Origin of the sequence: Salinivibrio socompensis S35 (assembly GCF_000513715.1) — a bacterium.
GTDB lineage: Bacteria > Pseudomonadota > Gammaproteobacteria > Enterobacterales > Vibrionaceae > Salinivibrio > Salinivibrio socompensis.
In genome coordinates, this window is sequence record NZ_AQOD01000062.1 from 1 (window position 1) to 41,963 (window position 41,963).

Sequence of the window (41,963 nt, forward strand, 5' to 3'; positions counted from 1 at the left end):
GGTTATCTTGGCACTCTGGCGATTATCATCAACGGCGCTGAAGTAGTCTTTAAATGTATCGATATCCACGGTATCTATCCCGAACTATTTTAGAATCTGCCTATATGATCACAGCCAGAGGTGATCGTCAAACCGATCCTTTTTTGGTTAAAAAACGTTCGCGATCTCGCCCTGGGGGATGAGACGTCCAGCTCGACTCAGCCGGATTTCAATGCCGACGTGCAAGCCTTACTCGATCGAGACACCAAAATTGATTTTACCTTACAGGGCAAAAATCAGTCTGTGCCGGTGCCCACCTTTTTATTGATGAACCCTAACGACGGCACCTTAAATTTACCGACCGGCGCTGATAATACTCTAAGTAATCCGCGCGCGGCGATGAATACTATGGATGGCTGGTCTACCAGTATGCCTTTGGTATTTGATTTTAAAGGCACTGGATTGGCCGATGGGCTTGTCTATAAGGGGGTTTACCTGGTTAAACTTACCGAGTCGCTTACTGGAGACAATCCGCTTCCAGAAAAGGTACTCACGCTCGGTAGCGATTTCAATGCTGTCACCAGTGCGGCGACGGATACGCTGACAATATTACCCACTCGCGACCTCGCGCCGGGCAGTGAATACATCGTGGTGATTACCGATGCGCTGGAAAATATAAATGGTAACCCCGTGGGCACGTCAACGAGCTATGCCTCATTAAAGTCGACCAATAAAAACTATACTGGAACGGCATTAGAAAAACCGGCAGAAGTCATTAAAGGTGTGGAGAAGTTGGCGAAAGCCGCGGGTGCTAATTCAGCAATCGTCTATTCTACCTGGTTCTCAACTCAATCGGTCGGTGACAGCTTAAACTACACCAAGCAAGCCACGGCGGCTGGGTTTGATGCTGGAAGCCTAGCTGCTGTATGGAAAGCGGGCGCCAACCCCAATAATGCTGATTTATCGGATGCCTACACCATCGATATTACCGGCACTCAGGATTACGAAACAGCCTTAACTGAGGATACCCAGTTTACCCAGTACTTTGATCCCAATGATGCGGATAATATTAAGACGACGCTCAAGGCAGCGTTTAGTGGCGTCAATGTTGAGGTGAGCAAAGGCACCATCAAGCTACCTTACTATCTGGAGACTGACAGCGAGTGGAATAGTCAACCGTTTGAGTCAGCAACGCCCAGCTTGGCGAAAGTGTTGAATGTACTGCAAGATCCCGAGCAGAAAGCGACCATTGCCGCGCAGCTTACCGATGCTGGTGTTGATATTGCGGTACTGACTGGCGATGATACATCGAAAATTGTGCCTGAGCTCTTTAAGCTCGCCGGTGTCACCTTGACCAAAGCGGATGGCAGCCAGCTAGATCCTGAGCGGATTCTTACCCGCTACAGTCCAGTGCCGCAGATTAAATCGGTGCAAGAAGTCCCTTTCTTGCTGTTTACACCGACAACGGTTGATAGCAATACCAAACTGACGATTTATCAGCATGGCATTGGCTCGGCAAAAGAGAATGCGTATTTCTTTGCGCCTAACTTTGCCAATGCAGGCCAAGCGGTGATGGCGATTGATTTGCCGCTTCACGGTCAGCGTAGTTTGGATGCTCAACGCTCTGCCAATGCCGATGTGATCGCATACCTGAACCTCAATAATCTGGCCGTGGCGCGTGATAATATGCGTCAGAGCACGCTGGATGTGATGGGGGTACGTGCAGGCTTAACACACACGGAGCTAGCGGGTGGCTTTGCGGGCACGCCATTGGCGTCTATGTCGTCTTTTACAACCTCAGCACCACGCCTACTAGGTCACTCATTGGGCGGCATCGTTGGCACTACGGCGTTGCCGCGGCAAACCGTGAAAACAGTAATGGACTGGATGCACTTTATAAATTTTCTGCGCTAAGCGTGGCTAATTCTGGGGGGCAAATTGCTAACTTGCTGCTAGGATCGGACTCATTTGGTCCCTTGATTAAGCATAGTGTCGCCTTTACAGGCAGCGCTGCTTATCAGACCTTTGCGGGTAATAATTGCACCCTAGATAACAGCGCAGAAAACAATGTGATTTGCTATAAAACCTTTGAGGCGACAGGCTCAGTGAATGCGCGCGCGGAAGTGAAGGGCGTGATTCAGCAGTTTAATTACGCTGCTCAGACACTACTCGATACCGTCGACCCATACACGAACGCGACGTATATTGATGGTAGTACGACGCCGATTTATATGCAGCAAGTCGATGGTGACGACACAGTACCGAACAACGTCGCCTACACGGTTCCGGGCATTGTGGATAATTTCGCTGGCTCTGAGCCATTAGCTGCGAAGCTTGGTTTACCAACCATCAATGCCAGTTCGCCCGCTGCGCAAGGTGGCCAGAACTTTGTTGACTTTGCCGGTGAAAACGCGAGCCATAGCACCTTTATTTTCCCGCAAACGGAGGGGCTTGCAGAGCAAGCCGTGCACGCTGAAATGATCCGTCAAGCGGTTGATTTTGGTTTAGATAAGACTTTGGACAATGTTGATAATTCAAACGGTGTGTTGAATTAACCGACGCGTTATTACAAAAGCTGTCATCAAGAGAAAAGCGGCTTCGGCCGCTTTTTCTTATTATCATGACGTGATGTTGTATTGATTAACGCGATGATTAAATAGCCACACCGTTCGTCACTATTTCTTGCCCTTGATTTCACGTAAACTATTCTCAATTCCACCGTATTGAATCGAATGATGCTTATGTCTTCTTTATACTCTTTTCCCAATGTTAACCAGGCTTACCATGCCCATGTTTACTATGATGCCGACACCGAAGCCGATGTGATTTATCAGACTGCTTCTGCGTCGTCACTGCCGATTGATCTTGGCCGTTTTCATCGCAAATGCGTGGGTCCACATCCGAAATGGAGTTTTCAAATCTCATTTGACAAAAACGCATTCGATGAGGTGATGGCGTGGCTTGAAGATCACCGTGGTGATTTAACCGTTTTTTTGCATGGCGTGACGGGCGATGATTATGTTGATCATACCGACCATGTGGGTTGGTTAGGGAAGTCAGTGGCACTCAGACTTGATATATTTAAGCCCAAGTCATGACCACCTATATCAACTATCCTGCGCTACTGATTTGGCAAGGGGATGACGAACTATCGTACGCGCCAGACTCGGCGTCGCTTAAGGTGCTGAGTGAAAACCTGATCACGGAAGACGATGTGCTGGTGGATAGCCAAGGCGTTTGTTGGATGAGCCAAGACGGCGGTCAGTACTGGCAGCCAAGTGGGCAGACCATGCCACTTGGTCAGCTGGTAGCACATATCCAAGCCCATTATGCGCAACTGGATCAGTGCTGTGTTGGAAAAATGCAATTCAAAGATAGAGCCGCCGCCATGGCCAGTTTGGCGGGTGGTAAATACGTGCCATCCGGCAAGGAGTGATTGATGAGATTAGGATTCCTGTTTCTATTATCGATAGTGCTAACCGGCTGTCTAGGCATGCCTAAAGACGTGACACCGGTGAAGAACTTTGAACTTAACCGCTATTTGGGGACATGGTATGAAATCGCTCGACTCGACCATTCGTTTGAACGCGGTTTATCTGACGTTTCAGCAACCTATTCGTTGCGGGGCGACGGTGGCGTGAAGGTGATTAACCGCGGTTTTAGTGTTGAAGAGGAACAGTGGCAAGAAGCCGAAGGCAAGGCGTATTTCGTTGAAAACGATGACACGGGCTATCTCAAAGTATCCTTCTTTGGTCCTTTCTATGGCTCATATGTGGTGTTTGAGTTAGATGATGAGTACCAATATGCCTTTATTTCAGGCCCTGATCATGACTATCTTTGGCTGCTCTCTCGTACGCCCACTTTACCTAAGTCGGTCAAAGAACGTTTTATCTCTGAGGCTAAACAGCGAGGCTTTGCCACGGAAGAACTGATTTTTGTTGACCACACGCGTACCGATCCCAAGCACAGCTCGCTTTAACAAGAAGAAAATCATAATGCGAAAAACCGATAAAAAATACGACAATGTTATCCGCGAAGCACTGACTGAGGTGTGCGAGCAAACTATGAAACAGATTGATGGCTTTGAATGGCTGACGCATGAGGTCAATTACCAACGCTTTCCGCAAAGTTTAATGATCAGTTTGATGTTTTCTGATCGGCAAAAGATCGCAGATTTCAAAAACAGCGATGAATACAATACGGTGTTAAGAGCAATCCAATCACGCTTATCAGCGGCAGGGATCTCACTGAAAAACATCGCAAACCACGTGCAACTTAACACGGCGTAATCACCCGAAAACGTAAGCGAGCATCAACACCATGGAGAGGAAGTATGGAAGCAAGGATTAGCATTATTACCTTGGGAGTTGCCGATTTATCACGTTCGTATGAATTTTATCGCCAACTGGGGTTTCCAACCCATAATCATCCTGAAGAAGGGATAGTGTTTTTCAGTACAGCGGGAACGCGTTTAGCGTTATATGCAATCGACGCTTTAGCCGATGACATAAAACCCGGTATGTCTATTAGCGACGCTGGTTTTAGTGGGATCACGCTTGCTCACAACACGCATTCAAAAGAAGAGGTCGATGAAGTTTTGGCACTGGCTAAAGAGTGCGGCGGCCGAATTGTCAAACCAGCACAAGATGTGTTTTGGGGTGGCTACAGCGGCTACTTTGCCGATCCTGATAATCATCTGTGGGAAGTCGCCTATGGAGACTCTTGGCAGTTTGATGACAATGGCAGTTTGGTGTTGGACTAAGCACATTTGTGATGTCCGGCGTATAACACGGGCTCAGGCAGCATGTTGGCGCTGATATCAGTGTGTCTGACGTAATGAAAAAAGGCGCGTAAAAGCGCCTTTTGGTTAGATGCAATCCGTTTAAGCGGTTGCTAAGGACTGTGACTGACGATTAGCATGCCAGACTAAGCCAAAGCCGATAATGACCACCACGCAGGTTGACAGCATCACTGAGGTGACTGCGAACAGCCCAGAGGCGGCAAAGGCCGAGACCAAGGCACTCGCGACAAAGCAGATAATCATCTGCAAAAAGTTCAACAGACCTGCCGCCGTGGCGCTGCATGATTTAAAATCTTCCAACGCTCTGTTCACCACGAGCGGATAAATGGCACCATTGGCTGCCGCTAAAAAGCAGAATGGCCCTAAGATTACCCAAATATTGCTGACATCGGTACGCCAGCTAATCAAAAAGATGACGACCACACTGACCACAAACAGTTTGAGTAGCCAAGGCAGGATACTGTGATCCTTGAGTTTATTGAGCGCATAACGGCAGGCATAACCCCCGACGATAAACGCGATGGTTTGTGGGATGTAGCTCAGGCCGATATCTGACTCTGTGTAGCCCATTGCTGACATCACAAACGGCGACCCGGTTAAATAGGCGAAGAAGGCGGCCGAACATCCAGCAAAAATAAGCATGTTTCCGATGAACTTTTTTGATTGAAAGACTTGCTGGTAATCAATCTTAAGTTTATCAATAATTTTAGTATCTTGTGCTGGCTTGGTTAAGCTTTCTTTCTCACGCAGAGTAAGCGCAACAAAAACAACGCCTAAGGCGAGTAAAACCACAAAAATACTGCGCCAATCAAAATGCTGCAGTAAATAGGCACCCAGTAACGGTGCTAATGCCGGAGACAACGCGACCAACGGCATAATGGTTGCGAACATTTTTTGCCCAAGCTTGCCCTCATAGCGATCAATCACCACCGCTTGCCAAATCACAATCGCGCTACATGCCCCTAATGCTTGAACGAGACGAGCACCGAGTAATAGATAGATATTACTCGCGAAAAGACACACGGCAGTCGCGACAATATAGAGACTCAAACCAATTAATAGCGCAGGCTTCCGGCCAATGCGGTCGGAGAGGGGACCGTAAACGAGTTGACCGCAGGCCATGCCAAGCAAAAAGATACTTAAGGTCAAACCAATATTGGCTGACGACGTAGCAAAATCGATTTGCATGGCTTCAAAAGCGGGCAGATACATATCGGTGGCTAAAAAGCCCAGCATACTCAACCCTGCTAGCCAGAACAGAGTGATAAAAGGCACTTTTTTGTTCATTTTTTATCTCTTGATACAAAGATTAATGTAACAAGCAGTTTATGGCTAACAATCTATGCTGTGAAACGGTATGATTTGAACATACCTTTCAAAAAATTTGATGTGAATGTTTTCTTACCAAGATTTTCAGGTGATCGATATTGTGGCGCGCCGAGGCAGCTTTTCAGGCGCGGCAGAAGAGCTACATAAAGTTCCGAGTGCGGTGAGCTACACCGTGCGACAAATAGAAGATAAATTGGCGGTCACGTTATTTGAACGCCTTCATCGTCAAGTAAAACTGACCCCTGCTGGCGAATATTTTGTCGAGCAATCGCGCGAGATGCTGAAAGCGATGGCTAATATTCGTCAACAAACACAACGGGTCGCGAATGGCTGGGCGCAAAGTGTTTCACTCGCGCTCGACAATGTGGTGCGTGAAGACAGCGTCAACACACTCGTGCGCGATTTCTATGATGCGTTTCCGGATGTGGAACTCTTACTGACCATGGAGGTGTTTAATGGTGTGTGGGATGCATTGGCCGATGATCGGGCTGACATCGCGATTGGTGCTACGGCGGCAATCCCCGTCAGTGGCGCGTTCCGCTATCGAGAAATGGGCACCTTGCGCTGGCGGTTTGTCGTCAGTCCATCGCACCCACTTATGCAGTGCGAACAGCCGCTGGCTAACGAGCAGCTCGCGCCGTATCCCGCCATCTGTTTAGAAGATACCGCACGTCGTTTGCCGCGCCGCACCACCTGGCTTTTGGACAACCAGCGTCGTCTAACGGTGCCGAATTGGCACAGTGCGATGCAGTGTTTTAAAGCCGGATTGGGGATTGGTGTGATGCCTTCTCATATGGCCGAAGAAGCGATAGCCCGTGGAGAGCTAGTGGAACTGACTTTGGAAGAGCCACTACTAAGCAGCCCATGTTGTATTGCTTGGCGTTCAGATAAAGCATCGCCACCGGTGCGTTGGCTGCTCGATTATTTGGGTGATAAAGAGCAATTACAGCAGCAGTGGCTATAACGTGAGCGCAAATTAGCGAGTTTTTAGCGTCCTTCAATTTCGCGTAGCGTTTGGTACCCTGCCCAAACTCGGGTGGCTGTGGTGATCAAGCACGCGATGCCAAATACCCAAGCAATCCACGCCATGTAAGATGGGAAAAGACACATCAACACAAAGCTGGCAATGGTCTCGGTGCCTTCGGTGATCCCACCGATGTAATACAAGGATTTGTTAGCGTATACGGGATTATCGATTTGATGCTTGCTTGCCATGGTGGCAAAGGCTAAAAAGCTGGCCCCTGTGCCCATAAAGCAAAAGAGCAAAAAGCTAGCCGCGATTGCATTATTGGCCGGATCGGCGAGCGCAAAGCCCAACGGAATCGAAGCGTAGAAAATAAAATCGAGCGTAATATCTAGAAAGCCCCCCGCATCACTGAGCCCTTGCTCGCGGGCTAGCGCACCGTCAAGACCATCGAAAAGCCGATTAATGACAATAAACACAAGCGCCAGCCAATACACTTGAAATGCGAGGGCGGGCACGGCCAGTAAGCCAATAAAAAACCCGCTCATGGTAACCGTGTCGGGTTTGGCACCCCACCGAGTGAGTTGGACCGCTGCTTGTTTCAATGGCCAGCGGATCATTACAATTGCATAACGATCAAGCATTGGATAGGTACTCCTGTGGTTTGCGGGGCGTTTCGGTGCTCGGCCAGTCAAGGCGATGATCAGGATGGGCAATATCCTCGCTGTCATGAGTCACAATCACCGCCGGGATTTGCCTTTTTTCAATTTGACCAAACACAAAGGCGCGAAAATCACGCCGCAGCGGTTTATCAAGTTTACTGAACGGTTCATCCAGCAATATCGCATCGGGCTTAGCGAGTAACGCGCGTAGCACACTAATACGTGCTCGCTGTCCCCCTGATAGTTGCGACGGTGCATAGTTGGCAAACGCGGCTAAGTTAATCGCACCGAGCGCATCCAAGGCATGGCTGTATTTTTCCTTTTTGCTCATCGATGAGGGCAGTGCAAAGGCCAAGTTCTGCCAAACGTTGAGATGTGGGAAGAGTAGATCATCTTGAAATAAGATCCCAATCTGACGCTGCTCAGGGGGCAAGGTATCCAGGACACGCTGATTTAATGTTATCTCACCTTGGTAATGCATAGGTGGCTGAATATGCCCAGCGATTACCGCTAAAAGCGTTGATTTCCCGCAGCCACTCGGCCCCATCACCGTGAGGATCTCGCCAGGCGATACGGTGAAAGACACATCGCGTAATAAACACAGATCAGGCGCGTTTATGCTGAGTTGATTCACACACAGCGTCATGATTATTTGCTCCTGGTTGCGTTGCAACCGATTGATGAGGGGTCAGTCGCCGTTGCATGGCGCGACTGAGAAACGTGGCTAAGACGAAAACCAACAAGGGGATTAGCGCTTGCATCAAGCCATAGAGCCGCTAATCCGTCGATCCAATCCACTGGATAAGCTGACCGCTTCAGTCGTTAGGGTATTGATCCGTCCCGCGCCCAGCAATTGCGTGGGAAGATATTGTGCCAAGCTCACACTGGCGCCCACCGCCCATGCCAGAATAATCGCCGGCAATAGCAAGGGGAGTTTGATGCGCAACCAAGCCGTCATCGCACTCATTCCCAAACTGCGAGCGGTTTGGGTAAGCCGAGGGTCAAACTGTTGCCATGGGCCATCTAACGCTAAATAGACATAAGGAAAGGCAAAAAAGATATGCGCCCAAATCGTCGCGGGCACATGCCATTGTCCCGGTAAGCTGTACACTGCTACTTGGATCCCAAATAGAATGGACAGTTGAGGCACCAAAAGCGGGATGGCGATCACGGCTTTAGGGAGCGAACCTTGGCGAGGGGAAACCGCGCGCTCAAGGCAGCCCATGGCAAATATGACGGCCACCGTGGCACTGATCAATGCAAGCAACACACTGTTGCCAATGAGCCCACCAACGTAGGTCAGTTCCTGGCTCCAAAAGCGCAAGCCGTAACGACTGGGTAGCCAATCGGGAAATGACCAGCGCAAAGCGAATGACCAAAGTAACAAGGTTGGGATCACCAATACAGGAAAAATCACCACCGGCCACCAGAGGGTTTTTCCCGGTAACCAAGCGCGGCGTGAGCCCGTGAATTGCCAACGATTAAAGCGTTTACAAATTAGCCACTCAATAAACCGATACCCCACGAGTACCCAGCCACACAGCAAAAAGAGGACTAAAGCGCCTGCCGACGCGCGAGGGAGTAATGAGAGATCAGGATCGTTAAACCACTGCCAGACTAATAAAGCAAAGGTCGGAGGCGTGTTCGGGCCTAAAATCATCGCTACGTCGACCACCGAGAGACCATACGCCACCACTGCAAAAATAGGAAAACGCATTTTGGCGAACCAGAGTGGAAAAATCACCTTGATCCAGGTACTGGTGCGATCATAGCCGAGGCTGGCAGATACCATCGTCAAGCGATGCACATCGAGTTGGCTTAGCACTGAGAGGCTCATTAAAAGCAAAAATGGCGTTTCTTTTAGCGTGAGGGCGAGGATCAAACCGATGACATAGGGATCTTGTACCATCGACCAGGTCAGTGGCATGTCTCCGGTCAGCGGGCTAAGTACGCGGAATAGCCATCCTGAGGGAGACAATAACAACACCAGCCCGATCGCAAAGGCGACGTGAGGGAGGGCAAGCAAACCGGGTAGGCTGCGTGCGATTCGCTGCCAAAAGGGCGTTTGCCAAGTGGCCTGATAAAATCGCGAAGCTTAGTACAACCGCCAGTAGGCTGCTTGCGAGCCCGGAGACCAGTGTGAGCCAAAGTGATTGTGATAGCCCGGGCCAGCTGATGACCTCGCGCCAACCAGAGAGACTGACTTCAGCCAGTCCCAAGGCAGGTAAATACGCGAACGCGCTTGCCAATAAGCCACCAAGCCCGGGAAGCAAGGGCAGGCAGCATACCGCCAGCGTGATGGCAAATAACCAACGTGCCATAACGGTCTCTTTTATTGTCCGTAACGTTTAAGCCACGCGCTTTCGAGTGCGGTTTGCCAACTTGGATGCGGCTCTGGCTGGGACTGAAAACGGCGCGTTGTAGCGGTGTCAGGCAGTGTAACGACGGGTGGATCGCCCCAGATATCGGTGTCGGCTTTGCGCAATTGTGCTTTTTTGCTCATCAAGAAGTTGATCGCCACCTTGGCGCCAGCTTTGGCATTGGCATTCTTAGGGATTGCGAGAAAATGCGCATTGGTCAGCGCACCTTGCTTAAAGGCAAACGCCCGCGCTGATTCGGCGAGTGTGCCTGTCACTATGGCCGTTTTGGCTGCATTGGGATTGAAAGTGATCGCGATCAGGAGTTCACCATCATCTAATAATTGCATTGTCTCAGCACTGCTTGACGGAAACTGTTCCCCCTGACGCCAGGCGACCGAGTTCAGATCATCGAGATAGGCCCACAGCGGGGCGGTGATGGCCTCAAAATCGGCGGCATCGACGGGTTGATAAAGCGCTTGTCGATTGTTTGTCAGCTCAAGCAAAGCGGCTTTCAAAAAACTCGTCCCATGAAATTGGGGTGGTTTCGGATAACTCACTCGCCCGGGATGGGCTTTTGCAAGTTGCAATAGTTCAGTAAAAGAGCGCGGGGGGGTGGCGAGTGTGTTTTGGTCATGGATAAAAACCAGTTGTCCCATACCCCATGGCGCTTCCAGGCCTTCGGTGGGCACGGTAAAGTCTTCTGTGACAGGCAGGTTTTTATCGACGATTTGCCAGTTAGGTAAGGTCTCGACAAAGGGGCCATGCAATAAATCGTTATATTTCATTGATTTAAAGTTTTCACCATTGATCCAAACCATATCAACACTGCCGCCAGTTTCTTTACCAGCCGTTTTTTCTGCCAGCAAGCGATTCACTGTTTCAGCGATATCGGCCACTTTGACGTGCTTAAGGGTCACACCGTATTCACGTTTGAGCTCGCGCCCAGCCCACCGCAGATAGGCATTAATTTCTTGGCTACCGCCCCAGGCATTGAAATAGACGGTTTGACCCTTTGCATCTTGCTTTACGTGTTGCCAATCTTGGTTCGCTGGGGTTGCCAGTGCGTGACTACTGACGAGCGCGAGCATTAACGCGACTATCCACTGTTTCATCGTTCTCTCCTTATTGTTCAGTGACGCATCCAGCGTTGATATTTTTCGACCCACTGTAGCAGTTTCTCGGGTGCATGTGCCTGTTTCCATATGCCAGCGGTATATTTTACCGCCTCACTCATGGTGGGGTAAGGGTGCACAGTGCCGAGGATTTTATTCAGCCCTAAGCCATGACGCATCGCTAAGGTGAACTCGGCCAATAAATCGCCAGCATGTTCTCCCACTATTGTTACCCCCAGTATGGTGTCTTTCCCCTTTGGTGTCAGCACTTTAATGAAGCCATGATCATTGCCATCGGCGATGGCACGGTCTAGATCATCGATGCCGTAATAGGTTACTTCTACATCTTGCTGATTGGCTTCGGCCTCTTTTTCATTGAGCCCCACACGTGCGACTTCTGGCGACGTATAGGTTGCGGCTGGCATCACTGAGTAGTCGGCTTTAAAGCGTTTAAACTGACCAAACAGCGCATTGACCGCGGCATACCACGCCTGGTGTGCACTAGCATGGGTTAACTGGAAGGGGCCGGCGACATCACCGACAGCGTAGATATTGGGGTAATTAGTTTGCAAGTAGTCATTGACCTGAATGGTACCGCGATCAGTTAACGGAACGTCAAGCGTCTCCAGCCCAAAGCCTTGGGTATTGGCCTGGCGCCCCAGTGCGACGAGTACCGCATCAAACGCCACCGTTTGCTCGCCATTGGGGCCATTTAATCGCGCTATTTGCTGATCACCTTGATGGTCAAACCCAGTGACTTTGTGACGCGTTAAAATAGTGACACCGTCACGCTCGAGTGCGCTTTCAACCAGCTGCGCAGCGTCTTTATCTTCACGACTTAATAATTGATCCGCCATTTCTGCCAGTGTAACTTGGCTACCTAAGCAAGAAAAGCTCTGCGCCAGTTCAGCACCAATCGGGCCACCACCAAGCACCAACAGCCGTGGCGGCAACTCGGTCAGCGACCAAATGGTATCCGAGGTATAGTGAATGACATCCGTTAAACCTGGAATGGGCGGCAATAGGGGACGCGCTCCGGTCGCAACCACAATATTGCGGGTGGTCAGACGCTCGCCATTGACCTCGACTTCCCACGGTGAAACGATCTGCGCCTCGCCCTGAACACACTCGACGCCCAGTTTGGTGTAACGCTCGACCGAATCATGGGGCTCAATCTGAGTAATGACCTTTTTCACTCGCGCCATCACGGCAGCAAAATTGACGTCAGGCACTTGAGTGTGAATGCCAAAGGTATTGGCTTTACGGATTTCCCGCATCGTTTTCGCGGCGCGTATTAGCGCTTTAGATGGGACACATCCCGTATTCAGGCAGTCGCCTCCCATATGACCTTTTTCAATCAGCGTTACTTTTGCTTTCACTACCGCTGCGATATAGCTGGAAACCAGGCCGCCTGCGCCGGCACCAATGACCACCATATTTCGATCAAACTGACGGGGTTTGCGCCAACCCTGATAGCGTTTTCGGTGTGTTATCCACGTCATGATAAGTTTGGCAATCAGCGGAAAAAGGCCCAGCAGCGCGAACGAACCCAAAACTGACGGCGAGACCACATCACCTAGCGAATCAATCAGGGCAAGTTGGGTGCCCGCATTCACATACACTGCGGTCCCAGGCAGCATACCTAACTGACTCACCCAATAGAAGGTCCGAGTCTTTAAGGGGGTTAACCCCATTACGAGGTTAATCAAGAAGAAGGGAAAAACAGGGATAAGACGAAGCGTGAGTAAATAGAAAAGGCCATCTTTTTCAATACCACGGTTGATCGCATCCAGTTTATGACCAAAGTGATTTTGCACCCAATCTTGAAGTAGAAAACGGCTAACTAAAAAGGCGAGTGTGGCACCAATGGAGCTGGCGAATGAGACCAAGACTAACCCCCACCAAAAGCCAAATAAGGCCGCACCTAATAAGCTAGCCACCGCCGCACCGGGTAGCGATAGCGCTGTCATCACGATGTATCCAAGCAAGAAAATGAGACTCGCTTGGGTAAAATTCTGGACGATGTAGTCGTTAAGTATCGCCTGCTGTGCTTTGGCATTGTCGAGCGTCAGCCACTGGCCGAGATCGAAGCTAAACCAGAGCGCGACGATGGCGGCAATCAGTAGCCCAACAAGCATTTTTTTCGCTGACATAATAGGTCTCGTCGTTGAATAAAAAGAGGATCAGCCATTACTTTAGGACACTTTTATCCACTGATATTAAGTAACTGGCTGATTTATTGGTTACATTAAAAAACTGTGGTCTTAATCATACCCCTGATGAGACCGGGTCGATTGCAGCGTACTTTCAAATAATGTGTGAAAAACAAATGAGTGATGGTTTTTTAAACGAAATACTGTGTTGGGGGGGATAAAGCGACACCGCCTAGTGGCGGTGTTGGACGCAAACATTGCTCACAGAGAAAGTTAAATAGCAATACAGAAGTGGACTTATGAGGGGTTACTTTTCTAAGTGTTGTAGTAACTCTTGACGGCGCTGAGGTGGAACTACCGACCAGTGTTTACCGGTGATCGCGCCTTCTAGTGACCACAACAGTTCTAAGCTAAGCGTGTTGTCATGTGCTGAAGTCAGAGCTTTATATGCACCCACCGCGCCGTATTTTTGCAGCTTTTCAGGCGAGTCTATGCCCGCTTTTTTCAGCATACGCTCGGTGGCCAATCGAAGGTTAGGGAGATCTTTGAGCCGTGATGGCGTCGTTGCCGTTTTCAGTGAACGATCCTGTATGGCAACGTCGAGGGCATTTTTCGCCTCAGCCAATAGTCGTTGCTGATCGTTCCACCAAGCGTCAGGAATAGCAAAATACTTGGTGACGACCGGAAAGCCACGCTTTTTATACACATACGGAGTTAAGTCTTGTTGTTTGAGTAAGGCCTCGTTCTCTTTGCCTGCACGAAGATGGAGGGTGTTATTGACGACAAGAGCGAACATGGTGTCTTCACAAAACAGCCCAAATCCGCCGAACATGGATCGGGATTTGATATTGCCAAATTTGGCAAATAAACGCATCGCGTCTTTTAAAGCAGGTTTATCCATTTAATAACAATCTCGATGAATGTGAATGCCTATACATAAAATCGCAGTCTAACAAGGCAAACAGACAAGATTGTCAACGAACCATCAAATTCTTAGGCTTGATACATCCGATTGCTGACACTTGTATCAGCAATAAAACAACAGCGCTGGCAGCCCCGCTACCATTGAGTATCTTGACAGTAAAGCCAAGTTCATTAGGCCGGAGGCTTTGCGTCCCACGCTTTCGCGATGGTTTGCCTTGTTCAAACGCTGTTCAGAATATAATAATTAGACACAGATGTCGCCCTTGCTACGCATACAAAATGTGATCTTGGTTCATAAATCATGTAACTGATAGTTTAGGGAAAAGCTCTTCTCTTTAGACAGGCGTAAAAAAGCCACGACCCTAATAAGATCGTGGCATCGAATAAAACACTTGCTAAACCATTAGCTTAGGGTTTTGACGGAATCTCGACTAATGAGCGACAAATCCATCTCAAACACCTGTTGCTGCGTGTCGTTATCATTAATCCGACTGAGTAAGAGCTTGACGGCAGTCTTCCCCAGATCGCGTTTAGGCTGATGCACAGTCGTGAGCGGTGGTGAGTAATATTCAGTCAGGTCAATATTGTCGTAACCGATAACGGATATGTCGCCTGGCACCTGAATGCCTGCTTGGTTGAATGTGCTGATCGCCGCCAATGCCATAATATCGTTAAAACAAAACACCCCGGTGGGGCGGTTTTTCATGGTAATCAACTGTTGTGCGGCGATTTTTGCTTGGTTCGCTTCAAAATCCGCTTCAATGATCCAGTCTTGATTCACAGGGATATTGGCTTCGTTGAGGGCGCGATAAAACCCCGCAAGCCGTTGCTTACAGGTGTTCTTATCCATTTGCCCAGAGATACAGCCAATTTGAGTATGCCCGTTATCAATAAAATGTTTAGTCGCCAGATAGCCGCCTAGCTCTGCGTTATCTTCAATCCTATCGGTATCAATGTGGTGGCTGCCCCAATCCATGACGACCATCGGCAGATCGCGCTTTTTCTCTAGTAGTAGCATGAGATCTTCATTGAGATCCGAGCACACCACAATTAAACCGTCGACACGCTTTTCCGACAGCATACGTAAATAGTCACGTTGCTTTTCAAGGTTGCCTTCGGTATTGCATAAAATCAGCGTATAGCCTTGCTCGTAGCAATAGTCTTCTACGCCGTGAACGAGCTCAGCAAAAAATGGATTGGTCGATTTTGTGACCAGCATACCCAGTGTACGGGTCGTATTACATTTTAAGCTGCGAGCCACCGCACTCGGTGCATAATTCAGATCTTCAACGGCTTGCCAAACCTTTTCTGTTGTTTTTTCGGCGACAAAGCGGGTTTTGTTTATTACGTGTGAGACCGTGGTGGTTGAAACCCCCGCGAGACGCGCGACATCTTTAATCGTTGCCATCTTAATTCTTCTATATTGTGAAGCCTTGGGATCGTTACTCGCGACCTTACAGAAAAACGCCGCTGATACGCAGCGGCGCTGTCTTTCACAATCCCGGCCCATCAGACGGTTGCGAAGGTAACGAATCCGATTTCATCCATTCTCATAGTTAATCGGTTGCGGTCTCAGTTTACTTAGGTTACCGCTCAGTCGCAATTGGTCTGATGAGCGAACGATCACCAACAGACGGTTTTGTGACCCAGCGAGGTGCTTATCGACACAAAAGTCTCATGGCGATGGTGGCAAACTCGCGCTTTGATAATGAAAAACCAGGCACTAGGTTACGATCAATGGGCAAGTATGCTCTGGATGTTGAATCACCGTCAGTGGGTATTGATAAATACTCTCCACCTGCTCACTATTAAAACACTGCCATGGGGTGCCCGTTAACACCATCTCGCCCTGCTTGAGAAAATAAAGGCGATCTGCGTAGCGGCTGGCGAGGTTGAGATCATGGAGCACCAAGATCACTGTCATCCCTCGATCGGCAAGCGCCCGACAGCGTTGTAGCGTGTAATGCTGATGGGTAATATCGAGCGCCGATGTGGGTTCATCTAGCAGCATGATGGCATGCGTTGGGTCGGTTTGGGCTAATTGTAAAGAAATGCGCGCCATGTGAACCCGTTGTTTTTCACCGCCCGATAAAATGGGGTAGGGCCGGTTGGCAAGGTGAATGATGTCCCACTGTTGTAACTGTTCATCGGCCAGCGCGGCAATTTGCGCTTGGCTCGCCTGAAGCGGAGTGGCTCCCATTTCCACCACCTCTCTAACAGTAAACGCAAAGGTTAACCCACTACTTTGTGGGAGAAAGGCCACCTGTTTGGCAAAGGTCTCCCCTTGCCATGCAGTTTTAGGCGTGGCCCAAAAATCAACCTGACCTGAAAGGTGACTGCTACTCATTATTTGTTTGAGTAAGGTACTTTTACCCGCACCATTCGGACCGAGTAACACATGTAATTGGCCAGCGCCAAACGAGATATTGATGCGATTAAGCAGTTGGCGCCCGTTGAGCGAGTAACTTAAATCACGAACATTTAAGGCAATATTAGGCATTAGTGCACCACTGCTTGTCGTTGTTGGATAAGAAGCCATAAAAAGAAAGGTGCCCCCATCAGCGCAGTAATGATGCCCACTGGTAGTTCTGCTGGCGCCACAATGACCCGCGCGATAATGTCGGCAAATGTCAGTAAAAGGGCGCCTAATATCGCTGATAAAGGAATAAGCGTGCGATGATCCGGCCCTGCCAGTAGCCGACCAATATGTGGCACAACCAGACCGATAAAACCGATTAGTCCCGCGGCACTGACGGAAATCCCCATCCCCGCTGCAGTCGCAATGATCAGCAAGCGTTTTAGGCGGTGGACATTGATGCCAAGATAGGCGGCTTCGTTCTCACCCAGTAACAAGGCATTGATATGTGGCGCGCAGCGGTAGGCGAAAACGGTGAGCGCCACGGCGGCGACACCCGTTAGCGTGATTTGCCCCCAAGACGCGCCAGTGAGTGAGCCCATCGACCACAACGCGATATCACGTAATGTTTGGTTATCAGCAACGTAATTGATTAAACCGAGCGCCGCGCCTGATAAAGCGCTAATGGCAATCCCTGCCAACAACATAATGGTTACTGACGTGCCCATCGATGTTGTGCCAATGCGATAAACAAATAAGGTGGCTATCAGTGCCCCGAAAAAAGCAAACAGCGGCACCGATAGGGCAAAGCCGACGTCGAGACTGCCCCAGGATAAAAGCAATAACCCAAATGCGCCCCCTAAAGACGCACCACCAGAGACCCCGATGATCCCTGGATCCGCCAGCGGGTTACGAAATAGCCCTTGCATCAATGCGCCGGATACCGCCAGTAACGCACCGACGAACAAACACAATAAAGTCCGCGGTAAACGGACCTGCTGCACGATGGTTAAGATATGTGGCTCAACATCGTTTTGCCATGGGCTCAAGCTTTGTAAACTGACGAGCCATCCGAGTTGCCACTGTCCCACGGCAATCGACATCACAGCGACGACGAATAAAACAGTGATCAGCGCGGGGAATAGTCGTTGACGGGTTTCACGAAAGTAAGCGTGCATTAGTGCTGGTGTCCAAGTAACTGGTTTTGGATACGAAGGGCTTCATCAAGGGTATTAAGGCTTAAACCACCCACTAATACACGACCATCAACAGCCATGATGCGATTTTGTTGGTAAGCCCGGGTGTTTGATAACAAAGGGACGGCGTCTGCTAATCCTTGAATACCGCCAAGCTGATCGAGTGACCGTTGCATCACCAAAATAAAGTCAGGGTTGAAGCCAAGCAGCGCCTCGGGTGAAAGCGGTTTATAACTGGTGACGGAGTCGGCCGCCGGATTAGTGGCACCAAGTAAGTTGATAAGCGAATTGGGTGTGGTATTCGCACCGGCAACACTGGCAGGGCGTCCCTGGTGTACTAGTAGAAATAGCCCTTTCAGTGCGGATGTGTTTCGTTCTGCTGAGGATGCGTGGCTTTTTAGCGTGGCTAATTGGTCATCAATGGTGTTTATCAATGGTGCGGCATTCGCTTGTGTCTCTGTTAAATCCGCCACCGTGTGAATACGCTGCTTGAGCGCGTCGACGGTGGGGGCACTGGATAATGTCACCACATTGACGCCGGTATCACGGAGTGTGGATAACACCGGAGCAGGACCCATTTCATCTGAGCCAAGCAAGAGGTCTGGTGACAAAGAGAGCACGCCCTCTACCGCTAGCTGGCGATGATAGCCGACGCTAGGAATCTCCTTGTCTTGTAATTGGCTGGTGGCATCAATACCGACAATGTGTGATTGCGCGCCAAGCTCAACGAGTAAGTCGGTCACGCTGGCGCCGGCACTAACGATGCGCGGTGAGGCATAGAGCGAAAAAGACATCAAGGTGAGGAATAGGGTAATCAATCGTACTGCAGCGGTGGCCATGTTACATCCTTATGTGTCGTTTTATCAGTGGCTTATTGATGAAAGATAATGCGATGTGATGGCAGTGATTTACCTCTCACTGCTCATTTGTAAATGTCAGTTACATAACTAATTAAGATCAATTATCGTTTACATTGCTGTTATCGATCAATACAATCTTGAAAAATAATGATGAGACTCATTTGCAACTGAATCAGAGAGCACTGAAATGACATTGAAAAAGGACATTTTGATACCGCGCCCAAGTCACTTAAACCTCGCTATCGGGCTTGCGCTTGGCACATTCAGTATCGCGTCACCGGTAATGGCCGCCGATGGCGCGCAACAAAATAGTGAACAAACAGAGACGGTGTCTGTGTATGCCAGCCGTATGGACGCGCAAAAAGCGAATGGCGCCGTCGCCGTCAGTACGGTCTCTCTGGAAGAGATTGAAAAACGGCAAGGGAGTAACGTCACGGATTTAATTCGTCACTTACCCAACGTATCCGTCATCGGTGGAGGGCGCGATGTCGCTCAGTCAGTCACTATTCGCGGGCTGAGCAGTGATAATGGCCGCGTTGTTCAGCTCGTCGACGGTACGCGTCAGAATTTCTCGGTTGGCCATCGCTCCAGTCTCTTTATTGATCCTGAATTACTCAGCTCCGTCGAGGTGGTCCGCGGGCCTTCCAGTACTTTATGGGGGTCCGGTGCTTTAGGGGGCGTGTTTGCGCAAAACACCAAATCGGCCAGTGACTTTCTCTCCGGCACAGAGACCTTGGGTGGCTATGTCAAACAAGGCTTCAACAGCAACAATAATGCCTCACGTACAAGCGGTGCGGTGTTTGGGCGCACGGAGACGGTTGATTGGCTGGTACAAAGCTACTATCACGATAGCGATGATAATCAATTAGGCAATGGCAAAACCTTGTCTGACTCTTCAAACCGTGAAAAAGGCGGTTTTGCTAAAGTCACTTATACACCGTCTTTAGACCACCAATGGACGTTTATTGCTCGCCAAGGTGAGCTTGATGATATGTCTCCGTCAAATCCATCGATTAAAGAACCTTCAGGTTTTTATCCTTCAGTGTATCGCGAGACACGAGATCAAAGTTTATCCGTTGCTTATGATTATCGCCCCGCCACTAATTGGATCGATATCTCCTCTCAATTGTATTGGAACAATACAGAGATGGAGGAACATCGTGTAGTGCCGCAAGAACGCGATAATAACGAAACTCAGACCCTTGGCTTCTCTATCACGAACACATCAAGCCTAAAAGAGCTCGATATCATTACAGGTCTGGATTTATATCGAGACAGCTATGAGACGATACGTGATGACAGCAGTAAACCCGGAGAGCGTCCTGCAGGACAAGATGCAAATGCAGAGAATGTAGGTGTATTCGGTCAAATTAACATGCCTGTATCAGAGCAGTTGCAGTGGCAAGCAGGTGTCCGGTTTGACGCTTATAAAGGTGAAGATAATCGACCAACATCAATGGATGGTGATAGCCGCGATCATGCTTGGTCACCATCGACGGCATTAACATGGAATGCGACCGAACAGCTAGCATTGACAGCAAGTTACCGCGAAGCATTTCGAGCCCCGAGTTTAGAAGAAATGTATGCCAGTGGTACTCACTTTATTACCCGCATGGGGATTAACCGGTTTGTCCCTAATCCGGACCTCAAAGCTGAGCACAGTGCCAATAAAGAATTAGCCATCACGTACCAATTTACACCGACGAGCTATTTCGACAATGCTTATGTTGATGTGCGCCTGTTCCGCAACGATGTTGATGACTTTATCGATATGAACGTTGACTTCATGGGGGGAACAACAACACGTGAAAACGTTCAAGATGCCAAACTCGAAGGTGTCGAGCTAAGCCTTCATCACCAACTCGGTGGCTTTACCAACAATCTAAGCTATAGCCAAACCGAAGGGAAAGACAAAGAGACGGGCAGTTATCTTGAGAACATCCCCGCCCACAAATTCGTCGCTGAAACCGACTATGCGCTGGCGACGCTACCGGTGAGTGTCGGTGGTCGCGTCTCTCATTATGCCGATCAAGACGACACGAATGATGCCAACACCTATGACGGCTACATCCTGTGGGATTTGTATGCAAGCTACAGCCCGAACGGTGACTGGGATGGGGTGAAGTTTGATTTAGCCATCGATAACTTAACCGACGAGCAATACACTCAAGCGTGGGCGCAAGTCGCGTCACCCGGACGTGATATCAAATTTAATGTTCGTTACCAATTTTAGCTCGTTACCAATTTTAGCTCGTTACCAATTTTAACCACCAGTGCAAAGGGCAGGTGAGCGCCTGCCCACTGAAATGACACACCACAATAAAAATAGGCTGGACGTGATCAATGACAACCACCACGTTAACTGAGCAGGTGAGTGCGCTACTGAACGAGAATGCCTCGATGCTACCTGCCGATATGGCAACAACGCTGGGTGTTAGTGAAGGCGAGGCGGTACGCGCCATGCCTGCTGACTACCAAACTTGGGTCGATGGGCAATATGCGGAAACCGTTTTGATGCAGGTCGCTGAATGGGGCGGCCCCGTCACCACGATTGTGCATTCCGGCGGCTCGATATTTGAAGTGAAAGCGCCGTTCCCCAAAGGCAAGATCGCCTATGGCTATTACAACTTGATGGGGAAACCGGGCGAAATGCATGGCCACTTAAAGCTAGAGCGCATGGTCGGCATTGCTTTTGTCAGCAAGCCCTTTCGCGGTAAGACAACCCATTACATCGGCTTTTTCACTGAACAAGGCGATTCAATTTTTAAGATCTATTTAGGGCGTGACGAAAAACGTCAGCTTCTAGACCATCAGATTGAAGCCTTTAACCAATTAAAAATGCAGTTAGCGACCCCACAACAAACAGAATCGGAGCAATAATGATCGATCAAGCGACTAAACAACAACGCCTGCAAAACCGCCTTGGCCCTGAGATTGAAGCATTTCGTGCAAACTGCCGGACATTACAGCTAGCGACCGTCGACGCTGACGGAAAACCTAATGTGAGTTATGCGCCCTTTGCTCAGCGTGAAGATGGCTTTTATATCCTGATTAGTGAAATTGCTCGTCACGCGCGCAACCTGCAAGAAAATCCAAACCTGTCATTGATGATGATCGAAGATGAAGGCAGCGCGAAACAAATCTATGCGCGTCAACGGTTAAGCTTTGATGCACGTGCCGAAATGGTGGCGCGTAACACTGCTACTTGGCAAGTCGGTATTGATGCCTTGAAAGCGCGTTTTGGCGACATTATCGATAATTTAAGCGACTTGGAAGACTTTCGTCTCTTCCGTCTGGCCCCAGAAAACGGCCTGTATGTAAAAGGATTTGGCCAAGCGTTCCAAGTGGGCAGTGACGACTTTGTTGATATGGTGCACCTTGACCAAGGCCACCGTAAAGTTGGTGAAGACAAAGACATTCAAACCACGGATGAACTTGCCATTAACGGCTAATCCCGCTAACTGTTACTTGACGGCAATGTATATCGCATTGCCGTTTGTCTCCATCTTCGGTATTGGACTTGGTAACAACCCAGTGGCAAATATGGTAAAGTTAGTGCCATTACCAAGCCGATAATCACGAGCAGCATGAATTACATCCCATTATCTGACTACAAAAGAAAGTGGATTTTTACCCATCAATCTCTCCCTATCCCTGAGTCAGATCTTGCCGAGATTAAACCCATGACCGAGACGCGCGCGGCGCAGTTATGGCAAGAATTTATCAGCAAAGACAGCCCGACGGCGGATCATTTCGGCAAACAAGACTGGCCCACTCATCAACATATCTGGACCCAACGGCTGGTCTGGCAACAAGCGTGGGATAACGATGGCGATCTGCCAGAGGAATTTGTCGCCAACTTTCCCTGGGAAGACAATATTACGGTCTACTTTTGCTATGACAAACACAATATCGTCGAAACACAGTGGGGTGTGTTTAAGCAATATTGGAAGAACTTTTTATTTTATGACGACAAGCCTATTTTGATCGGTCGTCGTCGCAAAGAAGTCGCGATGTTTGAACAATCGGGTGAAGTGGTGATTGGTCAGCGTGACTAACGCTCAAGTTATCGACGCGGTGGGCGCTAAGATAAAGAGAAACCTCGCGTCAAAACAATAAAGCGTCATCATAAAGTAGGAATCCGAGATGATGAAAATAATCGCTGCCGTGTGTGTGTCTTTTTTACTATTAGGATGTTCTCTACCTAATATGTCGGACATGTGGCGCAATTACAGCACTATCGGCCTCAACGAAGCATTACGGGGCGCTCAGCACGATCTCATTCATTGTCGCTATGAGAAAACGCTCGATACGGCACAGCGGTATACCGTTATTGGCACAGATAGAGAAAAAGTGCGTGCGTTCGAATTAATGGGGATTGCGTATAGCGAGCAAGAAAATACCGCTGAATTTGATCATACCTTGCAACGCTTTTTATTTTCAGCCCCAGGTCGTGCAATGACAGCGTCGCAGGTACAGATGCAATGGCAGCAAGCTCAGCTAGACATCGAACATCAGCGTGAGGCGGCACTGAGTCAAACGCATTGTTTGCAATCAACCGACACACCCAAAACAGGGCCGCTTAAATAATAAGGCAGCCACTGTATGTGACTGCCTTTCCTCTCTCTAGCTATCGAGCGCTTAACGAACCGGAGCAGTCCGCAATGTGCGGCTAGTTCTTGAGAGGCTAGCTTTTGAGAATACTCTCTGCCAACGTGATAAGGCGCGGATAGGCGAACTCACTCTCTTGCGCGATAGCCGCCTGTTCGGTTAATACTTCATGCAGAATCTCTTGCGTGGTCAGAGGGTTCGCCAAGACTACTCTAAACACCGTGGTGGTACGACGCTGCCACTGCTCCGGCGTTAACCTTGTACGTGTAGACGAACGTTTGGCCTGATTCGCGCTGACGCTTTTGCACAAACTTGGTCAGATCATTCAGCAAACTATGAATCAAATCGACTTGCTCTTCACTGGCCATCGCCAAGGCCGCTTGTACGCGCGCGGGGACAAATCGATAGGTCAATAAACAAAGCTCTGGATCTGAGACCAGCTCAAAATCGGGATGTTGGTTAATCATGGTGGCAAACGAAGCGGCTTTATCGATACTTTGATCGATCAGCAACTCATAGCCACGACGAGAAATAATATTCATACAGGCAAACACCAACATCGCCATACCGCTGCGAGACCCTTCAAGTGTATGACTCCCGAGATCTTTTGCTCCTTTACGGAGAATATACTCCGCATGATGCTCAATCGATGCCACCACCGACGGATCTTTAAATAACACCATTCCCGCGCCCATCGGCACATAGAGTTGTTTATGGGCATCAATGGTTACCGAGTCAGCGCGCTCGATACCGGCTAGTTTGTGGCGTTGGTTATTCGACATTAAGGTGGCACCACCCCAAGCGGCATCCACGTGAAAATGAATGCCTTCTCGCTCAGCAATATCAGCCAAGGCGTTGAGTGGATCGATACTGCCGGTTTCTGTGGTGCCTGCGACACCCACGATAGCTACCGGTTTGATATTGTCGTGGTTCAGTTGCGCAAGGGTGTCTTCGAGTGCATCAATGCAAATGCGATTTTGGCTATCAGCGGGAATCGAAATTAATTGGTCTCGACCAATCCCCAGCACATCCGCGGCTTTGCCCAATGAATAATGGCCGCGTTCTGACACTAAAACGGCCAGATCGCGATAGCCATAATGGCGCATAGCACCAAACAGACCCGCTTTGTTAATGCCAGGGAAATCCCCATCGGTTTAAGCACATTATTGCGTGCTACCCATAATGCTGTGATATTGGCGACAGTACCGCCCGAGCAGAACGCCCCCAATGAATGGTTCGCGCTGTGCATCCAACTTTGATAAAAAGCGTCATCTTGCTGATAAATAAGGTTATGCAGCATGCCCAGCACTTGGCGCTCTAACGGCGTAAATGCTTTAGAGGTTTCGATTTTTACCGTATTTTGATTTAGGCCAATCATGATTTTCGATAAAGGCATTAAAAAATAACGGTAGCGCCGAGGTCATGTGGCCGATAAACCGCGGTGAAGCCGTATGCACCGACTGGGCGACCAGCTTATCGAGTAAAAACTGGGTATGATCAGACACGAAAGCAGGATCTTCAGGAATAGCGGGATCGCTGAAATCACTTTCGATATCGGAGAGCGATCGCTCGGTCGCGGTAATGTGATTCTGTAAAAAGCGATTGAGGTTCTGTGATATTTCTTGCTCAATTTGACTGAGCGTTGAATCAGGTGCCTCGGGGACAGTGAAAATCCGGTGTAAGGTTTCCGGTGTGGCGTCCGCGGCTTTAGTGTGTGTTGCCATGACGTTCTTCTTTTGTCTGCTTAGCTGTCCAAACGGTGAAAAGCCCATGATTATCGGGATAGACACACGATCACTTGCTGAAAAATGGCCACAACATAGCAAAAAAATGCGCGGCAATCAGGCTTTTTTACGGTTTGATGACAGGAAAAGCAGCATAAATAATAATAGAGTGAATGTCAGAGCCGACAAGCGCCGGCTCATTATTCACGGATACTGATTTACTGACATTGGCGCTGATTAATGGTTACCATTTGATCGTTATATTGGTTCAGTGCCTTATCGATTTCTTTAGGATGGCTGAGGAGGTCGGCGAGGGCGCTTCGTAGTGCATAGTTACCTTCCATCGATTCTCCTTGACGAAAAGCAAAAACGTCTTTCGCAAGAGATGCCGGTGGCAGTGAGCTTTGCGACAAGGTTTTAACATCTTCTTGAGTGAGCATTAACCAAGATTCAACCGGCGCATCAAGATTAAGCTTGGCACTGTCATTGTTTAAATAATAGTCAAAAGCTTGTGCGTTAAGATTAAAGTGGTTAGTACGGCCACTTAAAAACCAGTCGGCCACTTCATCCAAAGCGGGATCTTTTTCGACGGTCATATCCACCAATGCTTGATACCAATTGATCGAGGCATCGACATAGTCATGATATTTGGTCGAGTAACAGTCTGCGTTTTCTACCGGTGCCGCGTGTGACATCATCGGCAACAAAGCTGCTACCAGTGCAAGGGCATAGCGTTTCATAGCATTTTCCTAATCGTTATCGTGTTTGCGCTTAATAATTATACGCACCAATCGGGCAAGGTGCGCAAACAGTGAGGTTTGGGCATCATTATCATGATAAAACGCCCACATTGTAGAACGACCTATCGACAAAGTTAAATAACACATTGATATAAAAAGCCCTGTAGCAGAAAAGCTGTGATGCTGCCCTCAGTTAATAGACAGTGAAGGGATGCGCTTATCGCACTAATGACAACCAGCAGGATGCAAATTCAGCGAAACCCAGCCCGCCAGGTGCATCGGTTATCCAGGCGGGTGGGGTATCTAGCTGCGCAAGATGGGGGGCGATATTCGCAACTCCGACACTGAGCGGGAAGTGGGCAAACATATCCTTGTCATTGCGTGAATCACCAATAAATGCCGCCTGGTGGCGCGCTGCTTTTTCTGTGACACCGTAACGATAAAGCCAGTCTAACGTGGCGTGTTGTTTACTGTGGGGGCCGAACCATGCGTTGATATGAATGGAGCTGGCTGTCGCTTTGGCGCCATGAGCGTGGAGTGCATCAAGCAATGTATCAATTTCTGCTTGTGGCGCACGTTGGGTGTGCTGACCAATATCAATCGCCACCTCACAGTGACGATACGCTTGATCCGCACTCAGGGTGCGGTCTGGATAACGCAAGAGTAAGTGGTTAACCCATTCGAGCAATCCAGGTTGTGCTTGCTGGGCGGTATGGCTGATTGTTGTGTGTCGTTGGCCATTTTCATGCCACATTACTACGCCGCCATTTTCACCGATGACTGCATCGACGGGCCAAGCATTAATGATATGATCACACCAACCTGCACAGGCTCCGGTCACCGGCACGACACGGATCCCCGCGTCGCGTAACTCAGTTAATGCCTTCAGTGTTTGCCACGGGAGTGCTCCTTGCCAGGTTAAAGTGTCATCAACATCGGTAAACAGCCACTGAACATCGCGCCAGCGTTCGGCGTGGTGATGCATTGATGACAAAGGCAAACACTGAATCGGCATGAACCTATCCTCCTAAAAATTAAATGGCGACCCGCTCATTGCTATGCGCTTTAACATCAAGAGTCAGTCGTTTTCCGCTTTCAGCTTCAAAGACATGTAAATTATGCGGCTTAATCGCCAACGGTAGCTGATCTCCCTCAACCACTTTACTGTGGCCTTCTAGGCGCAACGTTACTAGACTCTCGGTGCCAGCGATGTGGCCATAGACCAATAAATCGGCACCTAACGCCTCGGTTAAGGTCACCGATAAAGTAAATTGTGCTTGGTCGTTCGGCACGACTTTTAAGTGCTCAGGACGGAGTCCAACGCAGACAGCTTGTGACATTCCTCCCTCGCAGTAGGCCAGTTGATGATGACCGATCGACAGGGTGTTATTGACAATCTGTCCGTTGACGATATTCATCGCCGGAGAGCCAATAAAGGTGGCAACAAACAAGCTGGCGGGCGCATCATAGACGTCTAGTGGCGTACCGATTTGCTCGACATTGCCGCCATTTAACACCACTAAGCGATCGGCAAGCGTCATCGCCTCGACCTGATCGTGCGTCACGTAAACCGCGGTCGTATTGAGCTTTCGTTGCAGGCTTTTTATCTCCAAACGCATTTGAACACGCAATTTAGCATCAAGATTCGATAAAGGTTCATCAAACAAGAACACCTTGGGTCGGCGTACGATCGCACGGCCCATCGCCACCCGCTGGCGTTGACCACCAGAGAGCTGATTGGGACGTCTATCCAACAAATGGTCAAGCTCTAACATGGTTGCCACTTTGTTGACTAATGTTTCAATCTCCGCTTTCGGGGTGCCGCGGTTTCTTAACCCGTAAGCCATGTTGTTGAAGACACTCATGTGCGGATAGAGCGCATAGTTTTGAAACACCATCGCGATATCTCGTTCGCCAGGCTCGAGATCATTGACCCGTTTATCTTCAATAATTAAATCACCATCAGAAATAGCCTCAAGGCCGGCAATCATGCGTAGCAACGTGGACTTACCACAGCCACTTGGGCCCACCAAGACAATCATTTCGCCATCTTGTACGGCCAAGTTGACACCATGAATCGCTTTGAACCCATTCGGATAAGTTTTTTGAATTTGATCGAGGGTTACCGTTGCCATTTACTTCTCCGTCTCCACTAAGCCTTTAACAAATAGTTTTTGCATGCCTAACACTACTAAAACTGGTGGCAGCATTGCCATTAATGTGGTTGCCATAACGCGGTTCCATTGCACCTCACCGTCGCCAACAGACAACATGCGCTGAATACTCATTACGATGGTGTAATATTCGTCATCAGTGGTGATCAAGATGGGCCATAAATATTGATTCCAACCATAGATAAAAGTGATCACAAACAGCGCGGCAATATTGGTGCGCGACAAGGGCAATAAAATATCTTTAAAAAATTTAAACGGACCGGCACCATCCATACGCGCCGCTTCCAGCATCTCGCCCGGTACGGTCATAAAGAACTGTCGGAATAAAAAAGTCGCGGTAGCACTAGCTATCAACGGGATTGTAAGGCCAGACATAGAATTCAACATATTGAGATCGGCAATGACCTGGAATGTTGGAATAATCCGCACTTCAACTGGCAGCATCAGGGTCATAAAAATGATCCAGAATGCCAACATGCGACCGGGAAAACGGAAATAGACCACCGCATAGGCCGACAAAATTGAAATAGCCAATTTTCCTATCGATATTCCCATTGCCATTAAAAATGAATTCCAAAGCATGCCTGCTACGGTGATATTTAACTCACGCGAGGTGCCTTCGGTGAGCACCTCTGTAAACACAGATAAGCCTTTGTCACCAAACCATAAAGGGGTAACACCACTCACAAAGGCGCTGCTATCATGGGTGGCTGCAGTGAGCGCAAGCCACACGGGTAGCGCAACAGAGGCCACACCCAAAATTAACACCAGATGCGAGAACACAGTAAGCCAAGGGCGACGTTCAACCATTAGTAGGCCACCTTCTTTTCAACATATTTAAACTGAATCACGGTTAATGCGCCGACTAGGATCATCAGGACCACCGACTGTGCCGCGGATGAGCCCATATCGAGCCCGACAAAGCCATCGGCGTAGACTTTATAAACTAGCGTGGTTGTCGATTGGCCTGGGCCACCTTGCGTCATGGCATGGATAACGCCGAAGGTCTCGAAGAAGGCGTATACCAAGTTAACAACCAGGAGAAAGAATGATGTTGGTGAAAGGAGAGGGAAAATAATGGTCAAAAACCGTTTCCCCGGCCCAGCCCCGTCAATTGCGGCGGCTTCAATCAGCGAGCGTGGAATCGACTGCAAGCCAGCAAGAAAGAACAAAAAGTTATAGCTGATCTGTTTCCAGGTTGAGGCAATAATCACCATGGTCATGGCGTCCCCAGAATGAATAAAGGGGTTCCAATCGACACCAATGGCTTCAAGCGCATGCGCGAGCACACCGACGGTTGGATTAAACATGAAAAGCCAAAGCACCCCAGCTACCGCGGGGCAACCGCGTAGGGCCACACCAATAAAGTTTTATAGCCTGTGGCACCTTTGATCACACGATCGGCCATCACCGCGAGCACTAATGCCGAAAGCAAGGCAATGGCGGCGACCGAAAAACTAAAAAACAGCGTGGTGAAAAAGCTACTGTAATAGCTTGTATCGCCAATGAGGGCCATAAAATTGTCAGCGCCGACAAACTCGGTACTGAGCCCGAAAGGATCCTCTAGTAGCATTGACTGCCAGACCGCTTGTGCCGCTGGCCAAATAAAGAAAACAAACGTAATGAGCAGTTGCGGTGCGAGCAATAAAATTGGAAACGCACTGTGGTTAAATGTGGGCTTATTGGACATAGACTTTCTCAATAAAAGGAGCGGGCTAAGTGCACCGCTCCATCATACAAGGCGTAATTATTTATTCGCTTTAGCAAACTTAGCGAGCAATCCGTTCGCGCGCTCAACGGCTTCATCCAATGCTTCTTGCGCGGACTTATCGCCGGACCAGACGGTTTCTAGCTCTTCGTTGATCACATCGCGAATTTGCACGAAGTTACCCAAACGAATACCTTTCGATGCAGGGGTTGGCTCCACTTCTGTCATCTGATTAATCGCGACATCTGTCCCCGGGTTCTTGGCGTAAAAACCTTGTTCTTTACTTAGCTCATACGCGCCGTGAGTGATCGGCAGATAACCAGTAAATTGGTGCCAATCGGCTTGAATCTCTGGTTTTGACAAGAATGAGAAGAACTGAGCGACTCCTTTATATTCTTCTGACTCGTGACCTTGCAGTACCCAAAGCGTGGCGCCGCCAATGATGGTGTTTCTTGGCTGTTGAACGGCGCTGTCCCAATACGGCAGTTGTGCGACACCAAACTCGAAGTCTTTCACGCTTTCACGTACACCCGCATAGGATGCTGAAGAGTTCATATACATGGCACACTCGCCACTATAAAAAAGTGGTGCACTGTCAGAGCGACGGCCGCCATACTCAAAGATCCCAGCTTGTTGCCAGTCTGCCATTTTGGCGATGTGATCAACGAAAGGTGATTGGTTAATCAGCATTTCGTTATCCACACTGCTAAAGCCGTTATCATTGGTGGCAATCGGGGTATTATGACGTGCGCCGAGGTTTTCGATTTGTACCCAAGATTGCCAGCCAGTGGTAAAGCCGCACTGGGTGCCATTGGCGAGCAGCTTTTCTGACACTTGCTCGACCTCTTCCCAGGTCTTAGGTGGTGTTACACCCGCTTTCGCAAACATGTCTTTGTTGTAGTAAAGCACCGGTGTTGAGCTGTTAAACGGCATAGACAGCATGTTGCCATTTTCATCTGAGTAGTAACCGGTGATAGAAGAGAGATAATCAGATTGGTCGAACGGTACCTTGGCGTCTTGCATTAACTCATAAACCGGGTAGATGGCGCCTTTTGCGGACATCATGGTCGCCGTTCCTACCTCAAACACTTGTACAATATGAGGTTGTTTGTTGGCACGAAAGGCAGAGACCGCCCCCGTCATGGTTTCGGTATAGTTGCCTTTGTAAACGGGCTTTACAGTATAGTCGTCCTGACTGGCATTGAACTTCTCGGCCATTTCATTCACTTTTTCGCCAAGATTGCCGCCCATTGCGTGCCACCATTCAATTTCGGTTGCAGCGTTGGCGGAAAATGAGCCAACAACAAGGCCGAAGAAAGTGCAGGTTAAGCGTTAGGGTTTCTSATTGCGTCACTCCTTTTGAGGATTAGGTATCATGTTCACCTGGCAACTTAATGAACAAAAATGAACATAATATGAACCCCAACGAAAAGGGAGATGACAATTGTATGACTTTTGACCGCGATCTCTTTGAGTGTGAAAAATGTGTTAATAAATGCGCGTTTTTTGAATGAAACGCATGAAATTACGCGAAGTAAGAAAGTAACAAATATGTCACATTTAACTGGGACAATGAAGCCCTGCTTGGCTTGCAATAGATTTATCCAAAACGAAGAGGTGTTCATATGAAAACCGAGCCTGAAAAGTCAGTTTTATCATCCACGCCGATATCACCTCAGAAATTATGCGGTCATCGTGGGGTCGCGGCGCAAGCGCCTGAAAATACCCTGGCGTCGATTGCCCGCGTGCGTGAATTGGGGTTAAGTTGGGTGGAAGTGGATGTCCAATTAACCCAAGATGGTATTCCCGTGGTATTTCATGATCAAACGTTATCCCGATGCACCAACGGGGAGGGCGCATTAAAAGACACTTCCCTGTCGGATTTGCAGACATTGGATGCCGGAAGCCATTTTTCCGCAGACTTTTGCCAACAACAGGTCCCGACACTGGCGGCGGTATTAGCACAAGCCCATCACGATGATCTGCACCTTAACCTTGAGATAAAAACCTATGCCGATACCGACATTGCTGCATTATGTGATGCGGTATTTGATTGTTTATCGGCAAGCCCTTTAGATGAGCGGCAGGTCTTAATCTCGTCTTTCTCTTTGGATGCGTTACGGTATTGTCGCGACCAAAGACCGAGCCTCGCGCGGGCGATTTTATGGGAAGCAATCCCAGATAATTGGCAGGATTATCGAGACTTAGCGACCTACAGCATTCACTGTCATTATCGAGCGCTTACTCAAGCGCAGGCACAAGCCGTGAAAGCCGCTGGGCTCGCCCTTCAGTGTTACACCCCCAATGATCCGCAAGAAGCGGCGCCTTTGTGGGAATGGGGCGTGGACATGATGATTACCGACGCCCCTGAGCGCTACTTATCGGCAGACTAAACCATCGGTTCAAAAATCCACAAGGAGTGTTTGTGACCCAAGATTTGGAATTAAATTGGCGACAGCGAGATATTCTCAGCCAATTAGCGGACGTCGAGCATTTAGAAACCGATTATCTGGCCGCGCACTTTTCCGTGACCACACAGACTATTCGTCGAGACATTAATCAACTTTGTGCGTTGGGGCTCGCGCGTCGTCACCATGGCGGGATCAATATGCCCTCCGCACAGGCAAACAGTGACTATCAGCGCCGACTTGAACGTCATCGTGGGATTAAAGCGGCCATTGCTCAGGCGGTTGCAGAACGTATTCCCGATGGTGCTACCGTTATGTTGGGGATTGGCACTACCGTTTCAGCGATTGCCGAGCAGCTGTTAACCCGGCGCGATCTGCGTGTGATAACCAACAACGTACAAATCGCTCATATTCTCGGCGTTAATTCTGACCTGGATATTTGGCTAGCCGGCGGAAAGTTACGGGCCAACGATCAAGATATGGTTGGCCATTCGGTGATTCAGTTTTTATCCCGTTTTCAAGCCGATATTGCCATTATTGGCTGCGCGGCGGTGAGTGAAGAGGGGTGGGCGTGCGAGTATTCCCCTGATGAAGCCGATGTCAGTGACACCATGCTGCAGGCCGCGACTGCGCGTTGGCTGGTGGCCGATGGCTCAAAATGGCAGCGCAGTGCGCCGGTCAAAGTGAAAACGCTTAACCAATTTGATTATGTGTTCACCGATCACACCGAACTTGCCAGTGACATTGCCCGCGTTCCTTGTGCGTCCTAATCATGGTGGTCAGGCCGCACAGAGGTCATGCTTGCGCCGATAAAATCGCCCGATATAGCGCTTCTGCTGCCTCACGTGGGGTTTGTTCGGGGTCATAGAAGAACTCGTTAATCACATCAAAAATCGCACTTTGTACATAACGCGTGGTTGACAGGCCATGTGACATACTCGGGCTTAACGTGCCGTGCTCTTGCGCATAAATAAACGCGTCGCGCGATGCGTGGGCGCAATGATCATCCTCCGGCAAGGGCACATCAAACCGGATCGGCAAGGAGCCTTTATAACGATTAAAATCGCGTTGAAATTGGGGCGTCAATATATACGACGCCATATCCGCCTGGCTTTGTCGCTCGTTTTGATTGTTGGGTTTAAAAAACACAAAGCTGTCGACGTTATAGCTAAACGCGTGTTTGGTGCCGGGGACGGCAACGCAGGTAAACGCTTTGCCTTGTTGCTGATTAGCGGCAAAAAATTCACCTTTTGCCCAATCCCCCATCACTTGCATTCCGGCCTGATTATTAATCAAAAGCTGCGTGGTATCGCTCCAGTTTCGACCTTGGCCCTTATCATCAACATATTTGCGCATATTGGCGAGTAGACGAAAGGCTTCAATGACGCCGTCGCTGAGTAACGCGTTCCTCTCGAAATCAAGAAAAGCCTGCTGGTACAATTTAGGCCCCATCACTGACAACGCCAAGCTGTCAAACAGAGTCGCCACTTGCCAAGGCTCTCCGCCCAAGGCGAGGGGAATATAGCCTGCCTGTTTGAGTTTGTCTGCTGCGGTAAAAAAGCCATCAAAATCGGTGGGGATCTCAGCCCCCACGGCCTTAAACGCACGTAAGTTAATCCACAACCAATTCACTCGGTGGATATTAATGGGCGCGGCGACGTAATTGCCTTGATACTGCATGACATCGCGAAGCGGGGCAGGGATTTTAGTTTCCCACTGCTCGGTATCGGCAATCGTATTGAGGTTACGCAAAAAACCGAGTCGCGCCCACTCGGTGATCTCTGGACCTTTGATTTGTGCGGCCAAAGGCGGATTGCCACTAATAGCACGAATTCTCAGTGTATTCATCGCACTGATCCCGGCACGGCCTCCTACTGCAAAGTCTTGCCATTGATAGCCTTGTTGCTCCATGCCCTTACGTAATACCGAGGCAGCTTTCGCCTCTCCGGCTGAGGTCCACCAGTGAAGCACTTCAACCTCATTTGCAGCGGTGCTAACGCTGTAGGCTGACAAACTGCAAGCAAGCAGCGCACCCGATAAAAATCGTGTTGTTCGACGCATTATTCTTCTACCCGCGGGAAACTGATATCGACTTGTAATCCACCTTCACGGTGATTACTGAGCACCATATCACCGCCATGGGCATGAATGATATCTCTGGCAATACCAAGACCTAAGCCCGAGCCATCGCTATCATCATGTAAGCGCACATAGGGTCGAACGACTGACGTAAGCGCTTCCTCGGGAATGCCAGGGCCTTCATCAATCAAGGTGATATCTAGGGTGTGCACCGCGTCCATGACATAAATGGTCACTTTGCCACCATACTTGACCCCATTGTCAATTAAGTTTGACAAACAACGCTTAAACGCGAGCGGTTTACAAGTAAAGGGTGGCACAGCATCGCTTTCAATTTGCACCCGCATCTTGGTTTGGTTGTGGGGTTCAACGATCATGGCGAGGAAATCAATCACATCAATCGCGGCCATGTTCTCGTGAATATCTGTGTCACGGACCGTTTGGACCGCGCCTTTCACCATCATCTCAAGATCGTCCAAGTCTTTATTCAGTTTTGCCGTTTGCACTTCATCGTCGATCAGCTCCGCGCGCAGACGTAACCGCGTGATCGGTGTTTTTAAATCGTGCGACATCGAGCGGAAAAGAGTTTCACGCTCTCGTAAATGACGTTGTAATCGTCGCTGCATGCGGTTGAAGGCTCGAGTCACGATCGCAATTTCAGCTGCGCCTTCTTCTTTAAGCGGTGGCTGCTCAATGTCGGTACTGAATAAATTGGCAGCTTTGGCTAATCGCTTTAGTGGTCGGGCTTGTTGGCGAATGAGTATGTAGGTGAAAAAAAGCAGTAAGGCGGTAATCACCACGATAAATACCACTTGATCGGCGGTGATAAGGGTATCGTCTAGGGTGACATAGGGCGCTGGGAGCAGAGCGGCGATATAGACCCATTCACCGGTTTTAAGCTCCATTTGCACCACCAGGATAGGCGGATTCAGTGGCTCTAAACTTAAGGTGTGGTGTGCCCACGACTTGGGTAAATCTTGCAACAAAATATCGTTGTTCAGCACTCGCAATGTTTCCGGGCGAGAAAAATTAACATCAATGGTGTTTAACGCCGGCAGTTGTTGATGAAGAATGTCTGACACGGTATCAATAGCAACCTGCTTGGCTTGTGTGTCTTCGATCGGCGTGATTTCAATCTTTTCTTTGTTGAATGAGACAAAAAACCGTGTGCCGCCCATATTACGCAACTGATTCAGTGCCACATGACGATACGCCACGGGTAAAGACTGAAAAAAGGTGGTGGTTGACGCAAACATGTTGGCTAAGCTCGCTGAGGCTGATTCTAATCCCTCTAACTGGGTTCGCTTCGACTGGGTATACCAGATTGACGTAGCAATCCCTTGTGCTAAGACCACCGATAGCAGTGTTAACAGCAGTGTTCTGGAAAGCAGAGAGCGTGGGATCAGTTTTTCAAGCCATTCATGATTCATACTGGATCTCGGCAACAAACATGTAACCTGCGCCACGTACTGTTTTAATTAAATTCGCTTTACTGGTATCACGTAGGCGTTGACGCAGACGACTAACTTGAACATCAATGCCACGTTCTTGCGCTTGTGCATCGCGCCCGCGTGTTGCTTGGCTAATGGCGTTACGATCCAGGAGCTGGTGCGGATGGTCGATAAAAAGCATGAGTAGCGCGTAATCAGACGCAGACAGCTCGATTTCCATCCCTGTCACCACATGATGCAGCTGCTGGGTGGCTGGTTCAAGGCGCCATTGGCCAAAGCGGATCGCTTTCGGGCGCGACAACGTCGTTTCTTGTAACTGCTGAGTACGACGCAGTAACGCGCGAATACGTGCAATCAGTTGGCGAGGCCTGAAGGGTTTGGCGATGTAATCATCCGCTCCTAATTCAAGCCCGACAATTTGATCCGTCTCGTCGGACACCGCCGTGAGCATAATGATAGGCACGCTCGAATCTTTACGGATAGCTTTGCACAAAGTAAAGCCGTCATCACCCGGTAGCATGACGTCTAATAAAATTAAGTCTGGATACTGCACGGCCAGCTTGGATTGCATCTCATGACCATTTTGTGCGGTGACTACGTCATAACCGGCTTTTGCCAGGTAAGCCTGAAGAAGCTCACGAATTTCAACATCGTCATCCACCACTAAGATGCGTTTGGCTGAAGCCATAGTGCTTTTATCCCCGTTGCTACTTTAATCGAGCCATTATCGATGCTTTTCGACTGAGATGCTACAAACAACCCCGCAGTTTGTGTAATTAATCAGCGACTAACAAAAAGCCCTCACACTGCATCGAGCTTGAGGGCTTCTATTCTTTATCGCTAAAGCGGTTCTCTGCGTTTTAAGCGCTTAACTCGCCTTATTCACTATTACTTTGCATCGCTTTACGGATACACAAGGCGGCGCCGCCCCATGTCACCGCTAAACCGATGACCATCATTACAATTGCACCTGTTGTCATGCGTCTGTCTCCATATCGCGTGCGGGGGTTGTTGTGCTGTTGACAATGATGCCCACAATCAGCATGGCTGCCACTAAGCCCCAACCTAGGGTTAATAGCTCGAACTGGGCATAGCCACCATAGCCCTCGTTAAAGGTGTCAATCAGGTTTTTCACCAAGATAACGGCTAGCATAATGGGGCTGATAAAGCGGATACAAATTTCCATCCACTGGCCCACGCTAAATTCTGACACGCGGTTAACGTATTGACGGATGTCAGATAGTTTCACCAGCCAGCCCACGACAATCAGCTCAAGTAAGCAGCTGGTCAGCAGTGCCACGTTATTAACAAAATAATCGACCAAATCGAGCAGCAATAAGCCGCCATTGGTGGCAAATGCCATCGAGACCACAAAGCCTACGCCACAAACGGCGATTGCCGCTTTTTGACGGGTCACATTCAACTTATCCATAATAGATGACGTGACCGCTTCGATGATCGATATATGTGAGCTCAATCCTGCTACCACTAATGCTAAGAAGAACAGTGGACCCAATATATAGGGAATGGGTAGGAGGTTGATTGCGGCCGGTAGGGTGACAAAGGCTAGACCGACACCGCCGCTTACTACATCAGTGATCCCTTTACTTTGCTCGGCAGCCATATAGCCCAGAATGGAGAAGATCAATACACCCGCAACAATCGAGAAACCGCAGTTAATCAACACCGTCATTAAGGCATTATTATTCACATCTGACTTTTCAGGCAGATAACTGGAGTAAGCGAGCATAATCGCAAAGCCGACTGACAAAGTGAAGAAAATCTGCCGTATGCGGCGGACCAAACACTGGCATCGGTCAGTTTGCTAAAGTCTGGCGAGAATAAATAATTGAGGCCATCAAGCGCGCCCGGCAACATCACCACGCGGCCAATTAGCAGCAGCACCATGACAAATAGCAGTGGCATCATGATTTTGCTCGCCTTTTCGATCCCGCCTTTTACGCCACGGAATACGGCAGCAAACGTGATTGCCCATGCAATAATCATTGGAATCGCAATGTGCCATTGCCAATCCCCCAAATTAGTGGGCGAGTTTTCACCCAGCTTTAGATAATCAGAAAAGAAGAAGGCGTTGGTGTCTGTGCCCCAATCTTGCCCAAATGAAAAGCCGAAGTATGAGATTGCCCAACCGATCACGGCCACGTAGTAAATCCCGATCGTCGCGGCGATCAAGACTTGAAACCAACCGAGCCACTCGAATTTGGTGTTCAGTTTTGAGAAAACCACTGGCGAAGAGCCACGTAGCTTTTTCCCTAAACCAAATTCCATGATCATGAATGGAATACCGGCTGTGAGCATGGCGAAAAGGTAAGGGATAAAAAAGGCACCGCCACCGTTCTCATAAGCCATGTAGGGGAATCGCCAAATGTTCCCTAGGCCGACTGCTGACCCCACCGCTGCGAGGATAAACCCTGCGCGTGAGCCCCATTGTTCTCTTTGCATATCTACTTACTCCTTTGCGAATGGCCCTTCTACACTTACCTAAGCCCGCAGTGTTGTGACGCTGCGTTGTTTGGCCGATATGAAAGAAATAGCACATTCCCCGCAATATTGATTTTTAACGTCCTGTAGCCCGAATGTTGATTTTTTTATCTAAAGCGGGCATTCATTGCACATTAAGCACAGCGAGAGACTAAATCAATAGCCTTAAAACCAACAAGTTAGCAAAAAAATGCAGTTTAACCTGCGGTAATAACCTTATCTTAGTCATTAATGATAATATTTTGTTGTTATGCAGTGAAAAGAACTATCTTTTTTGTCAATAAGTGGTGATTCATGGTTATTTGGTGGCGCGGGTTAATTGACAAAAAAACAGCGTTAGCAGCGCTTTTGTTGTGCTACAGCGTGATGAAACATGATCCTGATAGCAGAATTGCAGCCCATAGAGGTGCACAATTACTGGGGTTTTATACTGATCGTAAGCTAACCAGCTAACCAGCTAACTCGTTGACAAAATCAAAAAGTAAAAATTAAGGAGTCAGGCGATGAACACCACATTGAGCTATGCGTTAATTACCGCAGGTTGCGCGCTAGGAATGATATTGACCTTCGCCACGGTGGCGGTGATGGGCTAAAAGCGTACAGCTTAGATACATGTCAGGTTACATGCTTACTGGAACACGCTCACTCATCGGTGACTAGGTAAGCGCTAGCACAGCGTCACACGACGCGTTAGACTATGAGGCATCGTTCAATAAAAACAGATGCATAACGTTACGTGTGATCGTAAGGGGCGAGTGTGGTAGACAGTAAGCAAGCCGTGCAACCAAAGGCATTTGCGGCCGATACCCAGGTTATCGGCATTAACAAGGGCCAATCTTCACGACCTCAACGGGTTTCTTTAGTGTTACAAGGGGGCGGGCAGCGCGGTATTTTTACGGCGGGCGTCATCGATGCGTTTTTGACCCACCAATTTGATCCTTTCGAGCACTACTATGGCACCTCTGCCGGGGCGCTAAATATGAGCGCGTATGTCTGTCAGCAGTATCAATATGGCTACCGGTTCATCACCCAACTCACGACCCAAGAACGTTTCTTTCATTTAATGAAGTATGTGCGACGTCAGCATCATATGGATCTGGATTGGGCACTAGAAACGGCGCTACCAGGGCAAGACACTGCGTTAGATATGGAAACGGCCCGTCGTCACCTGAAAAATCGATATGCCTATGCATGTGCGACCGATGTTGACACCTTACGACCTGCCTTTTTTTCGCTCACTGAAGATCATTGGCTTGATGCACTTAAGGCGACTTGTGCCATTCCACTGTTGTACCCGCATCCGATTAATATCAACGACCACCGGTATGTCGATGGAGGCGTGAGCGCAGCGATCCCTGCGAAAGAAGCGTTCGCGCGCGGCGCAGATATTATTGTTGTGATCCGTACCGAGCCGGTCATTGAGCAGGGAAAACGGGTCGATGATAGCGGTCGTTTTCTTGAAACACTGCGAGCTCGGTTGGAAACTAAGAGACCCCAATTTAAACTCGCCGATTATGTCTCGAATTTTGAGGCTAAGTACCGACTGGCGCGCTTTGAGACCTTCCAAAAAGAGCTCAGTAAACAGTTAGGGGAATTATCGGATCGTTATAAATCGAGCCGCGAGCAGTGGGTGAGTCGAGTCAGAGACAGCATGAGAGAGAAAGCAATGCAAAATGGTGGTCGCTGGCTTTTTGGTGGCGACGCCATTTATCGACTGCAATCGCTTTCGGGCAAGCCTCTCAATACCGACATGTTGAAAATGTTAACCACACACTATCAAAGCTACCAAAGTGAGCTACAGTTTCTGACCAATCCACCAGCGCGAGCGCAAGTGCTACAAATTGCCCCCAGTGCGCCGCTGCAAAGCAGTGCGCTATTAAGTAAACCTGAGGCCTTGGAAACGGATTATCAATTGGGTGTGGCATTAGGGCATCAGTTTTTGCGCCAATATGGTGACTCGCTAGTGGCCTTATCGTCAGTGGATAACCCAGCGTTTGACTCGGCCTCGCTTCAAGTGCCGGCTCAAGGATAGGTGGATGACTGAATTTGAAAAAATGCAGCGCGGCTTGCCTTATTGTCCTGCCGACCAAGAACTGACCCTATTTCGTTATGCGGCGCGCCGATTATGCCAGCAATTTAACCGGCTGGATCCCGAAGATGCTTCCAGCTTGAATATAGTGACTACAAAACTGTTTGCGCATATTGGTGACAACGTAGAAATCGATGCGCCCTTCTTTTGTCATTACGGCATGAACATTGGTATTGGCAGCAATGTCAGTGTTGGGCCAAACTGCACGATTCTTGATGGTGCCCATGTCAGCGTTGGCGATAATGTGAGTATTGGCCCCAACGTCGGGATCTATACCACGCGTCATCGCGTATTACCGTTAGATATTGCACGAGGTGAGTGTGAGTCTTCCCAAGATGTAATTATTGGTAACAACGTTATCATTGAAGGTAATACCGTGATTAAAGCGGGCGTTGCGATCGGCGAGGGCGTTGTGATTGAAGCGGGTTCTATGGTGGATAACGACATTGAGCCTTTTTCAATCGTTGCCGGTAATCCTGCCGTCGTCGTACGTCGGCTACAGTAACCATACGCAGCACCTCTAAAATACAATGTTACAACATAACTCTATATATGTTATATTATAACATATTCTAATTGGCAACTGAGCGTGGGTGTAGTAATGTTAGCGCCCTGAATCGGGTATCAGCAGTAAGAGATAAACGCATAATGGTTAAAGTTAGGGCCCGAGTGCCGCTGAAAGTAGGGGTAGGAAGTGAGATCCCCGCAGAGATCCTTTCCTTCCATGGGTTACAATCCGAGCAAGAGCACGTTGCACTGATCTTTAAGCAGGCCGATCAATCGGTCAATCCACCGTTAGTGCGCATGCATTCTGAATGTCTAACCGGCGATGTCTTTCATTCCTCACGGTGCGATTGTGGCGAACAACTTGAAGAAACCCTCCATAAAATGGGTGAAGATGGCGGGATTATCTTGTATCTCCGTCAAGAGGGGCGAGGCATTGGTCTCTACAATAAGCTAGACGCCTATAAGCTACAAAGCGAGGGCATGACAACTTACGAAGCTAATAACCATCTTGGTTTCGCCGATGATTTGCGTGATTTCACCGAAGCGGCACAAATGCTCAAGGCACTTAATATCGACTGCATTCGCTTAGTGACCAATAACCCGAAAAAAATCGAAGAGTTACAAGCCGCAGGTATCACCCTCAAAGAAGTGATTGGCACCAAAGCCCATCTCAAAGACGGCAACCGTAATTATCTGAAAGCGAAGATCGAACACGGCAAACACCGTCTCAATATTGAGCAAGACTGAATATTTAGGCTTAACGTCTCGCAATGTGATAAACAGGCAGTGACAGTCACTGCCTTTTTTGGTTAAAGTCTCGCTATTATATCAGTCATCACTCAAGGACGAGTTATGCGCGTACCGGTTTGGCGTTACCTTTTTCCCCCTTTACCCCCCGTTGCCATGCTAGTGGTAATTGGTGTCGGGCTTGCTTTAACGTATTACTTTCCCTTTGGGATTCAACTCGGTAGCCCTAGCTGGGCGATTGCGCCGATCATTATCGCTTTAGCGCTATTGGTGGCAGCGAAATGGGCGTTTCATCGTCATCATACCACCGTCGATCCGCTACAAGTACCCTCTGCGCTGGTCACTACAGGTATCTACGCCTATAGTCGCAACCCGATGTACTTGGCGATGATATTGATCATTGTTGCCGCGGGGCTCTATTTTAATGCGCTATGGTGCTGGGGAATGATCCCGGCATTTATGGCTTACCTATCCGCTACCTTTATCCCCGCCGAAGAGTTTCGCTTATCGACAATGCCGCATGAGTT

At 49.0% G+C, this 41,963-nt stretch carries 35 protein-coding genes, 6 pseudogenes and 1 riboswitch; of the genes and pseudogenes, 18 read left to right on the forward strand and 23 right to left on the reverse strand.

Going from position 1 to position 41,963, the window contains the following annotated elements:
• The first annotated feature begins 120 nt into the window (after positions 1-120).
• The 6 genes and pseudogenes from DZ54_RS20075 (at position 121) to DZ54_RS0107885 (ending at position 4,741) form a co-directional block, all read left to right on the forward strand.
• Positions 121-2,534: pseudogene (locus tag DZ54_RS20075) on the forward strand (VolA/Pla-1 family phospholipase).
• A gap of 186 nt (positions 2,535-2,720) precedes the next feature.
• Entirely contained in the window at positions 2,721-3,077 is a 357-nt protein-coding gene (locus DZ54_RS0107865; protein WP_025673673.1) for a DOPA 4,5-dioxygenase family protein, read from the forward strand.
• A complete protein-coding gene (locus tag DZ54_RS0107870; protein WP_025673674.1) occupies positions 3,074-3,415 on the forward strand; it encodes a DUF4144 family protein in 342 nt (113 codons plus the stop codon). The genes DZ54_RS0107865 and DZ54_RS0107870 overlap by 4 nt, the downstream gene beginning before the upstream one ends.
• 3 nt (positions 3,416-3,418) lie before the next feature.
• Complete coding sequence (locus DZ54_RS0107875; RefSeq protein ID WP_025673675.1) at positions 3,419-3,958, forward strand: lipocalin family protein; 540 nt, start codon at positions 3,419-3,421, stop codon at positions 3,956-3,958.
• A 16-nt stretch (positions 3,959-3,974) separates the two neighbouring features.
• Positions 3,975-4,268 (forward strand): hypothetical protein, encoded by a 294-nt coding sequence (locus DZ54_RS20080; protein ID WP_037353918.1) that lies wholly within the window; start codon positions 3,975-3,977, stop codon positions 4,266-4,268.
• A 44-nt stretch (positions 4,269-4,312) separates the two neighbouring features.
• Positions 4,313-4,741: a VOC family protein gene (locus DZ54_RS0107885; RefSeq protein WP_025673676.1), complete on the forward strand. Its 429-nt coding sequence runs from the start codon at positions 4,313-4,315 to the stop codon at positions 4,739-4,741.
• A 120-nt stretch (positions 4,742-4,861) separates the two neighbouring features.
• Here the strand turns inward: DZ54_RS0107885 and punC are convergent, their stop codons facing one another.
• Complete coding sequence (gene punC, locus DZ54_RS0107890; RefSeq protein ID WP_025673677.1) at positions 4,862-6,067, reverse strand: purine nucleoside transporter PunC; 1,206 nt, start codon at positions 6,065-6,067, stop codon at positions 4,862-4,864.
• A 106-nt stretch (positions 6,068-6,173) separates the two neighbouring features.
• Here punC and punR point away from each other — a divergent pair, with 106 nt between their 5' ends.
• Complete coding sequence (punR, locus tag DZ54_RS0107895; RefSeq protein WP_025673678.1) at positions 6,174-7,073, forward strand: DNA-binding transcriptional activator PunR; 900 nt, start codon at positions 6,174-6,176, stop codon at positions 7,071-7,073.
• 23 nt (positions 7,074-7,096) lie between these two features.
• On the opposite strand, the gene DZ54_RS0107900 is transcribed toward punR, so the two are convergent.
• The 10 genes and pseudogenes from DZ54_RS0107900 to DZ54_RS0107945 all read right to left on the reverse strand — a co-directional run bounded on the left by DZ54_RS0107900 (position 7,097) and on the right by DZ54_RS0107945 (position 18,675).
• A complete protein-coding gene (locus DZ54_RS0107900; protein WP_025673679.1) occupies positions 7,097-7,717 on the reverse strand; it encodes a CDP-alcohol phosphatidyltransferase family protein in 621 nt (206 codons plus the stop codon).
• The gene (locus tag DZ54_RS0107905; RefSeq protein ID WP_025673680.1) at positions 7,710-8,381 is read right to left on the reverse strand and encodes an ATP-binding cassette domain-containing protein; all 672 of its coding nucleotides are present in this window, start codon (positions 8,379-8,381) and stop codon (positions 7,710-7,712) included. Before DZ54_RS0107905 ends, DZ54_RS0107900 begins: the two co-directional genes overlap by 8 nt.
• Positions 8,341-10,056: pseudogene (locus DZ54_RS20085) on the reverse strand (ABC transporter permease). The gene DZ54_RS0107905 and the pseudogene DZ54_RS20085 overlap by 41 nt, the downstream one beginning before the upstream one ends.
• An 11-nt stretch (positions 10,057-10,067) precedes the next feature.
• Positions 10,068-11,207 carry an ABC transporter substrate-binding protein gene (locus DZ54_RS0107915; RefSeq protein WP_025673681.1) on the reverse strand — a complete coding sequence of 380 codons (1,140 nt, stop codon included), beginning with the start codon at positions 11,205-11,207 and terminating at the stop codon, positions 10,068-10,070.
• A gap of 17 nt (positions 11,208-11,224) precedes the next feature.
• Positions 11,225-13,360, reverse strand: coding sequence for a dihydrolipoyl dehydrogenase (gene lpdA / locus DZ54_RS0107920; protein ID WP_025673682.1), 2,136 nt, complete (start codon positions 13,358-13,360; stop codon positions 11,225-11,227).
• Between the two features lie 307 nt (positions 13,361-13,667).
• The gene (locus DZ54_RS0107925) at positions 13,668-14,261 is read right to left on the reverse strand and encodes a TfoX/Sxy family DNA transformation protein (protein ID WP_025673683.1); all 594 of its coding nucleotides are present in this window, start codon (positions 14,259-14,261) and stop codon (positions 13,668-13,670) included.
• A gap of 145 nt (positions 14,262-14,406) precedes the next feature.
• Positions 14,407-14,509, reverse strand: a riboswitch (cyclic di-GMP riboswitch).
• A gap of 178 nt (positions 14,510-14,687) precedes the next feature.
• Positions 14,688-15,692, reverse strand: a complete 1,005-nt coding sequence (locus tag DZ54_RS0107930; protein ID WP_025673684.1) for a substrate-binding domain-containing protein — start codon at positions 15,690-15,692, stop codon at positions 14,688-14,690.
• 315 nt (positions 15,693-16,007) lie between these two features.
• Positions 16,008-16,784 (reverse strand): heme ABC transporter ATP-binding protein, encoded by a 777-nt coding sequence (locus tag DZ54_RS0107935; RefSeq protein ID WP_025673685.1) that lies wholly within the window; start codon positions 16,782-16,784, stop codon positions 16,008-16,010.
• The gene (locus DZ54_RS0107940; RefSeq protein WP_025673686.1) at positions 16,784-17,818 is read right to left on the reverse strand and encodes a FecCD family ABC transporter permease; all 1,035 of its coding nucleotides are present in this window, start codon (positions 17,816-17,818) and stop codon (positions 16,784-16,786) included. Before DZ54_RS0107940 ends, DZ54_RS0107935 begins: the two co-directional genes overlap by 1 nt.
• Positions 17,818-18,675 (reverse strand): heme/hemin ABC transporter substrate-binding protein, encoded by an 858-nt coding sequence (locus DZ54_RS0107945; protein WP_025673687.1) that lies wholly within the window; start codon positions 18,673-18,675, stop codon positions 17,818-17,820. Before DZ54_RS0107945 ends, DZ54_RS0107940 begins: the two co-directional genes overlap by 1 nt.
• Positions 18,676-18,883: 208 nt before the next feature.
• On the opposite strand from DZ54_RS0107945, the gene DZ54_RS0107950 reads away from it, so the two are divergent.
• The 5 genes from DZ54_RS0107950 to DZ54_RS0107970 all read left to right on the forward strand — a co-directional run bounded on the left by DZ54_RS0107950 (position 18,884) and on the right by DZ54_RS0107970 (position 23,286).
• Positions 18,884-20,929, forward strand: a complete 2,046-nt coding sequence (locus DZ54_RS0107950; RefSeq protein ID WP_025673688.1) for a TonB-dependent hemoglobin/transferrin/lactoferrin family receptor — start codon at positions 18,884-18,886, stop codon at positions 20,927-20,929.
• A gap of 110 nt (positions 20,930-21,039) precedes the next feature.
• A complete protein-coding gene (hutX, locus tag DZ54_RS0107955; protein ID WP_025673689.1) occupies positions 21,040-21,576 on the forward strand; it encodes a heme utilization cystosolic carrier protein HutX in 537 nt (178 codons plus the stop codon).
• Between the two features lie 2 nt (positions 21,577-21,578).
• A complete protein-coding gene (gene hutZ / locus DZ54_RS0107960) occupies positions 21,579-22,148 on the forward strand; it encodes a heme utilization protein HutZ (protein WP_025673690.1) in 570 nt (189 codons plus the stop codon).
• Positions 22,149-22,283: 135 nt separating this feature from the next.
• A complete protein-coding gene (locus tag DZ54_RS0107965; protein WP_025673691.1) occupies positions 22,284-22,754 on the forward strand; it encodes a DUF2947 domain-containing protein in 471 nt (156 codons plus the stop codon).
• A gap of 88 nt (positions 22,755-22,842) precedes the next feature.
• Complete coding sequence (locus DZ54_RS0107970; RefSeq protein ID WP_128080482.1) at positions 22,843-23,286, forward strand: hypothetical protein; 444 nt, start codon at positions 22,843-22,845, stop codon at positions 23,284-23,286.
• Positions 23,287-23,383: 97 nt separating this feature from the next.
• Here the strand turns inward: DZ54_RS0107970 and panP are convergent.
• The 7 genes and pseudogenes from panP to ugpB all read right to left on the reverse strand — a co-directional run.
• Positions 23,384-25,031: pseudogene (gene panP / locus DZ54_RS20090) on the reverse strand (pyridoxal-dependent aspartate 1-decarboxylase PanP).
• A 218-nt stretch (positions 25,032-25,249) separates the two neighbouring features.
• Positions 25,250-25,771, reverse strand: coding sequence for a hypothetical protein (locus DZ54_RS0107980; RefSeq protein ID WP_025673693.1), 522 nt, complete (start codon positions 25,769-25,771; stop codon positions 25,250-25,252).
• A 217-nt stretch (positions 25,772-25,988) separates the two neighbouring features.
• Positions 25,989-26,786, reverse strand: coding sequence for an HAD family hydrolase (locus DZ54_RS0107990; protein ID WP_240473940.1), 798 nt, complete (start codon positions 26,784-26,786; stop codon positions 25,989-25,991).
• 19 nt (positions 26,787-26,805) lie between these two features.
• Entirely contained in the window at positions 26,806-27,906 is a 1,101-nt protein-coding gene (locus DZ54_RS0107995; protein WP_025673695.1) for a sn-glycerol-3-phosphate import ATP-binding protein UgpC, read from the reverse strand.
• A complete protein-coding gene (ugpE, locus tag DZ54_RS0108000; RefSeq protein ID WP_025673696.1) occupies positions 27,907-28,755 on the reverse strand; it encodes a sn-glycerol-3-phosphate ABC transporter permease UgpE in 849 nt (282 codons plus the stop codon).
• Positions 28,755-29,635: pseudogene (gene ugpA / locus DZ54_RS20095) on the reverse strand (sn-glycerol-3-phosphate ABC transporter permease UgpA). The gene ugpE and the pseudogene ugpA overlap by 1 nt, the downstream one beginning before the upstream one ends.
• Positions 29,636-29,692: 57 nt before the next feature.
• Positions 29,693-30,949, reverse strand: a pseudogene (gene ugpB, locus DZ54_RS0108010) (sn-glycerol-3-phosphate ABC transporter substrate-binding protein UgpB); the annotation flags it as partial.
• A 329-nt stretch (positions 30,950-31,278) separates the two neighbouring features.
• Here ugpB and DZ54_RS0108020 point away from each other — a divergent pair.
• Together DZ54_RS0108020 and DZ54_RS0108025 are read left to right on the forward strand one after the other, a co-directional pair.
• A complete protein-coding gene (locus DZ54_RS0108020) occupies positions 31,279-32,046 on the forward strand; it encodes a glycerophosphodiester phosphodiesterase family protein (protein ID WP_025673699.1) in 768 nt (255 codons plus the stop codon).
• Between the two features lie 32 nt (positions 32,047-32,078).
• Positions 32,079-32,831 carry a DeoR/GlpR family DNA-binding transcription regulator gene (locus DZ54_RS0108025; protein WP_128080483.1) on the forward strand — a complete coding sequence of 251 codons (753 nt, stop codon included), beginning with the start codon at positions 32,079-32,081 and terminating at the stop codon, positions 32,829-32,831.
• Positions 32,832-32,856: 25 nt separating this feature from the next.
• Here the strand turns inward: DZ54_RS0108025 and DZ54_RS0108030 are convergent, their stop codons facing one another.
• The 5 genes and pseudogenes from DZ54_RS0108030 to DZ54_RS20100 all read right to left on the reverse strand — a co-directional run bounded on the left by DZ54_RS0108030 (position 32,857) and on the right by DZ54_RS20100 (position 38,054).
• On the reverse strand, positions 32,857-34,122 hold the full coding sequence (locus DZ54_RS0108030; RefSeq protein WP_025673701.1) for an ABC transporter substrate-binding protein: 1,266 nt from the start codon (positions 34,120-34,122) through the stop codon (positions 32,857-32,859).
• The gene (locus tag DZ54_RS0108035; protein WP_025673702.1) at positions 34,122-35,570 is read right to left on the reverse strand and encodes an ATP-binding protein; all 1,449 of its coding nucleotides are present in this window, start codon (positions 35,568-35,570) and stop codon (positions 34,122-34,124) included. Before DZ54_RS0108035 ends, DZ54_RS0108030 begins: the two co-directional genes overlap by 1 nt.
• Entirely contained in the window at positions 35,560-36,279 is a 720-nt protein-coding gene (locus tag DZ54_RS0108040) for a response regulator (RefSeq protein WP_025673703.1), read from the reverse strand. Before DZ54_RS0108040 ends, DZ54_RS0108035 begins: the two co-directional genes overlap by 11 nt.
• A gap of 190 nt (positions 36,280-36,469) precedes the next feature.
• Complete coding sequence (locus DZ54_RS24790; RefSeq protein WP_128080484.1) at positions 36,470-36,571, reverse strand: MetS family NSS transporter small subunit; 102 nt, start codon at positions 36,569-36,571, stop codon at positions 36,470-36,472.
• A pseudogene (locus tag DZ54_RS20100) lies at positions 36,568-38,054 on the reverse strand (sodium-dependent transporter). Before DZ54_RS20100 ends, DZ54_RS24790 begins: the two are co-directional and overlap by 4 nt.
• Before the next feature lie 796 nt (positions 38,055-38,850).
• On the opposite strand from DZ54_RS20100, the gene DZ54_RS0108065 reads away from it, so the two are divergent.
• The 4 genes from DZ54_RS0108065 to DZ54_RS0108080 all read left to right on the forward strand — a co-directional run.
• A complete protein-coding gene (locus DZ54_RS0108065) occupies positions 38,851-40,125 on the forward strand; it encodes a patatin-like phospholipase family protein (RefSeq protein WP_025673704.1) in 1,275 nt (424 codons plus the stop codon).
• A 4-nt stretch (positions 40,126-40,129) separates the two neighbouring features.
• A complete protein-coding gene (locus tag DZ54_RS0108070; RefSeq protein WP_025673705.1) occupies positions 40,130-40,687 on the forward strand; it encodes a sugar O-acetyltransferase in 558 nt (185 codons plus the stop codon).
• A gap of 143 nt (positions 40,688-40,830) precedes the next feature.
• A complete protein-coding gene (locus tag DZ54_RS0108075) occupies positions 40,831-41,436 on the forward strand; it encodes a GTP cyclohydrolase II (RefSeq protein WP_025673706.1) in 606 nt (201 codons plus the stop codon).
• 105 nt (positions 41,437-41,541) lie between these two features.
• The coding region (locus DZ54_RS0108080) for a methyltransferase family protein (protein ID WP_025673707.1) at positions 41,542-41,963 on the forward strand (422 nt) is incomplete at its 3' end.

Excerpts from the sequence above, each read along its gene's own strand:
- DZ54_RS0108075 (WP_025673706.1), top strand. The coding sequence starts at position 40,831 with ATGGTTAAAGTTAGGGCCCGAGTGCCGCTGAAAGTAGGGGTAGGAAGT.
- DZ54_RS0107970 (WP_128080482.1), top strand. The coding sequence starts at position 22,843 with ATGATGAAAATAATCGCTGCCGTGTGTGTGTCTTTTTTACTATTAGGA.
- DZ54_RS0108020 (WP_025673699.1), top strand. The coding sequence starts at position 31,279 with ATGAAAACCGAGCCTGAAAAGTCAGTTTTATCATCCACGCCGATATCA.
- DZ54_RS0107950 (WP_025673688.1), top strand. The coding sequence starts at position 18,884 with ATGACATTGAAAAAGGACATTTTGATACCGCGCCCAAGTCACTTAAAC.
- DZ54_RS0107995 (WP_025673695.1), bottom strand. The coding sequence starts at position 27,906 with ATGGCAACGGTAACCCTCGATCAAATTCAAAAAACTTATCCGAATGGG.
- DZ54_RS0108040 (WP_025673703.1), bottom strand. The coding sequence starts at position 36,279 with ATGGCTTCAGCCAAACGCATCTTAGTGGTGGATGACGATGTTGAAATT.
- DZ54_RS24790 (WP_128080484.1), bottom strand. The coding sequence starts at position 36,571 with ATGACAACAGGTGCAATTGTAATGATGGTCATCGGTTTAGCGGTGACA.
- DZ54_RS0108070 (WP_025673705.1), top strand. The coding sequence starts at position 40,130 with ATGACTGAATTTGAAAAAATGCAGCGCGGCTTGCCTTATTGTCCTGCC.
- DZ54_RS0107940 (WP_025673686.1), bottom strand. The coding sequence starts at position 17,818 with ATGCACGCTTACTTTCGTGAAACCCGTCAACGACTATTCCCCGCGCTG.
- DZ54_RS0107930 (WP_025673684.1), bottom strand. The coding sequence starts at position 15,692 with ATGGCAACGATTAAAGATGTCGCGCGTCTCGCGGGGGTTTCAACCACC.
- DZ54_RS0107875 (WP_025673675.1), top strand. The coding sequence starts at position 3,419 with ATGAGATTAGGATTCCTGTTTCTATTATCGATAGTGCTAACCGGCTGT.
- DZ54_RS0107865 (WP_025673673.1), top strand. The coding sequence starts at position 2,721 with ATGTCTTCTTTATACTCTTTTCCCAATGTTAACCAGGCTTACCATGCC.
- DZ54_RS0107990 (WP_240473940.1), bottom strand. The coding sequence starts at position 26,786 with ATGCCGATTCAGTGTTTGCCTTTGTCATCAATGCATCACCACGCCGAA.
- punC (WP_025673677.1), bottom strand. The coding sequence starts at position 6,067 with ATGAACAAAAAAGTGCCTTTTATCACTCTGTTCTGGCTAGCAGGGTTG.
- DZ54_RS20080 (WP_037353918.1), top strand. The coding sequence starts at position 3,975 with ATGCGAAAAACCGATAAAAAATACGACAATGTTATCCGCGAAGCACTG.
- DZ54_RS0107915 (WP_025673681.1), bottom strand. The coding sequence starts at position 11,207 with ATGAAACAGTGGATAGTCGCGTTAATGCTCGCGCTCGTCAGTAGTCAC.
- lpdA (WP_025673682.1), bottom strand. The coding sequence starts at position 13,360 with ATGTCAGCGAAAAAAATGCTTGTTGGGCTACTGATTGCCGCCATCGTC.
- DZ54_RS0107905 (WP_025673680.1), bottom strand. The coding sequence starts at position 8,381 with ATGACGCTGTGTGTGAATCAACTCAGCATAAACGCGCCTGATCTGTGT.
- DZ54_RS0107885 (WP_025673676.1), top strand. The coding sequence starts at position 4,313 with ATGGAAGCAAGGATTAGCATTATTACCTTGGGAGTTGCCGATTTATCA.
- DZ54_RS0107945 (WP_025673687.1), bottom strand. The coding sequence starts at position 18,675 with ATGGCCACCGCTGCAGTACGATTGATTACCCTATTCCTCACCTTGATG.
- DZ54_RS0107965 (WP_025673691.1), top strand. The coding sequence starts at position 22,284 with ATGAATTACATCCCATTATCTGACTACAAAAGAAAGTGGATTTTTACC.
- punR (WP_025673678.1), top strand. The coding sequence starts at position 6,174 with ATGTTTTCTTACCAAGATTTTCAGGTGATCGATATTGTGGCGCGCCGA.
- DZ54_RS0107870 (WP_025673674.1), top strand. The coding sequence starts at position 3,074 with ATGACCACCTATATCAACTATCCTGCGCTACTGATTTGGCAAGGGGAT.
- DZ54_RS0107980 (WP_025673693.1), bottom strand. The coding sequence starts at position 25,771 with ATGAAACGCTATGCCCTTGCACTGGTAGCAGCTTTGTTGCCGATGATG.
- DZ54_RS0107925 (WP_025673683.1), bottom strand. The coding sequence starts at position 14,261 with ATGGATAAACCTGCTTTAAAAGACGCGATGCGTTTATTTGCCAAATTT.
- DZ54_RS0108030 (WP_025673701.1), bottom strand. The coding sequence starts at position 34,122 with ATGCGTCGAACAACACGATTTTTATCGGGTGCGCTGCTTGCTTGCAGT.
- ugpE (WP_025673696.1), bottom strand. The coding sequence starts at position 28,755 with ATGGTTGAACGTCGCCCTTGGCTTACTGTGTTCTCGCATCTGGTGTTA.
- DZ54_RS0107900 (WP_025673679.1), bottom strand. The coding sequence starts at position 7,717 with ATGCTTGATCGTTATGCAATTGTAATGATCCGCTGGCCATTGAAACAA.
- DZ54_RS0108035 (WP_025673702.1), bottom strand. The coding sequence starts at position 35,570 with ATGAATCATGAATGGCTTGAAAAACTGATCCCACGCTCTCTGCTTTCC.
- hutX (WP_025673689.1), top strand. The coding sequence starts at position 21,040 with ATGACAACCACCACGTTAACTGAGCAGGTGAGTGCGCTACTGAACGAG.
- DZ54_RS0107935 (WP_025673685.1), bottom strand. The coding sequence starts at position 16,784 with ATGCCTAATATTGCCTTAAATGTTCGTGATTTAAGTTACTCGCTCAAC.